Source organism: Bradyrhizobium sp. Gha, assembly GCF_900113735.1.
In the GTDB taxonomy this organism is placed as follows: Bacteria; Pseudomonadota; Alphaproteobacteria; order Rhizobiales; family Xanthobacteraceae; genus Bradyrhizobium.
Map to the genome: position 1 here is coordinate 1 of NZ_FOQM01000025.1, position 56,527 is coordinate 56,527.

The following is a 56,527-nucleotide window of genomic DNA, read 5'->3' on the forward strand; positions in this document are numbered from 1 at the left end:
GGTCGCATCATCGATGAAGACGAGCAGGGTGCATTGTGGGCCGCGATCCTCGACCACCAGTGTTCAGAACCGTCGATCTGAATCAACTCGCCCACACAGTCGCGACGATGCCGTGGCTGGTAGACCCGTTTGAGCCGTTGCCGGCGATCCTGCCAGAGCCCGTCGGCCAGCATCCAGCGCCGCACCGTCTCAACCCCCAAATGCAGCCCGTGCCGCTCCGAAAGCTTCTCTGCCGCTAACGTCGGGCCGAAGTCGCCGTAATTGGCCTTGATCAGCGCCATCGCCTCGGTGCGGACAACCGCCGGATACGCCCGATTGCTCGGCTCGCCGCGCTTCTTGGAAATCAGAGCTACAGGGCGACCAGCGCGATATGCCTTGAGCAATCGGAACACTTGGCGTCTCGTCACGCCCATCAGCTGCGCCGCTTCGCTCGGTCGTATCCGCTCGGCCAGCAAGTCCTTCAGCACGTGAACCCGGTCGATCTCCGCTCGGCTCATCGACAGCACCGTCATCACACCAAAACTCCCAAGCCATCATGGCCGGGACAGTGACATCTGTAATGAGGACAGGTGTGACCTTTCTAACGGTGGTCTACACCAGGCCGGCTAGTCGGTCGGGGTGAGTCGTTTCCTCGCTCGATCTGAGTCTTTCTGCTCTGCCGCCGTTGCAAGTGGCCGCCGCGGTGCCCAGAAAAGGGCCTAACTACGAACGGCTACGCGCAATTACCTCACGCTCAGGTCCCAATCGGGCGATATCGCCCCTACTTCCCATCTACCGAGAACGCGAGCAGCACGTTGCCCGGCAATGTGCCGTAATTGGTGTAGCCCGAATTGACGTAGAGCATGCCGCCGGCAACAGCCGCGCCTGGACCATCGAGCGAGCCGCCATGCGCGGCGGCGCCATTGACGGTCATGTAGTCCTGGATTGTGTCGACGTCCCAGATGATCTCGCCGGTCTTGGCGACGTAGGCGCGCAGGTGCCCGTCGAGCCCGCCCGAGAAGACTACGCCGGGAATCGCCGTGACCGCGGCCGACTGGGCTGGACTGCAGCCGGGCCTGTCGTTACAGCCCGGATGCGGCGTGTGCCACACAACCTCGCCCGTGGCGAGCTTGAGGGCAAACAGTCCGCCGCCCTGGCGCGGATCCATCTTCAACTCGCCGCCCATGATCGTCTTCTGGGCTCCGGGCGTGCCCGGTGCCACGCGTTCGAGGCCGACGTCCGACACTGCGACGTAGACATTCTCGTCATCGACGGCCATGCCCCATTGCACGCCGCCAAGCGTGGAGCCCTGACCTATCCGGCGCTGCCACACTATCGCGCCGTCATGATCGGGATCGAGCGCGTGCACCATTCCCGACTTCTGTCCCGCGATCAGCTCGCGCTTGCCGTCCGCGAGATCGACCAGGATCGCGGACGAGCCGAAGTCGAAATCGGGCCCCTTGTTGTCGGGACAGTTCGCGCGATATTGCGAGGTGCACGCGACATTGTAGGCATCGCTCGTGGTCATCTGTCGCGACCATCTGAGCCTTCCGTTCACCAGATCGAACGCCACAAAAGCGTCAGACGTGTCCTGTGCAGGATGCGAATAGCTGTCGCCCGTGGTCGCATAGATCGTGTTCGTCTTGACGTCGACCGTCGGCGCGGACCAGATCGCGCCCCCTGATGGCCCGAAAAGCTGCACGCCCATCGAACTGGTGCCTTGCGCTTGCGCGGGCGGGGAGACGTAGCTGCGCCATTTCACCTCTCCCGTCGCGGCGCCGAGCGCGACGATCAGGCCGCGAAAGCTGCAGCAGCCATAGCGTGGATCGGCCGCCAGCGCCTCTTCGAGCGAGGAGACCGGCACATAGAGGATGCCGTCCGCAAGTGTCGGCGCACCGGTGATCATGGCCGCTTGATGCTCCTCGACCCGACGGGTCCACTTTAGCTTCCCGGTCTCCGCGTCGAGCGCATAGGCGTTGCCGCGCTGATCGCCGAAATAGGCCGTGACACCGCGCTCGTCCTCGCCGATGGTGACGGCGCTGCGCACGCCAAAGCCTGCATCGAACACCCAGCGCTGACATCCGGTGCTGGCGTCGAGCGCATAGACCTTGCCGCCGGCGCTACCGACGAACAGCCGGCCGCCCCAGACCGTCGGCTGCGCAAAGGCCCTGGAGTCACCGGGAAACCCAAAAGCCCATTTCAGCTTGAGGCGCGGGACATCGTCGGCCGCAAGCCGCGCGTTGTCGGCGGGCTGGAAGCGATGCTGGCGGATGTCGACCCCCCAACCGTTCCAGCGCGGCAGCGCGGCATCGGCGAGTTTGGGTCCATCGTCGCGGCATCTGGAATCGGGCAGTTCAGGCGCAGGTGCCGGCGCGGTGCCCTTCAAATAGCGGGTGATGGCGCCGATCTGATCCTTGCTCAGATCCCGCCCCTGCGCGCTCATGAGCCCGTAGGCGATCTGAAAGCCGATCCGCTGGTCGCTCAGCTGCCGCAGCGCGTTCCTGTCGGGTGCCCGCGCCACGCCGCCGTCATGACACGAGGCGCAACGTTGCTGATAGAGCGCCTCGCCGGACTGAGACGTTGCTTCCTCTGCCCCTGAGCATGAAATGCCGATCGTGGCGAGAAGCAGTCCAATCGAAAACTGCAACCAGATAAGGCCAACCGCTTTCTCGGATGACATCGTGCTCCCCCTATCGACAGGGTATCTTCCATTCAAGCCGGATCGCGAACACGGGTGACCGGGCTGCTTTCCTTCAACCCCGCTGGCAAATCCGTAGTCACGGCGGACACGCACGTAAGCTCGTCACGCTTCGCCAAGGGCGATTGATGTGCAGAAGTCTCGGTCGTTCAGAGACGAGCACGCGGCAATAGCCAGGTCATGATCTTTTCATACGGATCGCGATGACTGTGGATGAATGCATTTTCGTTCTGCTGCGCGGCAGTCCTGGCGAATTCAGAAATCGCCTCCATAGACTGCCGTTTATCCTTCGGAAGCTTCGCCCATTGACGAATGATCTTCCGGCGGGCTTCGCGCTGCTTTTCCCTTACGTCAGGCATCGGTGCACTCCTGAAGTGGATTTGCTCCTGCTCAGCCTATAGTAGCCAACATGAATGCCATGCGCGTGTCCAGAGCGCAGTTTGGATTCAGGTGAGATCGATCTCCGCGCGCTTTCACCGAAACCAGCGCAGCCGTCCGAGCCGCTCGACGAGCCCGGCGTCGGCCTGGATGGGGGGCCGGTCTCGATCCCGGCGCGCCGCAGCTGCCGCTCGCAGCGTCGCTTCAACGCCTTTGCGAGCTGCTCGGCGCTCTCACATCGCGCCGCAGCTGATTATATTATGCCGTTGATGACCGGCTGCGATAGGTTGCCGGCAATTTGCTGCGATGCGGTACTCCGATTCTCCGAATGTCCGCTTTGCGACAAAGCTACCCTCCTCGACCAGGCGCGTTGTGACCAGAGCGCTTCAAATGGAAGCGTAATGCGGCCAATCGGCTCCGATTGAACCGGGATTGACTCCGATCGAAGCCCAAAATGGCACCTGAAATCCCTGCCCTTTTCGCACGCCGAGAGTGAAAACGACAGATGAAGGTCGCGGAGATGCCGCTACTTCTTGGAGATCGCGGCTTGCTTGTCCCACTCGACCGGAATGCATTTCAGTAGTTGCGCGAGATCGAGCCCTTCCGGCTGCAGTCCGTTCAAGATGGCTTCGGTGAGCGCCCGCGAAAGCAGCGTCAGCCGCAGCACCCGGCAGAGATATGACTCGTTGATCTTCTCTGCCTTGGCCAGCTCGCGCACGGTGGTAAAGAGGTTGGATTCGAGCATGTTGCGCCGTCGGTGAGCGCGCACCAGAGCTTTGACAAGTGCATTGTTAGACTGCGGCGGAGGCGGCGCCCACGCTGGGGCGCCTGCGGGAGTTACCACGCGCTTGCGGCCGCCCTGGCGGCGGAATGAAATCGGGATGCTGATGACCATGGTACGACCATCCCGGCTCAGCTTGGGTCGGCTAATCTTGCCAAGCGTCATCGTCGTCGCGTGGTTCATTCGGCTGCTTCCTGGAACGTCGTTGGCGGTTGCAATTCGGAGGACAGCGACGTCAGCCCTTCGATCTTTAAGGTGATGTCGAGCGTCTCCGCTCCAAGGTCGACGCGCTCCACGAGGAGTTCGAGGACGCGCGCTTGTTCGGCAGGAAACAGCTCATTCCAGAGCTCGTCAAAGCCGAGGAGGGTGTGGCGGACCTCCTCATTGGCATCAATCCCCTGCTTGCGTAAAGCGCGCCTGGTCTGAACGATGATTTCCGGCGTTTGCAAAAGGAGACGGACTTGATCGACGATGATTCGTTCGAGCTCGGCGGCAGGGGCTAACTTGACCGGGCAGTCTGACCGTCCCTGCTTCATCGCTGTCTGGCTGATGCAGTAGCGACAGAGTCGTCCGGACTTGCGAGTGTGGGTCGGCGACATGGCTGCGCCGTCAGGTCCGAAGAGGAGGCCCTTCAGCAGGGCAGGGGTCTGTGCGCGCGCATGGCCGGCCCGTTTGCGTGGGCTCACCGCCGAAATTGCGTGGACCTGTCCCAGAGTTTGCGATCGATGATCGGCTCATGTTCGCCGGGATAGGACGTTCCCTTATGGACGGCTTCGCCGAGGTAAACGCGGTTATGCAGGATCTTGCACAGCACGCCCTTATCCAAGAGATGGCCGTATCGATTGCGCTCGTTGGCTGCGACCAGCTCGCGGACCAGCCGCGTTGCAGACTTGAGTTGAACGAAACGACGAAAGATCGCTCTCACGCGTTCGGCGTCAATGTCATTGGTGAATAATTTGCGATCGCAGACTTCGTAACCGAGCGGCGTCCATCCCCCCATCCATTTGCCGCGCTTACGAGAAGCTGCAACCTTGTCGCGGATCCGTTCCCCAATCACCTCTCGCTCGAATTGAGCGAAGGTAACGAGAATATTCAGCGTCATCCGACCCATGGCATCCTTCGTATTGAAGGACTGAGTATCTGAATTGGGAGCTGATAGCTGCCGTTACACCTTCGCGAACTGAATCGGTCGACGAAGCGCGCGGCACTATGACCCGGATGGAGTTAAATTCGATCGCAGCTAGATTGGGTACGCCTACCCGGAGAAGCTGCCAAGGCGCAACCTGGCGTCTCTCGCAGGCGGGTATCGAAGCCAAGGCTCCAGGATGCCGGCAGCTGAATTAATCATCGAACTCAATCGGCTTTTTGGCTCGGTAGGGAACGAAACGGAGTCATTGAAGTTTCACGAGTCTTATCCAGTGGAGGACAAATGCTATGGAATGGAATCGTGTTGAAGGTAATTGGAAGGAAATGAAGGGCAAGGTCAAAGAGCAGTGGGGCAAGCTCACTGACGATGATCTTGATGTCATCGCGGGCAAACAAGACCAGTTGGAAGGTCGTTTGCAACAGCGTTACGGTTACGCGAAGGACCAGGCGAAGAAGGAAATCGACGCCTGGTACGGACGCCAGAAGTGGTGAACAGTAAGGGCCCTGCCTAGGCGGGGCCTTCTTTCTTAGGAGCTATTCGGGGAGACAGACCGTGACCACACCAACCGAAGAAGAGATACGCGCGAAAGCGTATCAGCTCTGGAAGGAAGCCGGCGAACCGGAAGGGCAAGCAGAGAGATTCTGGCATCAAGCCGAAGAGGAACTAGGCCGGGAGTCAACCGAACTCGGCGAACTACCTCCCGGTATGACAGACAATCTCCCAATCTGATTCGGTGCGGTGAGACCCTTATGACCTACTAGCTTTTCTTGTCACTTGCAGCGTTCCGTTTCCTAAGGGTGGCAAAACGGCTTTCGCACGACGCCTGCGTTCTACCGAGTGCTTTCGCGACAACCTGCCAAGGCGAACCTTTCGAACGCAATTCCCACAGCTTAGCTTCGTCTTCCAAAGACCACACCTTTGCTCCATTTGGCGAGGGAGTAGCTTGAGTTACGGGCATCGGCTATCACCTGAAAAGCGACAGCGTACGCCGCAAGAAGATCCTCAACTGTTCACTTTGGAACACTGTCCGGCGGCGGACGCGCAGGCCTTTCTGACCGCCTTTGATGGAGTGGGATAAGCCGGGCTGTATCTTCTTGCGCGCTTACAACCGATCTGATCAAGATTGACATGGGACTTCTCAGAGACATCCATATCAGTCCGTCGAAGCAGGTGGTCGTGTCCGGCCTTACTTCAATTGCTCGCCAGCTAGGTTATCGCCTTGCTTGCCCAGGCTGTTGAAAGCGAGGCTGAACTAACTGTGCTCCGCGCTGCCGGTATCAAGCTCTTCAAGGATATTACTTCGCAAAGCCGGCGTTTATGTCCCTACCGATATAAGCAGCTCAAGCTGGAACCTTGCGATCGGCGAACACCTTTCGAGCGGGAACTAGATGAGAGCTTGCTATCGATGCCACCCTGCGAGGCAGAGGGCATTTGCCCTCGGCAGCACCAACGATAAGAATCAACGACTGCAATTCGGCTGCAAGGAAAGTTTGCGCATCAATGAACCGATGCCATCCGTTCGGCAGTCTTGCGTCTCCGCGACCTTTGTAGTGGAAAGATCCTTATGGGAAGCGCTTCTGGAACGCTCCGGCTTCGGCTTGATCGCACTGGCTGTGTCGTTCGGATCATGCCAGTGGCGAGGAATGAATTCTGGAGCTTCAGCTTTCGCAGACTTCTTTAGCTGAGACTGAGCCGGAATCGGAGGCTCGGGAGGAGATGCCAAGGTTAGGTCCCCTTTTTCTACCGTCGGCTGGATATCCTGCACGCTGACAAGCGACAGCCGATCGGCCTTATTGCCGGCTACAACAGGATAGGTGACTGGCGGCATCGGCATTGGGGCAGACTTGAAGGTGGCAGCAGCAATAGCTCCGACGCCACCGACACACAGCCCGAGCATGACGATCTTAATCAAAGGGATGGCCCACACCAGGCATCAAGCCTTATACGACTTTCCGCCCGGATTAAGGCGACTTGATTCTTTGGTTAATACTGACCGGTACTCCGCCGGGAGGACGATCCAGTGATGCATCAAATTCGCTTTTCGGACGACCAGCTAAAGGCCGACTTCTTCCACAACATCTGATAGGCGACTGGCTCGCCGGAAATTTGAGCGGCTCTGATAGAGCTGGGCTATTCTACACCGCCGATAGCCAAAAAAAGTTCCCAAAAGCCTCACCCTGCCCTCACGGCGAAATCCCGCTGCATCTGTTTCTGAGCCTGGGCAAGCGCTCTGCTTCGGCAATCGACCTCATCCCAACTGCTCTGCGCAAGGATCGGCTGGTACATATTGGCAGCGCCGCGAATGGCGTGAACCAGCGTGCGAGCTCGCGAAATTCAGACTTCTATAACGCTGTTACAGAAGGGCACTCGTAATTTCAGATCCAGCGAGTTGCATCATTCGGATTTGGCTGCGCGAGCCAAATGCTAGGCCGACGAAGCTCACCAACATCAAGATCCAGATGGACGCCACAGGTAGGACAGCAACTTAGAGGCTGGATCGAACCGCTGTGCGAGCTCTTCGGTGGCGAGTTCGAGATCCGCGAAGCGCCGGGTGAAGACGCTGTTGACCTGCACGCATCGCGGCTGTCCGTTCCAGCTGAGCTTTCTGCTTTCGCAACAGATTCGAAGCGTGATCGGCTGCAGAAAATCCTATCCCGACTATGCCCGTCAGTTTCTAGGCGACTATCGCAACGCACCGGACATTGTCGCCTGGGCTCGCTCCGAGGCCGACATCGTTGCTGTCTATGACTGCGCCGGACGGGTGAATGCGGCAGTGATACCCTTCGGCGGCGGCACTTCCGTATACGGTGGCGTGGAGCCAGAGGTCGGCAGCACGTTCAACGGTACCATCAGCCTCGACCTGACACAGCTCGACACGATTCTGGAAGTCGACAAGACCAGCAGGGCGGCGCGCATCCAGGGCAGGATCCGCTTGCCGGCCATGGAGAACGACTGAAATCCTACGGCATGACGCTGCGGCATTTCCGCTACGCATGGAACTGGCCACGCTGGTGGCATGATCGCGACCCGGTCGGGCGGCCATTTCAGGCAAAGGGGCGGCACGGCGCACTTGCAGAGCAGTGGCTGGAAATCAAGAGTCGCGCGTTTGATGAAGTGATCACCCATGGCGGAACGGTGACACGTCACCACGCGCTCGGACGTGACCACATGCCATGGTACCGTCGTCAGCGGCCCGACCTTTTTGCTTCCCTGCTACAGGCAGCGAAGGATCCGCGAAGGATCCGAAGGGACTTTTGAACCCGCGCGTGCTCTTGGCGGCACGGTCCTGAACCGCTCCAGTTCATCCTCCCTATTTTGGTCACCTTTTGATCGCGATGTGAGTAGTCCAAATTGCGCGCAGCAAAGGTGTCAGTGATTTCAACAGCAAAGCGGATTGCAGAATGCGAATGAAAAGCGCTGCACTATTTGCCGTCAGTTTGTTGTTTGTCAGTCTTTGGCTGCATGGCGGCGCTCGATGTCAAACTTCGCTGGCCCCGCCGCGTTCGGTGACCGACCAAGGTTCGCCACCAGCGGCTACGTGTCTCTGGGGCGGTCTCAATCTGGGGTGCAGGGCGACAGCCAAAGGTTCGTCGCCTCCGCCGACAATGGCGCCAGAAGTCCCGATGTATCCGCCGCCCGTTATCCTTGCCTCGCCGCCATCGGCGACCGCTAAGGGTTCGCCGCCACCGGCCACCAAAAACGTTTCGCCACCAATGGCGACCGACGACGCTCCTGCGCGAACAGCGACCGCCAAAGGTTCGGCACGATCCGCAGCCAAAAACTCGCCACCGCCTACCAATGACAAAGATGCGCAGGCACCGACCATCGACAATATTTTGCCCAAGCCGCGCATCGGCAAGCTGTCACCGTCACAGGCGCCCGGTCCCGATGGCTTTACCGTAGGCATCGACGATGGCGAAGAGACGGGCGAGCCGCTGCCCATTAGGCCTCGCCCAAAGCAGTCCAAGGTCAGGCAAAAGCCCGACGTTGCGGAGAGGCCGTCGGAGATACAGTCGCTGGGGGATCAAGCAGAAATTGAGAAACTGAAGCCCAATCTCGCGATCTGCCGAGGCTGCTAAAGGATAAGGTGCTGCCGCATAGCAGCCATCTGGACGCGCCGCCGCCATTAGCGATGACGGACGGACGCCCGGTCCGTTGTCACCACTGCCTCAAGAGCTTCCACTCGCGACGAGGATGACCCTCGGCGGGCGGGGGCCCCGAGCATCAACGCCACCGTGTCTCAGAACTGGCCCTGCACTATCGGGCCCAGCCGCTCATTCTGGGATCCTACCATGGTGAGCTCGGGGCGCTGTACACCACGGCGAGCAACCAAGGAACAAACAAAGGTCTACCCGCGCTTAACTAAGTCAGGAGGCCGGCTATGCTGCGAGGTCTCGTCCTATCCGCACGACGCTCATCTTGCCGATGCGAAGCAGGTGAAGTCTGTTCGTAGGCGCCTCAGGAGTCGCCCGCTGGATTGACCAACCGCTCATGGTTGTACCGTTTTTTTGGTCGAACGTAATTCGAGCAGCGCCGCCTAGCCGCAAAGATCGCTGTCATGGAAAACGAGCAGGATCTAAAGCATCAGATCGAGTTGGCTACACGCGCCGCCGCTTACATCAAAGATGAGACTACGGTGCAGCGGCTGTTGCGATTAGCTCAGGACCTTAAGCGAAAGCTCTTTGCGGTGCCGCGGCGGCCACAAATCAGAGCGCGGGCTTACGAGCTCTGGGAACAGAGTGGGTGCCCTTCGGGGCGCGATTGGGATTTCTGGCTCCAGGCTGAGCGGGAATCACCGACAAGTTCAGCCGAGATGACGGCACTAACTAGTCTTGCCATGGTGCCGTGGCTTTGGTCCCAACCCGCTTCTTCTAATCACGGGTCTGTTCTGCAGCGTGAGCATTCGCAGCGTTATGGGCTGATGCGTCGAGTAGACTGGCCAACCTTGCGAGGTAAACTTGGGTCCGGATTAGAGATATGAGCTAAGATCGGCACGCCTCGACCGATGGGCGACAGTGGTCGTAAGCCAGCCATGGCGATTTCGAATGCGCTTGCCGCAATGGATGATTGGAATCGGCGTGGCGGAGCTATTGATATCGTTGCGTGACGAATGAACTCGCGCGGCGGATCATCCGGCCGTTTCTGGCTGAAACCACTCCGGCGAGGGCCCTAGGATGGCCTCGACCTCAGGCACAAAGCTACGATCGAGTGTGGCGACGAGGTGAGCGAGATTGTCGATGATCTGTCGCCATCGATCGGGGCCGCCGATCGGAAACTGGCCAACGAACTCGACGTCGCCCACCATGCCTCGAGCCGCCTGGGGCGAGAGCGGCAAATTGAGAGTCGCCCGAAAACCGGGACTCTTCTCCTGGCCTTTCGAGAGCCCGATCACCTGAATGGAGGCGTTGACGGTGCTGCCCCAGCCTCGAATGTCCACGCGGAGCTGGACCACGAGGTTGCCCGGCGTGCGTCGCTGCAGCCCTGAACTTTCCATGTTCGCCCCGGCAGTCGTAACCCATGGGGGCGAAGGCCTTGACCAGCTCGGGCTTTTTGGGGAAGCGTTGGGCTGTGCGCCTCACTCTCGACGTGATGCGGCAAGTCGTGCGGCAGCTGCTGCAACAGCTCGGTCATTCTTTCGCGATGGGCGCGCACCACGGCCCGAATGGCTTCGCCCGTCTCCGATCTCAACGCCCCTTGCACAGCGGCTTCGGCGGCGGCGTTGCCCGCTTCTGTTGCAGCCGGCGCGGTTGCAAAGGGCACCTGTATGGTCTTTCGGACTTTGCCGCAGGCCAAGAACACGGCCTGGACGTTCGCCGGCGGAGCCGGGAGCTTTTTTGCCGTTGGATCGGCCTCGACCAGACGCAGCGCCGCGAGCGACGGCTGGCGGCCATTGACCCACCAAGAATCCGTCACGCTGACGCCTGCTGACGTCGGATGACCAGCGAAGACATCGACACCCGCGCGCGCCAGCATGCGGATGCTGCGCGGGTCGGCTGTGGGCGGAAGCTCCGGCCCGTCCGAAAACCCGGCGGCCTTGAAATGCAGCGTAATCCGGTGACATGGGAAGGACCTTGGAACCACGTGCGCGATCTCTCTGAGGATCGCGAAATCGATCGGCGCCACAGCGCCGCTGCCGGTTAGCGTAAAATGCGTCTGGCTTCCATCGCGGCGCGCATGGTGATTGACGTCCGCTCCGTAGGCTACAAAACGTTGCGTCATCTTTAAACGCTTGGCCGTGGGATGTCCCCGAGTGGCCCAAATATCTGGACCGGCAGGTGTTGGACGACGTATAGCGCGGTATATCGATAGTGGCTGGACCTTGATTTGGTTGTGAGTTCCACGCTCGCTCTTGATGCGATTCAGGAAAGGGAGTGGTAGGTCACCGGTTGATAGGCGCAATTTTTTCGACGTCACGTGCGTTTCATATAGTTGTTTATCGGGGATGCGCGGAGATGTACGTCCTTGCTCTGGTCACCCAAAAAGGCGGAAGCGGCAAGAGCACGCTGGCCGTCGGACTTGCAGTCGCGGCAATGGAGAACGGGGAGCGCGTCGCATTTGTCGAGGCTGATCCACAGGGGACGATTTCAAAATGGAAGGAGCGGCGCGGCAATCCCTTTCCGCGGGTCGTTCGGGTCGCCGATCCCGCCGATATAGAAAGGGCGCTGGTCCGCCTCGAAGCTGAGGGGATCTGGCTTGCGATCATCGATACTGCCGCCACGAACAATGCGCTGGCCGTGCACGCCATCACGAAGGCCGATCTTTGCCTGATCCCGACGCGTCCGAGTCCCGCCGACATCGAAGCTGCAATACCGACGCTGGTTGCTATTCGTAGGTTCAATCGCCGATTTGCGTTCGTCCTCAATCAGACGCCGCCGCGGGGCTGCCGTTTGAGCGAAGCTGCAACTTCGCTCAATTCGCTCGGCGTGCTAGCGCTTCCTTACGTCGGACAGCGCAACGACCACCAGGACGCGCTGGGGACGGGATTGGGCGTGACCGAGTTTGCACAAGAGGGAAGAGCCTCGGAGGAAGTTCGTGAACTGTGGCGCTGGGTTTTGAAAAAGCTTGTCGAGGGGTCGTTAGATCATGAGCCACGCGCAAAAAAAGCGGCGTGCTAGCCAAACGCGCTGTGCGCGACGCTCACTCGTGGAGCTTACCGCGGCGGCAAGCCGAGCCGTTGACGATGGTCTGTTTGTGTTGTCCAGCGGGATTGCTGCTTCCAATCCGCGATCGGAGCACACAGGCGAGAAGACGTCTGATCAAACAACCGTTGCAAGACAAGCGATGGCTACGAGTCCCGTTGCGGCGCTTGAATCTCGGAATGCGGTAGCGCCGCGCAAGGTCGAACTCCTAGATTCCGACACTACCACCCAGATGATGGTGAAGATTGCCAGGGACTATCAAAACAGAGAGTTTGCGAACATCAAAGCCAGCCTAACTGCTGCGTTGGACCACGCAAAGGGCTTTGTAGAGACGCGGGTGGGAGGCGAAGCGGCGTCGAAGGATATCGGCGGTTCCGGTCTTGAAAGCAATTCTTTGACAATTCTCAAAGAAGCTGAGTTCCGCGCGGATGCGGTCGAATCGACTGTGCAGAAGGAATCAGCCGATAGCGCAGGGCAGCCGCAACCCCGATACATGCGACGGCTCACTGACGAGGCGGTCAGATTGCTGGATGATCTTCGGAGCGGCAAGCTGGAGAATCAGGCGAACTTCATCCTGAGCGAATGCTTCAGAGAAGCCGCCATCGCGTTCTCTATGATCAATCAGCAACTCAAGCGCGACGGCTATGCCGCGAGCATTGATCCATCAATCTTCATTTGGCTTGCCAATATCACCGAGCCGGAGACGCGCGACACGGGGACCATGCGGCTTGAAATCGTACCCAACCACCGAGCTCGTCCGAGCACGTACGCGCGCCAGGTCGCTCAATTCATCTGGCACCTTGTCGAGGGGCAGGGCTGCCGGCGACAGGCCGCATATCGGGGGGCGCTCACGAAGTTCACCGTAAGCGCGAGTTTCGCCGAGAAGGCCTATGCCTTTTGGGAACCGATCTTCAAACGGGCTGGACCGCACGTGCAGATGCTGACCCGCATTTCAGATCCAGAAATGTAAAGCTACGCAGTGTGGGCATTTGGCGTCCGATTTGACTGAGGCCGAGGCCCTGGCGAGGACCGCCCGGCAACTTCGTCCGAGCTTTGGGGCGGGTACCTGCGAGCTCGACGGAAAGCCTGGGTCATGAGGTGTCGATCCTATCCGGCGTAGGACGCCACCTCGGCCGGCGCGCTCGTGACCGCTTCGATATCGCACGTCAGGAGTCGCCGACCGGCTTCTCTCCGGAGGAGAGGGAAAGAATACGTTTCAGGCCGCGTGGCCGTTTAGGGAATCATACCGCAATCGAACATCTTATTTGCGACCGGCGCCGCAACCTTGTTGATGAACTTGACTTTCACTGAAGGGTGATCCCTTAAGAATGCGACTGCTGCTCCAACAATTTCTGCTGGCGGCTCTCCCTTCTTCGCTTTCAGGTCCTCGCAGCTTGAAGATTCGTATTTTTGGATAACCATCCCCACGACCATCTCCAGAATAGGTCCGTCCGGTGGCGTCTCAGGCGGGGGTGGGGCGGTGGCAAAGCTTGAGCGATTGCGGAGACGGTGAACATCAGCGATATTGTGGCTGCGATCAAAGCTTTCACTGGCACGTCACAGCTCCCCGCAACAGACGAGACTGACAAGTACGGCGCGCCCATTTCCGTTTCGATGATCGAGCTCGACAAGGATCATCCAGTGCCATCGCACGGTTTTCGCAACGCATTCCATGTCTCCAGCCTTAAAATATACTATACGGTATAGTATCTTTATGGGCCGGTCAAGCCCAGGTGCGGCGCCTGAAGAACTCACAGGTAAGCGGGAAATCGTGCTTTCAACCGGTGCTCTATGCGTTCGTAACCGCGATTAACGCGAGTGGCAGGAACCTAAACATTTCGACAATGATCGGCACAGATCCCGACGATGCTCATCAACGCATATCCGGATGACGGCATCCGAAGCCGCCCCTGAAGGATGGAATTCTGTGCGATCTCAGCGAACCGGTGGATGAGGACCTCGAGCGTTGCATTCGTTCTGCGGTGTAATCGGGGGACGCCGGTGAGGCGGACGCGCCATGGCATTGGACGTTGTCAATGCAATGCGCGACGACGGAGTGCTGATCAGCACCACCGAGGCAAACGAAGACACGCTCAAGGTCCGCCCCCCGCTGGTCTGCCAAGCCGAGCACGTAGATCGTTTTCTCTCGTCGCTACAGGCTGCACTGGCGTCCTGCCGCTTCTGACGACGGCTGGCTTTCAAGCCGGCGCAATCAGTGCCAAACAATTTCCGGCGCGCTGGGCGCTTCGGAACTATCATGAAGCCATGGGAGATCTTGTTTCAATCGACCGACTCGATTTTATGATCCTTACTCACCTTCAGCGCAACGGCTACTGCTCGAATGTGGAACTGGCCGCTGCGGTCGGACTGACGCCGAGCCCTTGCCTCGCCCGCATGAAACGCCTGCAAGACTGCGGGGTGCTCCGAGGCTTCAACGCCGTGATCGACCTTGGACGATTGGGCCATTTCATCACGGCGTTCACCGAAAACACGGTCAGTGAGCGTCGGCGCGACAGTTTTCGGCTGTTCGAAGCGGCGGCCGAGCGCTGTCCCGAGATCATCGAGTGCTGCAATGTAACTGGCGGGTGCGACTACCGTCCAAGATAGAGCGGGCGATATGCTTAAAGTATCGACGCCGATAAATCACCGCGCTAGAGATGAAATGACCGGCCGTGGTTGATCCCGCCCTTCTCTCCCGGGGGCAGCAGGCTGACCGCGGAACGAGATAGGTCAGCTATCGCCGAGGCGTTCAGGATCGTCATTGCACGAATGACGAGGACCTTATCCAGGCGGCTCTACAACTCGCCTACATATATGCGGATCTACTGCCTGGGATTCAGCGCACTATTGAGACCATCGCCGATCAGGTTGAAGCCGATGACGAGAGCGATGATTGCCAGACCGGGGAATAGTGCCATCCACGGCGCCTCGCCGAGAAATTGTCGAGCCACATCCAGCATAGCGCCCCAGGAGGGAGCCGGAGGCAATTGACCAAGACCAAGAAAGGCGAGGCTCGCCTCGGCGAGGACTGCAATCGCCATAGTGAGAGTCGCTTGGACGATGGTCGGTGCAAGCACGTTCGGCAGTACTTGGCCGGTCAGGATCGCCAAATGACCAAGCCCTTGAGCGCGCGCTGCAGCAATGTAGTCCTCGGTACGAACAACCAGCGTCTCGGCACGTGCAACGCGGACGAAGACTGGAATGGCGGAAATGCCGATCGCGATCATTGCATTCTGGAGACTGGGACCCAGGAACGCGGCAAGCGCAATCGCGAGGACGAGAAACGGGCAGGCGAGGAGAGCATCCGCAATACGAGAGATCACCATGTCGGTGGCGCCGCCAAAATAACCGGCAACAAGACCGAACGGCAGGCCGATCAACATCGCAACGGTCACGGACACCAGGCCGGCCGCGAGCGACGCCTGAGTTCCAAAGATGACCCGAGACAGCACATCGCGGCCGAGATCATCTGTGCCAAACCAATGGGCTGCATTGGGTGCGGCACGAATCGCCATCCAGTCCGGCGTGTTTGGATCATAGGGCGAGATCCATGTCGCGAACACGGCCAGCGCAACAAAGAACAAGATTATGGTGCCGCCGATCACAGCGGACGGTTCGCGCAACAGGCGACGAATTTCGGAGCGCCCGCCTCCACGCATCTGAGCGGGCACCGGAGCGGCCTCGGTCGTGCTCATGACCTCAGCCTCGGATTGAGCAGCCCATAGGCCACGTCGGCAACGAGGCTCATAAGCAGAAATATCGCCGCGGTGCAAAGCACGACCGCCTGAACCACGGCATAATCGCGGCTGAACACGCCATCGACGACCATCTTGCCGAAACCGGGAATCGAAAAGACCTGTTCCGTCAGCACCGCGCCCGCCAGTAGCTCGCCAAATTGCAACGTACCCAATGTGACCACAGGGATAAGTGCGTTCGGTAGAGCGTGGCGCAGCACGATGGTGCGTTCGCGGACGCCCTTCGCGCGGGCGGTGCGGACATAGTCCTGCTTCATCGCCTCGATCATCGCGCCGCGAACATGGCGCATCATGATCGCAGCTGTGCCCGTGCCCAGCACCAAGGCAGGCATTAGCATCGAGATCAGGTTGTGGCCGATACTTTCAGATGGAGGCACGAAGCCTCCGGCCGGCAGCCATCCGAGGTTCACCGAGAACAGAAGGATCAACATGATCCCCAGCCAGAAATGCGGAATAGAAAGTCCCGCAAGTCCGAAAAGACTGGCGCCATAGTCGAGTGCCGTCCCGCGCCCCAAGGCCGCGAGGATGCCGATCGGCAACCCGACGAGCAGCGCGACCAGCATCGACAGGATCGCGAGCTCGATCGTCACCGGCAGTTTTTCGGCCAGCATGGTGCCGATCGGCAGCCTGGTGCGGACTGAGGTGCCGAAATCGGCATGCACCAGGGCCTTGAGCCAGATGCCGTATTGCACCGGAATTGGCTCATTGAAGCGATACTTATGCCGAAGATATTCAATAACCTCGGGATTGCGCTCCTCTCCGGCAAGTGCCAGCGCCGGATCGCCAGGCAGCAACTTCTGCAGACCGAACACCATCATCGACACCAGCAACAGGGTCGGCAGCAAGACGGCGAGACGGCGCAGAAGCAGGGTCTTCATTGGAGCGGACAGGTCCTCACCTGAGGAGCGCGGACGTTGCGCGTCAATTCGTTGGCTTGACACCTACCAGGCGAAGCAGCCCGTCCGGCACCATGACGATGCCGCCGACGGATTTGCGAGCGGCAAAGAACCAGTTGGGGTGATAGAGCGGAATCGACGAGAGTGCCGTCAGGTAGATATCGGTCGCCTTCGCGTAGAGCGCCTTGCGCTTGGCTTCGTCGGCCTCGCCGCGCGCTTGAGTCAGGATCGCATCGAGATCCTTGTTGCAATATTTGTTGACGTTCTGGGAGCCTGAGCAACTGAAGAAGGCGACCAGCGTGGGGTCCGGATCGGCACGGCCGCTCCAGTTGCCGATATAGGCTTCGAAATTGCCGTTCAAGTATCGCTCAATGGCAGTGGTCGTTTCCATCGGCAGCAGCTTGACGTCGAAGCCTGCCTCGGCCGCCATCGACTGCATGATCTGCGCGACACGGGCGTCGCCGGCCGTGTTCTCGTACTGAATTTCGATCGGGACGCGGGTCATTCCGGCTGCTGTAATCAGCGCCTTTGCTTTAGTAATGTCGCGAGCCGGCGCCTTGTGAGCTGAATCGTAGAACGGAGATGAGGGCGGGATCATCTGATTGTCCGCCAGGAACTCGCCGTTGAAGGCTACGCGATTGATGACATTGCGATCGATCGCGAGCTCGAAGGCCTGCCGCAGCGTCGCGTTCTTGCCGAGTGGCGTATCGGCGTTCGCGCCTGCGCCGACATTGAACATCAAATGCGAGACTGCAAGTCCCTGGCCGGAATGGAGCGTGAGGTTGGGGTCGTCACGCACGGTCTTGAGATCGGTCGGCGCTACGCGTTCCGCGAGCTCGAGATCGCCCGCTCGTACCCGCGACAATCTCACCGTCGAGTCGGGCACGTAATAGTAGACGACTTCGTCGTACCCGACGGCGCCGGCGTTCCAGTAGCCCGGGTACTTCTTGAGCCGAATGAGATCGCGTGACTTGCGCTCGACAAATTGATACGGACCTGCGCAGACTGGTGCAGCTGCAAAGTCGCCGGCTTTCTCCGTCGCGGCCTTCGGCGATACCATCATTCCGGCACGATCGCTGAGATTGGCAAGCAGCGGCACGAACGGTTCAGACAGGTTGAACGTGACCTTGTCCGCGCCGAGGGCTTCGACGCTGACGATCGGCGCGAGCTCGGCCTTGCGCTTCGAATCCGGCATCGTTTTCATGCGCTCGATGTTGAACTTGACCGCCGTCGCATCAAAAGCGGTGCCGTCGTGGAACGTGACGTTCTTGCGCAGGGTGAAGGTGATCGACTTGCCGTCCGGGGCCCAATCCCAGGCCTCTGCCAGTTGTGGCACGATCTTGAGGTCGGGAGAGATATCGACAAGTTTGTCACACAGCGCCGCAAACACGAACCGGCCGGAATAGGTGCCGCTGAGTGCGGGGTCGAGCGCATCGGGATCGTCCTGAATGCCGACCCGCAGTGTTGCCGCACTGGCCGACACAAGGCCGGATCCGATCATCAGAATTGCCGCCAACGCTGTGCCGATCCGCTTCATGCGAATTCCTTTCATCCCAAGGCTTCTGTGCCGAGGCTCCGCCGCCGAAGGAAGACAAGCACGCCGAATTAGATTTGTAAACGTCTAGAACAAATCGACTTATGGATTAGAAGATGGGTATATTTTATTACCTTTATGAAGAGAGAATGCCTCTCCTGCTGCCTCTTGACGGCAGGCTCAAGTCAGCATTAGTTCGGGTATCGGACGAAATAGATTGAGCTTTTATGCCAGATGCCCCCTCGTTGCCTATCGCGCGACAGCAATCCGTGCGCCTCGTCATCGAGCGCCTGTTACGTGACCGAGCAGTCTCGCGCGCCGAGCTCGCTCGCAGCACGGGCCTGTCCAAGCAGACAATTTCCGAAGTCATGCGCGACCTCGAACGCGATGGCTGGGTCCGCGAGGACGGACAAATCCAGGGTAGCGTCGGCAGGAGTGCGGTCACCTACGCGTTGCGGCCGGACGCTGCTTTCGTGCTGGGGGTCGATCTGGGCGGCACCAAACTGCACGTCGCTCTTGCCAATTTGCAGGGGGAGATCGTCGCCGAGAGCATCGAGTCGACGTCCGGCGAAGGTGGTGCTGCCGTGGTCGCTCAGATCGGACGGATGCAGGACTCGTTGCTGGAGCAAGCATCCGTGCCGGCACAACGTCTGCGCGGCGGCGTGATGGGAAGTCCTGGCATAATCGATCCGGCGTCGGGCAGCATCGTCATCGCGCCCAATATTCCCGGACTTGATAGTCTGGATGTGCGGGCCGCACTGCGCGAGCGCCTCGGGGTCGACGTCGCGATCGAGAACGACGTCAATCTTGCCGCGATCGGGGAGCACTGGCGCGGCAACAGCCGCAAAGCCCGTAGCTTCGCTTTTATTGCCGTGGGCACCGGTATCGGCATGGGGATCTTTTCGGATGGCTATCTCGTGCGCGGCGCGCGTGGCGCGGCCGGCGAAATCGCCTACCTGCCGCTTGGCGGCGATCCCTACGATACGCGCGGTCTTCGCTTGGGGACGCTGGAAACCGCCGTTGGCAGCGTCGGGATTGTCGAGCGTTATCTCGGACTTGGTGGCATCCCGGGCAGCACGGTGCGTGATGTCTTCGATCGGCTCGATAGCGATGGGGCGGCACGAATAGCAATCGACGAAGTCAGCAGAATCCTTGCGAGTGCGATCCTGGCCGTGCACAGCATCCTCGATTCAGAGCTTATCATCATGGGTGGCAGCATCGGTGCGCGGCCCGAGCTGAAGCTGCGGATCGACGAGTATCTCGGGCGATGCATGCGACAGCCGGTTCGGATCGAGCGCAGCGCGCTTGGCAATCGCGCCACGCTGATCGGTGCGGTGGGCAGCGCGATCGATCTCGTGCATCGCTCCCTGTTCGGCATCGGCAGGCACGCGGGCCCGCTGGCCCTTCCCACCGTGGCGGCGGATGTTGCGGCATGAAAGTCCATCCGTCTCACACCAGCGATCGGAGAACAGCATGAGCTGGGGAAAGCGTGATTTCATGCTGCCAGGACGCTCCCTGGCGGTCGGCGACCGGGGCATGGTCGCAGCCTCTCACCCCGCCGTCACGCTGGCTGCGGTCGAAATCCTTCGCAGCGGTGGCAACGCCGTCGACGCCGCGATTGCTGCAATCGCGCTTCAGGGCGTCATCGACCCGCACATGACCGGCATCGGTGGCGACTGCTTTGCGATATATGCTCCTGCTTCAGGTAAACCCGTCGCCATCAATGGCTCGGGTCGCGCGCCGGCGAAGGCAGAGCCAGGCTGGTTCCGGCAGTCCGGATTGACGTCGATCCCGGATGACTCGCCCCATGCCGTTACAATTCCGGGGGCGGTTGATGCATGGTGCCGACTCTCTGCCGACTATGGCTCAAAAGGTCTCGACGAAATCTTGGCGCCAGCGATCAAGGCAGCCGAGAACGGCTTCGTGGTGACGCCGCGCGCCGCCCTGGACTGGGCACGCTATGCCAATCGCATCGAACGGCATCAGACCGGAATGCCCGTGTATCTGCCCGGTGGCGCTGCGCCGGGCATCGGCGGCAAGCTCAGCCATCCAGCACTCGGCGCCACGTTGCGCCGGATCGCACGTGAGGGACGAGCGGCGTTTTACGAAGGCGCCGTCGCCGATGAAATCGTCTCGGTCTTGAAGGCGCTGGGCGGCCTCATGGAGGCCGAGGATCTGGCGACCGCACGGTCGGACTATGTGACGCCGATCAGTGCCGACTACCGTGATCATCAAATCTGGCAATGTCCGCCGAACGGGCAGGGCGTGGCAGCGCTGTTGATCGCGCGAATTCTTGCCGGTTTCGACATGGCCGATCCAGCGCTCGGCGAGGTAGATCGCATCCATCTCCTGGCCGAGGCGACCAAGGCGGCCTACCGGCAGCGCGATGCGCTCGTCGCTGATCCCTCATTCCGCCCGTTCGATATCGACGCGTTGCTCTCGGAACGATCAGTTGCGACATTGCGCTCTCGCATCAGCCGCGAACGTGCGAGCGCACCGACGGATTTCGACATGCCTGTTCATCGTGATACTGCCTACGTCGCGGTCGCCGATCGTGATGGAAACATGGTGTCTCTCATCAATTCGCTGTTCTTCGCTTTCGGAAGTGGGATCTATGCGCCTCGCTCGGGCGTATTGCTGCAGAATCGGGGTTCGGGATTCTCGCTCATCGACGGGCACCCCAATGTCATCGCGCCAGGAAAGCGTCCATTCCACACGATCATTCCGGGCCTGCTGGCGAGGTGCGGTAAACCCGTCATGGCCTTTGGCGTCATGGGTGGACAGTATCAGGCGACAGGACATGTTCAGATCCTGAGCGGCATGCTCGATCGCGGCTGGGACATTCAGCAGTCCTCGGATGCGCCACGAAGCTTTGCATTCGACGGCATGTTGACGCTCGAACCCACGATTTCCTCCTCGGTCGCTGAGGATTTGACCGCTCGCGGCCATCGTGTGATTTGGGCCGACGAGCCGCTGGGAGGTTTCCAGGCCGTCCACATCGATGTGTCCCAGGGCGTCATGTTCGGAGCATCGGATCATCGCAAGGACGGCATCGCGCTGGCGCCGTGACCGGGGCGAGGGAGGAACGCGATGTTGGATCGAGCAAAATGAACGACAGCGTCGAGCCGATCCTGTCCATTGAGCAACTGACGCTGGCACTGCCCGCCGGCTCGGATCGGACCTTCGCCGTCGAAGACGTCTCGCTTGCCTTGCACGCGCGCGAGATACTCTGTGTTGTCGGCGAATCCGGTTCCGGCAAATCAGTCTGCGCCTCTGCCGCGATGGGCCTGCTGCCGCAAGCAATCAGCACAGTTGCTGGAGCCGTTCGGTTCGAAGGGCACGATTTGCTGAAGCTGGCGCCGGCCGAATGGCGGAAATTGCGCGGGCGACGTATCGCAATGATCTTCCAGGAGCCGATGACGGCGCTCAATCCTGTTATCAGGATCGGTCATCAAATCACGGAGGCCTTCGAGGCGCACGAGCAGCTCACGCCGCCCGAACGGCAGGTGCGCGTGCGCGCGCTCCTCGAGGAAGTGGGCTTGCGAGATCTGGAGCGGATCATTCGCAGCTATCCGCATCAATTGTCGGGCGGCCAACGCCAGCGCGCCATGATCGCAATGGCACTGGCGCTCGAGCCGTCGGTTCTCGTGGCGGACGAGCCGACTACGGCGCTTGACGTCACCACGCAAGCCCAAATCCTTCGGCTCATCCGTGACATCCAGCAGCGGCGCGGCATGGCGGTGCTTTTCATTACTCATGATTTCGGCGTCGTCGCCGACATCGCGGACCGCGTTGCGGTCATGGAGAAGGGCCGGGTCGTCGAACAGGGCCCGGTCGAAGATGTTCTCAGGCGCCCACGCGACCCCTATACACACCGGCTTCTGGCCGCCGTACCGGGCGGAGTTCCGCCGGAGCGGACGCAAGTCAAGGACCAACCGATTGCGTGTGCCACGATCGGTCTTGCAAAGACTTACCGGGCGAGCGGATGGTTTGGCACGCGGACCGAAGTCGCGGCCGTCAAGGATGTAAGCTTTGAGATCCGGCGCGGCGAGACGCTCGGCCTCGTCGGAGAGTCGGGTTCCGGCAAGAGCACAATCGGACGATTGGTGATGCGCCTCATCGACGCGGATGCAGGCGTGGTCCGCATCGGCGAACTTGATTTTTCCAAGGCGCACGGAGCGCGTCTGCGGGCCGCGCGCAAACACATCCAGATGGTTTTCCAGGATCCGTTCGCCTCCCTCAACCCGCGCCGCCGCGTCGGACGGATCATCGCCGACGGTCCAATGGCGCACGGGGTTCCGGCGACACAGGCCTTCGCCCGGGCCGAGGAGCTTTTGGCTCTCGTCGGGCTCGATTCGGCCGCCGCGCGCCGCTTTCCGCATGAATTTTCCGGCGGGCAGCGCCAGCGGATCGGCATTGCGCGTGCGCTGGCGCTCGACCCTGAGGTTTTGGTCGCGGACGAACCTGTGTCGGCGCTCGACGTCTCGGTTCAGGCACAGGTGCTCGCCTTGCTCGAGACGCTGAAGCAGAAGCTGAGGCTGGCAGTGCTGTTCATCACACACGATCTCAACGTCGCGGCTCAGGTCTGCGATCGAATCGCCGTGATGCGCCTTGGCGAAATCGTGGAGATCAGGCCGACCGCAGATTTGCTCAATCGGCCGGAGCATCCTTATACGCAGGCATTGCTGGCCGCGGTACCGGGGCGGCAACGCAAAGCCCCGGACTGACCCAAGCCCATACCATCAGGAGGTCTGACATGCAAAAGCTCACCGAACTTCCGATACTGCGAGTCGGGCTCGTCGGGAGTGGCTTTATCGCCGCATTCCATCTGCAGTCCATGCTCGGCGTGCGCAATGTCAGCGTCGCTGGCGTGTACAGCCGCTCCGCGGAGCGGCGTGCGCGTATTGCCGACAAGGCGCGCAGCCTCGGCCTTGGACAGGCGCGTGTGTTCGACAGCATCGAGGCGATGGCCATGTCCGGCGAGGTCGATGCGCTCTGGCTGCTGACACCGAACGACACGCGTCTCGACATCATGCGAGAGATTCACCGGGTGACCAAGGCTGGAGCTCCTCTGCGCGCCGTCGCCTGCGAAAAGCCGCTGGCCCGGACGCTTGCGGAGGCGCGAGAAATGCGCAGGCTTGCCGAAGACGCGGGTCTGCTACACGGCTATCTGGAGAACCAGATCTTTTCGACTGCGGTGATGCGCGGCAAGGACATCATTTGGCGGCGGGCCGTGCCTGGCAGCGGCCGCCCTTATCTTGCTCGCGCGGCGGAGGAGCATTCTGGACCGCACGAGCCGTGGTTCTGGCAGGGCGACAAGCAGGGTGGCGGAGTGCTTTCCGACATGATGTGCCATTCGGTCGAGGTCGCACGCTTCATGCTGACTGCACCCGGCGCGAAGCGCGAATCCCTGCGGCTGGTCAGCGCCAGCGCCACCACGGCCAATCTGAAATGGACACGGCCCCGTTATGCCGCCGACCTCAAGAAACGAATGGGAATCGATTTTGCCAAGCGGCCCGTCGAGGATTTCGCGCGCGGCATCCTTACGCTGGAAGATTCGGACGGATACCAGTTGTTGATCGAGGCGACGACCTCGTGGACTTACGTTGGCGCGGGGCTACGTATCCAGCTCGAGCTGCTCGGCCCTGAATATTCGATGGAGTTCTCCTCGCTTTCAACTGGGCTCAAGGTCTTTCTTTCGCGCACGCTGACTGGATCCGAAGGCGAGGATCTCGTCGAGAAGCAAAATGCAGAACAGGGCCTGATGCCTGTGGTCGAGGATGAGGCTGGCATCTATGGCTACACGGATGAGAACCGTCATATGGTCGAGGCGTTTAGGCTTGGTAGGAGCCCTGCCGAGACCTTCGATGACGGAGTTGGAGTCATGGAAATGCTGATGGGCCTGTATCGCTCCGCTGAACTAGGCCGCGCGGTGCAGTTTCCAGATCCTGAGCTCGAACATTACGTGCCGCCAGTGGCTCGGTGAGGCCATCTCATTCCCTTGACCTCTATTTGAGGCAGAGAACACAGCCGCCGCTGCAGCAATCTGATAAGCCTTAGTACGAAGCGGAGCCAGTTAGGTGGATGCGTGATCGCACACGCAGCCAGTCGGCTGACTGACAAGGTTTCTGCCAAAGCGGATCAGTTCGCCGGCTGACAAGGAAAATGCCGAAACGGAGTCAGTTCGCCAACTGATAAGAAAACGCCACAAAAGCTTATCAGTCTGACGAAAAGCTTATCAGTAAGGCACGATATGCAGTCGCCAGTCCGCTTTTTTGATGGCCGAGGGGTCGTTTGGCCTCGGCGTGCGCGATTTCCTCTTGAGGGTTGTCGTTTCCGATGTCGGCTGCTGAGAGGGAAGCAGAAGGATACGAGAATACCAGTAGGCCCCTGAGCTGACCGCGCTCATCGGTGACAAATCCGAAGGCCGCTGCGCTGTTGAGGGAACGATTTCGGGTTCAGGACCCCGGAAGAGATCGAGTTAGGGAACGTTGCCACGGCAGGCCCATGCGATGTTTGCAAAGGATCGCGGGCCATCGGGCCGGCCGGCCTCGTAGGCATCGCGCACGGCGGCATCGGTGCGCGCTCGCTCCGCTGCGTCGAGCGCTGCCACATACTTGCCGAGCGGCCCTTCACCAGCGGCAATCGGAGCCCAATAGTCCGCAAAGCTTTGGTAGTCCATACGGATCATCAGCTCCATTTCCGCAATGTCCACGAGACCCTGTTCAGCAAAAGTCCGTCTCAGTTCGCCCGGCTGCATCATCGGTTGAAAGCAATAGCGACTGCGAAGCTGGCGCCCGCCTTCACCGAGTGCCGCCACCGTGTCGACCATCATGCGCATGCCGGGCATGCCGCCGAGATGGTCCCACACCGCTGCCGCGACCACGCCGCCCGACCGAACGGCGCGGCGCATCTCGGCTACTGCCTTGCCGGCTTCGGGAACGAAGTGGAGCACGAGAAGCGCCAAAGCGCGGTCAAACGTGCTGTCCTGGAACGGCAGGTCGCAGGCATCCGCCTGTTGGATTTTAATTCGTGGGTTTGTGTTGCGCCGGATCACCTCCTCGACAAAGACTGGTGAGTAGTCGACAGCGGCAATCTCGGCGAGGTCGGCGGCTTTGGCGAGCGCGAAGGTCAAGCTCCCAGTGCCGCAGCCGACGTCGAGAATCCTTTCGCCGTCGGCAACCCCTGTGAAGTCGATGAATAGCCGCGCGAGTCGTTGGCTCCAGCGGCCCATAAGCTGCTCATAGCCGGCAGCGTTGTGAACGTTGAATTCCGAGGTCATCGAAGCCTCCGTGCGCTCGCCAAATTCCAAAGACCTCGCCGGGTGGCTACCAAGCCGCCAAAGCAATCGCGCTGCAATCGAGGCGAGCGCGTCGTGCGGATGCGTATGAGAAGATCTGTCACGCGCGCTCCCATTGATGGCTACCATGCCTCATCGAGGCCGAGATGCTCGAACACCTCGCGACGAAGCTCAACGAAATGCGGATCGCCCCGGTGGCGGGGATAGGGCTGGCTGTTAACGACCTCGGCCTTGATCCGTGCAGGTCGGTCGCTCAGCACGACGACGCGGCCGGCGAGCAGGAGCGCCTCCTCGACGTCGTGCGTGACCAGCAGCGCCGTGAAGCTCGAGCGCTGCCAAAGTGATACAAGTTCCGCCTGCATCGTGATGCGAGTCAGCGAGTCGAGCTGGCCCAAAGGTTCATCGAGAATGAGCAGCTTCGGGTCGTTGACAAGCGCACGCGCCAAAGCCGCGCGTTGCGCCATGCCGCCGGAAAGCTGGTGCGGATAGGCATTGGCGAAGCCCGTGAGCCCCACCAGGCGCAACGCGTCTTCAATACGTCCGCGATGGGTGCGCAACAACCCGCGTGCTTCCAGACCAAGCGCAACGTTGCTCCACACCGTGCGCCATGGATAAAGCGTGGGGTCTTGAAAAACGACGACGCGCGATGGGTCGGGCGCTTCGATCTTTCTTCCCTCCGTTAGCAGGGAGCCAGCTGTCGGAGTATCGAGTCCCGCAACCAGCCGCAGCAAGGTCGATTTTCCGCACCCACTTGGCCCCAGGAGAGCGACGAACTCGCCACGGCCGACCTGCAGGTTGATGCGGTCCAATACGGGCAGGGGCTGCCCTTCGAAATTGAAGCGATGGCTCACTTCGCGGAGCGTTAGTGTCGATCCACGGACCGCATGATCGCTTGCGATCGCCGCTACCATCGCACCAGACCTTTCTGCCAGGATAGCAGGCGGTCACGCAAGCGGAACAGCAGCGTGATCAGCCCGGAGCACAAGAGCGCCATGAGCAGTAGCGCCGCGTACATATTGGCATAGGCCGCCCAACCCTGCGCCCATTGCAGATACCAGCCGAGCCCCGCCTTCACGCCCAGCATTTCGGCCACGACAAGAACCGCAAACGAGTTGCCCAGTCCCATGAACAGGCCAACAAAGACATGCGGCAATGCCGCCGGAATCGCAACCTTGAACACGAGGAAGCGCTGGGTTGCGCCCAAGGTCCGCGCAATATCGTAATAGGCGCTCTTCACGCAGGCGACGCCCGACCAGGTGAGCACGGTGACCGGAAACCCAGTGGCGAGCGCAATCAGGAAAATGCTGGCGCTGAAGCTCGATGGGAAAACGAAAAATGCGAGTGGCAGCCAAGCTGTCGCGGGCAGTGGCCCGATGAACCGCAAAACTGGGTGAATCCAATACCCGGCGAGCCGTGACCAGCCAATCGCTACGCCGGTCACGAAACCCACCGTCGCACCGATAAAATAACCAGTCGCGAGCAGACGAGCTGAGGCAAAGATACCTTCAGCCAGGCGTCCCCAATCGTCGATTGCGACTTCGAGGATGGCCTGCGGCGGCGGAAAGAAAGGTAACGGCAGCAATCCGAGCTTTGCTGTGACGGCCTCCCAGGCGACAAAAAACAGCGCCAGCGCAAACAGCCACGGAGAAAGCCGCTGGAGACGCCGAAAAGCAACAAATCGAACGCCGGCAAAGGCCGCTAAGGCAAGGGCAACGGCCAATACGCCGCAGGCAATGGCGAAGCTGCCCGTGTAGGCCCAATCACTTTCGAGCTTATCCGGCCAGAATGCAGTGAGCGCGGCGACCATCGACCATGCGGCGGCCGCGGACAGTCCGCCGATCAAAGAGCGAGGGGTTGAACTCTCAAAAGAGCCGAACCCCGATTTCTCTGATGGCCTCGGCACTTCATCGATGACCGAGCTCACTGCGAATCTTCCCAATTGGCTCAGCTTAGAACGTCAAGATAAATCCGCTCGGCGAACTTGGCCGGATCGGTGCTTCGCTTCATGACGTTCACTGCCTTGAGTTCATCGGTGTAGAGCAGAAGTTGCTTCTTGAGCGTCGCCCCGACCGGATGAGTGTGGTGAGTATGGCTGCGATACATGGTGGCGAGATCCTCCACGGATCCTCTCCCGCCGTATCCCGAATAGATTGCCGCGGCATCGGCGGGATCGCTGGCAACCAGGTCTGCCCCCTCCAGTATCGATCGAGTCAGAGCGGCCGCCACCGGCATTTCGCTTCGGGTGAGGCTGCCGCGTATCGCGAGAACGCAGCAGGTGCGGTCGGCGAATTCACCCGTCAAGTTCGTCGCGATCTCGTTGAGTTTGCCTTCCTTGAGCCAGAGGTAGGGCAGCGGATCTATCTCGGCTAGCGCCTGCACTTCGCCCTTGTCGACGGCAAGAGCGAGCAGATTGGCCGGGTACTGGCGCCACTCTACCTCTTGGGCCGGGTCGATACCCTTTTTGGCGAGGTAGATCGAAAAGAAGTTCTTCGCTGGGCTCGCCTGATCGCTAATCCCGATAGCCTTGCCGCGCAGGGACTCCAGGCTGTCAATATTCGCTGTCTTGGAGCCGAGGAGCCGGATGCAGCCGCCGTGCACACCCGCAGTGATCCGAACGTCGAAACCTTGCTCCAAAGGTTTGAGCCAGCGAAGGGCCAATCCCAAACCGGCATCCGCCTTGCCAGTTGCAATCGCCTCCAACAACTGGTCGGTGGAACCGCCGAAATTGACGAACTCGACACCGATGTTGTGCTTGGCGAAGATACCCCGCTCCTTTGCGACTGCCGCAGCGACCGTGCACGCCGCGTTCGCGTTCCAAGCGAGTTTGAGTTGGCGAGGTGGGCCCTGCAGCTCTTCACCATTCGCAGCGGTGCGGCAAATAAAAGGCTCGCCGGGAATATAAGACAGCGATCCAGTCCCGGATGCCGTTAGCGCACGAGCCGCTCCGAACATCCCTGGCGCCGCGGCGCCGAGAGTGCCCATTAAGGTGAGCACCGTGCGGCGGGAGAAGGCGCTTCGCTTCGCCTCGGGTAGACCTTTCGTTGAGTTGTCGCGCTTTTCCATGATGTCGCTCCCAAACTCGCGTGTGAGTGGAAGATTGGAACGGGTGCACTTCGCGGGGCCCTACCTCACCTCTTCGTGGGCATCATCCGAGCCCGCCTGCTACACAGGTGAAGGCGTTCACATTAACCCAAAAAATTGCGAGGAGGTAGCGGTGCGGTGATTAAGGCTCTTGTCAACCGTGTTGACCTACACACTGCGATTTGGTCGCGCTACGCGAGTAGATGATCAATATTCGGGTCGAGCGCACGCTCCAGCATGGTGCTTGCGTTGCGCGAATTGAACGACGCCTAGATCATCATGCAGGATAGGTGAACCTCCCAGTGCGAAGTCCTGCATGCTATGGAATAGTCGGCTGGTCGCAGCAGAACCGAAGCTACTGGTTAGGCTTTGCGCATTTTGCCTCATCGGCTTCCCGCTTTGCTTGCTTGATCCCGGGAATGCCATCAACGTTGCACCGGGGGACATACTTACGAGGACGCCGCATGATTATCGCCCTTGTACGATACAAGCTGCCGCCGCAGATCGACTGCGCCGCGTGTCGTGAGCACTTTCACACGATCGCACCCAACTTCCGCAAGGTGACGGGGCTGATCAGCAAGCACTTCATCTGGTCTGAAGGCGGCTGGGCCGGCGGGGTGTACCAATGGGAGCGCATCGAGGACGCCAAGGCGTTCTACACCGGGCCGTGGCTCGAGGGCATCATCAAACGCTACGGCATGAAGCCGCAGATCGATTTTTGCGAGGTCTTTGCGGTGACAGACAACACGTGCGGCAAGGTTGAGCTGTTCAAGGAGACCGTTGGCTCCAATTGACCCCTGAGCTGATCTCGCTGATCTGCTGTGCTAGCGCGTAGAGGTGGCGGTCCGTCGGGCAGGCGAACGCCGGTGCTCGCTTCCGCCTGTAGGGCGAGCTCTTGGCGCAATCCGGCACGCCGCAGGCTACGACCGCGACGCGCGGTGTCGTGGTGGCGGTTGCTCAACGTCGCGGACGTCAGCTTCGGATAACCAAGCGGAAATCTTACGATCAGTCAGAGCACTGCCGCTCGCAACCCACCTCCGACATGGCGACGTGTGTCGTCGCGCAACCGGTTAACTCGACTTTACCTGCATTAAAGCCTGCAAGCTGACGTTCGCCGCCGTGCCGCTGGTCTCAAGTCGAGTCGGCAGTTCTGGTGGATATGCGTGAACTTAGGCACCGGCTGCTAAAAGATTTGCAGGCTGCGTCCGGCTTCGAGTTACGTCAGGCGCTGAAGCAGGTTCATGAGGATCTGCGAGTAATCGAGCAAGGGCTAGAGCTACTCCGACTAGCGCGGCATTGGGTTGGTGCTTCACTGAAGTCAGACTGATGGTCGTCCGCGTCCGTTTGTAGTTCGGGCAACAGGGGGCACCTCGCCGTCTAACCACTGTTGCTCTTCGGCGAGAGCGCGCCAAGCATCAGCCATACGGCGATACCGAATGCGGCTCGGCTTATCCGTCGCTCTGTCTGCAAGTTGAGTGCAGTTGTCTGCGTTCTCGAGATATTTCTCGGCTTGTGTCATGAGAGAGAAGCCTCCTTACACGCCCTCCTGCTTAGAAGGAGCAAAGCCGCCAGGCGGGGGCTCGACGGCTCGACAGGTGGGCCCGACCCTGTGGGGAAAGCGCAGTGTGAGGACTGTAGCCTGCAGCGTGCCCGTCGCAACAGAACTCCAGCGTTAAGCTTGATGCCTGCGCTGCGGGTTAAATCTGGAACGCGCTTGGGCTACGAGGCGCTCGCGAGCAGGGCCACACCGGGCCGCTCTCATTGACTCTCGCCGTCGGTTCCAGGCCGTCCCGTGAGATCAGCTATGGTGTTGGTGATCGTTACAGTTTTTCCGCCCGCACGCTGAAGGCACCGATAGCAAGAATGCTTTCGATCACGACCGGCAGGACGCATTCTCGAGCGCGAGGAGCCCGAGCTTGCTCCAGAGATCCATCAACAAACCGCAGCTGATCGCTGGCTTTAGGTTGGGATCACATCCATTACGAATTGATGCTGCACACCTCGAAATGGCCCGCTACTCTATAACTGCGGACCAGAGAGTCCGACCTCTCGCTCAGCGCGAAGGACATTGCCATAAAGAGTGCTGATCCATTGTCTCCCGCTCGAGGTTACATTCAAATAGCGGATGGCAGTTTGGATGTGCGGTGCAACCTTGGTCCAGTAGAATTGAGGATATTTGTACACCACGTCCGCGGGCGTGGTGTATCCGAGCGACTTGTTAAGTCCTATCTCCTCGAACTCGTAGAACAGTGCATTTGATTTCTTCATGTAGTTCGGATCGCCGAGCTGACCTATCAGGTCGGCGGCGCGAAGCAACAAACCTTCCTCTTCGTCAAGATCGTCCTTGAGTTCGTTCGCTGACGCGTCTGCATAAGGAACGCGTGTGTATTCGATGGCTTTGGCAACGCGGGCGGCGTCAATTCCGTCAACTGCGTCAAGACGCTCCACGGCGAATAGTTTTGAGCGGTCGACATGATAGGGCGCGAGCGCTGCATCGGAGGAGCCGACCGGTAACTCTACGATTCGGCCAGTACCATCAACTACATAGGCACCGTCCTTGTCTCCGTGGACTAATCCCCGAACGTAGCCAATGTCGTGAAGCAGGCACGCCAGGATGAAGTGAGCATAGTCGGCAGCCGTCGTCGGCCTAAGAAGGGAGCGTCCGATCAGGATGTCATGCCCTGCCAGTGTGACCAACAAGGTGTGCTCGACGTTGTGGTAGAGTGCATCGCTATTACCAATACATTCCAGGGCCAGTTTTGCAGCATAGGGAAGTAATTCCGGCAGGCTGGCGTGGGACGAGCCGAAGCGACCACTTGTCTCCGAGATCAGGAACGCACCGAGCGCCTGGGACGTCAGTTCTGGGATTGTTATCATGAGCATTCTCTCACTTCGGTCGCCGAACAGTCGGATGGTCTTCTGGCAGGATCGGGAAGGGAGAGGACGACCGAGGTAGTGTGAAGCCAAAGGATGGGTGGTAATTGACTTAGATCAACAGCCGCGATGCTGGATTACACTCGTGCCCAGTAGCCCCCCGTCACCGGGATCCACCCTTGCAGAACGCCTGCTGACAATTGCGCGCACGAAAAGCTCGCGCAAAATCTGCACAATGTCGAGTTCGTCCGTGCTGACATCACGGCACTAAGCTACTCCGATGCTTCATTCGACGCCGTGGTGTCGGTGTTTTCGCTCTTCTTCGTGGCGGATATGGTCGCTGAGCTTCGCGAACTGTGGCGCGTGCTCCGGCCCGGCGGAAAGCTCGCCATCACCACCTGGGGCCAAGAATGTTCGAGCCTGTTCGGAAGCGTTCTGGTCGGCGGTGAACGAGTTCCATCCCGATCATGTCGCAACCGTCAGCCCTTGGGAGCGCATCACCCGGCCAGACGCGCTGCGCCAGCTTCTGTCGAAGAGTGGGATCAGCCGCGCTGAGGTCACCTCGGAAGATGGCCAGCAACGGCTTGGGTCTGTGGAGGATTGGTGGATCATAGCGCTCGGGTCAGGCTACCGCTGGACCGTCGAGCAGATGAGCGACGACAAAAGAGCGCGCGTCAAGGGCGCGAACCCGAAGAGGCTGCGGAAGAGGGGCACGACATCAGTCGAGACAAACGTGGTCTACGCCATCCCGCGGAAGACTTAGCATCGATGCGGCTCAAGGTAGAGTAGCCAAAGCAATCGGTCTCTGGTTTCTTCTTTTGGACCATCGCTGCCGCATCCCACGGTCGAGGATATGTCGGCTGTCAGAGTCAGCCGGGCCTAACTTAAGTCGTGCCAAATCGTCGCGATTGAGCCAAGCGGGATTGAGTCGCACTGATCGGACCGGACCAAATGCCGGCAATGATGAGGATCGCGAACGAGACGAGGACGGCCCCGGCGCGGCATTTATGTGCGATCCCCCGACACAGCGGCTTTCTCGCGGAGCCAAAATTGTGGTCCTCAGATCACCTCGCTTTATTCCGAGCCGGCTTACAACATGGGGCATGGTGTCGAGGCGCAGCAATCATGCCTACCGCACCGTGCGGCGAGATCCGACATGTTCATAACCGGCGTCAGATCATAGCCTAGAACGGGGAGCGTCATCTCGGCCGCTACTCTTAAGGAAGCCTGTCGCTCTCAATTCGGGGGCTCGATCGTGCCAAACGGATACTGACAATCCCGGCAGGGGCAGACCGAGACCCCTCGGGGTCGATAATCGACTCAGAGGTAGAATTTATCGATGTCTACCGTCGACTCGACGCCCAGTTTGGCGAAGTGTTTCGCGAGCCAGTCGCCCGCACATTTTCGCCCCTGGTCGCGAAGAAAAATGAGAAAGTTCCAATCGGCGTTATACTTGCTTGTGGGACTAAGTGCACCCATGAATTCATCATCGGCGATGCTGTGGATCAGCACACGCTTGAGCCCTCCATCGACTCGTTTTTGTGTGACAAGCTTGGTGACGAAACTGACCGCCCGCATCTCCCGCATCAGCGACGAATTGAAGCTGATCTCGTTGATGCGGTTCAAAATATCGACAGCGGCGCGCGGCACCTCAGTACGAATCAGCGGATTGATATGAACGATGACAATGTCGGTACTGTTGCAGTTGTAGATCAGCGGGAAGAGCGCCGGGTTTCCCATATAGCCGCCGTCCCAATAAGCTTCCCCGTCGATCTCTACCGCGTGAAACATCGTGGGAAGACATGCCGAAGCCATCACGGCAGAGATTGAAATTTCCTTTCCGGCGAAGACCTTTATCTTGCCAGTACGGACATTTGTCGCAGAGAGGAAGAGCTTGACCGGACAGTCCGGACGCCCCAACACGTCAAAATCGATCGATTGCTCGACCACTTCACGAAGCGGGTTATAGTCTGAAGGGTTGAACTCATATGGCGATAGGACGCGCGTCACGAACCCCATAAGAGAGAAAGCAGGCGACCAGGCCAGCTTGTGATCCCCCAGCATTTGATCGATGAAACTTGGCTGCAACGGTCCCAACTTGGCCGCGTCGCTGACGCGCTTCCAATAGTCCGTAAGCGCTTTGCGTGCCCCTTCGCGACCGCCGATCGCAAGCCCATAGGCAAAGACCGCCGCGTTCATTGCTCCGGCGCTGGTTGCACTGAGCCCCTCGAACGCTAGGTCTTTCTCGTCCAGGAATCGGTCGAGTACACCCCAGGTAAACGCACCATGCGCTCCGCCCCCCTGGAGGGCCAGATTGGTGGTCCGGACCAGGTTTGAGAATGCCGGTTCGTGACCGGCTCTCCCAGGGGCCCCAGGCGTTTCAGCCGACTTGTGCTCCGAAGTTTCTTCCATTGCCGTAACCCTGATCGCCCGCATGCACAAAGCATTCAATAACAACGATTGCAGGTGCGGAAACTTATGTCGATCGACGTCAGTCACATGATCGTTCATACCACAAATAGAGGGCAGCTGACGCGACGCTCGCCCATATTTTTCAGAGTCGGAAGCCGACAGGCGATCCCGGCGCCGCGGCTGGCACCGCTGGTTTGCCGGCGATCTGCATCGATGCGTGCCATGCTAAAGCGGCGCTTGACATAGCGGCGAACAAGACGGACGCGAATGACGCCGATGGTCTGGCGCAGCTCGTTGGAAGTCGGGTTCTTTCGTGAGGTGCGCGTGAAGGAATTCGACAGTATGCTGACACGCACGCTTGTCGCGGCGCGACGCGGCTTGTCCGGATCACTACCGAGCTCTCCAATTAGATCCGCGGTGTCATGAAGACGTTCGGTCTGCTGGTTCCCGCCGGAAAGGGAAGCACCTTCGAGAAGAACGTCCGGACCCTTCTTTGCCAATCAGGACGGACTTGCATCGATCGTGCTTCCGATGCTGGAAGCCTGGCGTGGCATTCGCATCCGCGCCGCCGAACTCGGACGCCAGTTGGTCCGGGAAGCGCGCCGGAGTGAGGCTTGCCGCATCCTTATGTCTATTCCCGGCATCGGTGCGATCACCGCAACCGCCTTCACAACAGCCATTGAGAGGCCGGACAACTTCAGGAATCTGTTGGCGCCTGGATCGGCCTGACAACGCGCCGCTACCAATCCGGAGAAGTCGATTATGACGGCCATATATCCCGACGTGGCGTCCACCATTTGCGAGGGCTTCTGTACGAAGCGGCTGCGGTCATTCTGACGCGCAGCTCAACCGACAGCACTCTGCGAACCTGGGGCCTGTAGCTCCGGGAGAGGATCGGCTACAAAAGAGCCGCCGTGGCCGTGGCGCGCAAACTGGCGGTGATAATGCATACGATGCTTAAAACCGGCGAGCTGTTTAATCCGAATGCCGGAGCTGCCGCATAAGTCCGGATAGCGTTCCGAACCTGAACGCCTAAGGCGCCCCTGCCTAGGCGTGAGCCGAGCCATTCCGCTGATGCTGTTGCACTGCTGACTCAACAAAGTGCGTCGTCCACATTGAAGGCTCGTCCCGCGAAGCTCCATTATGCGGCGGCTGATGCCGACCGCGAAGACAAAACCCGGCAGTGTCTCCTCAGCGATTAGATGCTTGACGCCCCGGTAGCGACTAGACAAAAGCATCAATTCCGGACAAGGGCTACAGGACTTTTCGCAAAAAATGCAGTCACGTTGACCTTATTCGAGTGCACGATCCAATGAACCTTTGCAGGTTTTTTCCCGACCCATAGTGAACAGCTTCACACAAACCATCCGGGGCCAGGGCTAGGCTGAGTATGGAATTCGAGTTGGGAATACCTCTAATTCAAAAAGGGTAAGTCCCATGAAAATTCTGTCCCTAATGGTAACCGCCATTGCTGCCTTCGGTGCAACCAATCGCGCCGACGCGTACGCATTACGCCTTCCAACTTTTGAACTTGCGGGCTTTCCGATCTCCCAGCATCAAGTAGCCGTGCTGGGCTCGGCCCAAGTGGAGGAGAGCGCGGTTAGGCCGACGCTAATGTTGGAAGGTATGCCGGCCTCTCCCCATCAGATCGCGGTTCTGACGCCACGTGCGAAAACACTGAAAATTGCCGAGGCTTCACTGGATCTCAGTCAACTTTCGGTTGGTCTGACAAGATCTAGCTCGCAGAGAAGCTCTGGGCAGGCGTTGTGCGCCTCTGAGTAATCTTCACGGCGTCAAGCAGAAAATCCTGCGGGCGAAACGCTTTTTACCGGTTGTCAGGAAGCAGGACCAATTCACTCTTGATGGAAACTTTCGGAATTTATGGCCGATCCAACTAATTCCAAGGAGCTTTTCCATGGATTATTTTAGTGAGGATTCCGCACACATCACCAATGGTTTTTCAACAAACGAACCTGCTGCAAGCACTCACGAAGACAGGATGACTCACAAGCGTTGGACTAAAGCCGTGCTGGGCTTCTATGGCTGCTTGTTCTTGGTTGGCGGGACCGCGATTGGTGTCCACCAGCGCATGACCACGTCAAGCGGCATAGAACAGCATGCCACCTTGCGCACCGACATTCGATCTAGCCACTAACGTCTGCCGCAGTTCACAAGTAAGGAGCGACTCGCCGTCATCTCGGCGCGCTTTTATCGCGCGCGAAACTCGAAGGAGTTAGGTTATGGCAACCACCGCATATACTCACACAGCGTCGTCAGCGCAGGCGACACGAGACTACGAAGGATGGATCACTGCTGGTTATGGCATTTTGTGAGCAATCGCGCTGGTTGCGCTCTCTTTACGTCGGGCGGTCCAGGAGACGGCGAGGCTGCCCTCGCCATGAGGGCGGCTATGCCTTGATATGAGTCGCTCGATCCGGGGGCTTTCTCATTCTGTATGTAGCTCTCTCGCTTACGTTGGCCGCACGAGGCCAGCTTCAAACGAAATCCGTACCGCGCCCGACCGCATCTATGCCACCAGCCAACGTGCCGTAGCTTGGACCTGGTGCCGCCTTCATGAAGTGGCTGGAGGGGGACTCCCTGCCGGTGCCCCGTAACCTGCGAATTAGGTGGTGCGTCCATGACAAAGGCGAGATACTTCGAGGTCGGGGTGGACTGCCTCGAAATTATTGCGGTGTTGCTTGCGCTCCTGTTGGCGGTATTCGTCTCCATCTGGGCCGGCCTTCTTCTGCTCGGAGTGCTCCTCCTGGGATTGGTCTCGCTGATCTGCAACTATGATGCCTGGATCGTGCGACGCCTGTCGACGCTGGAAAATCCGCTGATACTACCGTTGTGCAAAACTGGATTCGGTGGCAGGCACCGGCGAATGCTGAGGCTACTGCCGTCAGAGCCGCGATGCAGATTCTGCATGGTGCCGTTCGGTGGCCTCGGCAAAGTGTTCGGCATCAGGCCGTCGCCGCCCAACCCAAACTACTGCCGGAGCTGCTTTGAGGCCCTGCCGACAACAACTCACGAGCTGGAAGTCGGAGTGCTTTTCGCTGATCTACGTGGGTTCACCGCGTGGTCTGAGACCCACAGCTCGAGCGCCGCCGCTGACTTGGTGAGCCGCTTCTACGATAGAGCTAATCGGGTGCTTACCACCGATGACGCCTTGGTTGACTTCATCGGCGACCAAGTCATGGCTATCTACCTTGTCGATATGCCCTCGCTCGGCGCGCGAACGGCGGACATCATGGTCGCAGCCACGAGACGGCTGATCAACGCGGAGGGGAGGGGCACCGATTCGCTGCCGGTTGGTGTCGGAATCCACATGGGCAAGGCGCAAGTCGGATCCCTGGCCGCTGGAGCATCGAAGAATTTTACTGCTATCGGGGACGTGGTGAACACGGCTGCACGCCTTCAGAGTGCGGCCAACGCCAATGAGATTCTGGTCTCCGAGACGGTTTACGACGCGCTTTCTGAGAGGAAGGCGCGAGCAGACCGCACCACTTTGGAACTGAAGGGAAAGGCCGAGCGACTGACCGCTTTCATCTTACACTAGGGGCATCACTTTGCCGGGCCATAACGCCGCGTGGCTGCAGCGAAGCTGCTCAGTCACCGGCTGCGCGTTTGATTGCCCGCCCCAAGCGATTAAATCAGATATTGTGATGGCGTTGTAGCGGCGGGATTGGTTTCATGCAGACGCGTCACCGCCTGATTTGCCTCCGCGTCGCGTCCGAGAACGGCGGAAGCAGATGCGAGGTAGAATTAAGCCAAAAGATGCGAGAGGTTGTAAGTTGAGCTTGCCTTCCTGCGGGTCTCATATTTGCCCGCAGTGTCTGGATGGCCAGTCTGCGGCAGCCCAGCTTGCTATTTCAATCCAAGCTGCACCTGTCGATCAACGACGACCCAGGTAGCCCGGCCAAGTGCAAGCAGGTTCTTCTCTTCACCAAATAGCGCAGCTTCAGTGATAAGACGGCGGCCTTCACTACCAACTTTCCAGGATGTCACCACACATCGCTCACCCGGACGTGGCCGCCCATCGACGCGCACGGAAAAGACGCCCGAGCAAGATTGGTAAGACAGCGAAGCTGCCAGTTTCGGGATCGTACTGAGATACGTAGCCAGTCGGACAATCCAGCGCAGACCACACAAACTCGGGCGCAATCAGGCCGTCAGCGGCGATGAGCGTCTGGTATCCAGGGTACGGCGAATACTGCGCTGCGGTTCTGCCGCACCAGCGGCCAACGCTGCGGAATCCTGTTTTCACGGCCTGAATGTGTTGCTAGTCTTCCGGCTCGCAGTCTGTCCGGGAGGCCATGATGAGATGGTTTGACTGGCTGTTCGGTAGCGCGTCCCAGCCTACAAAAGGGCTCTTCGCGAAGTTTCGACGGAAATCGCGGGCTCCTACCGATCCTGATCTCCTGAAGATCGCCAAGGATCGGAAGGGACATCTCTCACGCAGAGCCGTCCGGGACGAATACAATAGGCTCGTCGTAGAGAAATACGCTCACGACAAGGCGTGACCATCCAAGTTACGCGCGCTCGCCGCATATCAGAGCAAGCTCGATGCGGCAACATCAAGCATCCGCCGCAAGAATGAGCCACGCGCGGCAATGCGCACGCGACCGGTGCATTAGGCGGCGCGGGTGAGCGAGCGCCGCTTGTGACGGAGGTAGCGCGTGATCTCCGGCAACGTCATCGCATTCAAGATCCTGTCGCCGGGGACGCCGCCCTTGCGAGTCATCTCGACGCCCCAGTGCATGTGGTCGAGCTCGGGAATCGAGTGCGCGTCCGGATTGATGCTCATCATGCAGCCGAACTCAAGCCGCCTGGTGCCATCGCCAATCGAGAACGAGCCGCCATGGATGGCCATTGATCTCGACGGCGACGTCGTGCTTCGCGCAGGCGCGAAGAACCTTCTGGACGTCGATTTCGTAGCCTGGCCGCCGCTGAAGCTGCCGCCCGGACATGTGGCCGATGATCGTCTTGTGACGATTGGAAATGGCCCGAAGCAGGCGCTGCGTCTGCGCCTTCCGAAGGGATTCCGCGCCTACTTATCTTCAGATCACGCACATTGAAAACGTGAGAGTGGCGGACCTGTACGCGGGAGATGAGCAGTTTAGGAAGCTGGGGCCGGAGCTGGGCTCTTCTGCAGCGCTTTGGCTTAAAGGCACCAACCCATTGAAATCGTAACTACGACCTCCGAGCGCGGCAATGCGGGTGATTGGGGATTGCGCGGCAAAAGCGCCGTCGTTCCGATCATCAGCTGCTTTGCCGATGTAGCAGGGTGAAGCGCGTGTCGATGACGGCTTGTTCCGATTCGGCACCAGAGTGCGCGAGCCGCGTGATGATCAGTCGCGCAGCTTCCTTCCCGATGAGGTCGCCGGGCGGGCGGATCGTCGTCAATGACGGATTTGCGGCCGCGCTGAAGCTCAAATCGCCGAAGCCCATCACCGACAGGCGCTCGGGGATCGCAATGCCAGAGCGCTGACATTCGAAGATCACGCCAAGTGCGATATGGTCGTTAGAGCAGGCGATCCCATCGACGTTTGGAAAGCGATGCACGGCCTCGCCGAGCAGCATGGCGCCAACTTCGGCGCTCGCTGGTGCAGGGTGCTGGATGACCTCTGCCGTGACGTCAGGTGCATTTCGCGCCGCTTCGACGAAGCCTTGGGCGCGCCGAGCCGCGCGGCGATCCTCATGCAGGCGGGCGCCGAGAAACAATAATCGCTTGCGCCCGCGTTGAAGAAGATGCGACGCAGCGGCATGACCGACCTGGTCATGGTGAAAACCGACCGCCATGTCCATGGTCGGGGAACCAAGCTCCCAGATTTCGACAATCGGCACCTTGCTGTCGCGGAGCAGTCTGCGCGTTGCGGCGCTGTGAGAAAGGCCAGTCAAGACGACAGCGGCAGGGGCCCAGGCGAGGGCGGTGCGGACGAGATTCTCCTCGTCGTGTTCCCTGTACTCAGTGTGACTGAGCATCACCTGCAGCCGCTGCTTGCTGAGCTCTTCCTGCAGGGCCGCGACGGTCTCGGCAAAGAACGCATTGCGGACGGATGGCACGATGATGCTCACGACGCGCGACGAGGCGGCTGCCAAGCCACCAGCCATCAGGTTCGGCACGTAGTCGAGCGCTTCGATGGCGCGTGCGATCGCCTCGCTCGCCGACGCCGAGACCGCATCGGGCTTTCTAAAATAGAGGGACACCGTGGAAGGCGACAGCTCTGCGCGCGCCGCCACATCCTTGATCGTAACCCGTTGCATCTTGCGACGGGTGCGTAGGGGCTTTGATGCGGCCATTGTCATGGTGGCTCAGTATAATAGCGCTATTATGTATCTGAAGCTCTGAAAGGCTACAACCGCATTCTGTTTATCGAGCGAAATCGTTTATTTTGTTCAGCTAGATAAGATAGTACTCCAGTCTTCATCCGCAGGATCCCGAGCCGGTGCGGCTCAATCATTGATTTCTAGAAATCGTAGCGCTACTATGAAACATCACGACGGCTGCAAGAACCGTCGGGACGGGAGAACGGGCTCATGGCTTCGGTCAGCCTGCGCAAGCTTGAGAAAAGCTACGGCGCGTTTCGCGTCGTCAAGGCGATCGACCTCGATATGATGGATGGCGAGTTCGTCGTGCTCGTCGGTCCGTCCGGGTGCGGCAAGTCGACCACGCTGCGCATGATCGCCGGCCTCGAACGCATCACCGGCGGCGAGATCCGGATCGGCGACCGCATCGTCAACGATCTGCCGCCGCGCGAGCGCGACATCGCCATGGTTTTCCAGGACTACGCGCTCTACCCGCACAAGACCGTGCGCGAGAACATGGGCTTCAGCCTGAAGGTGCGCGGTGCGAATGCGGCGGACGCTGACGCCAGGATCAGGGACGCGGCGGAGATGCTCGGCATCACCCATCTGCTCGACCGTCGGCCGGGACAGCTCTCCGGCGGTCAACGTCAACGGGTCGCGATGGGCCGCGCCATCGTTCGGCGGCCGCAGATCTTCCTGTTCGATGAACCGCTCTCCAATCTCGACGCAAAACTGCGTGGTCAGGTGCGTACGGAGATCAAGCGGCTGCATCAGACGATCGGGACCACCATCGTCTACGTCACCCACGACCAGGTCGAGGCGATGACCTTGGCCGATCGCATCGTCATCCTGCGTGGTGGCGACATCGAACAGATCGGAACGCCCGAGCAAGTCTACAATCATCCGGCTAGCGTTTTCGTCGGTGGCTTCGTCGGCGCTCCGTCCATGAATTTTGCGAAGGCCAGGGTCGCTCAAGGCTATCTCGACTTCGCAGACGGCAACCGTCTGCCGCTTGCGGGCGTCGCCGGCACAAAGCTCTCGGCGGCCGACGGTCGTGAATTCATCGTCGGCATCAGGCCCGAGCATTTCACGTCCCTGACGTCCGATGCCGGCCTAAACAGCCAGGTTCAGGTCGTCGAGCCGCTCGGCTCCGATACGCTGGTGCATTTTGCAGTGGGCGGCGCGACATTGACAGCGCGGCTGCCGCCCGAGTTGCGCCCGCACGCCGGCGAAGCGATCAAGCTGGGGCTGGACCCCGCGAAGATTCACCTGTTCGATCCGGAGACGGAGCGCGCCTTGCATTGAAGAGCGCGCAGCGAAACCAACAGCAGGCCAGTCAAGCCGCAACAAAGCGGCGATTTTTTCCGGGAGGACGGCATGAGTTCAGAGCGCATTTCAAGGCTGGCGGGATTGATGCTCGCGTGTGCAGCGACCGCATTCGCAACCAGTTCATCCGCCGATACCAATTTGAAGGTCTTCGTCACTAGCCAAGGGCAGCCCGCTATCTGGCGCACGCTGCTCGATCAGTATGAAGCGCGCAATCCGGGCATCAAGGTCGGTATCGAGCTGGGCGGTACGACCTCCGACATGCAAGCCCAGTATCTCAACACGGTGCTCACAGCGAAGGACTCTTCACTCGACGTGTTGATGCTCGACGTTATCCGTCCGGCACAGTTTGCGGCAGCGGGCTGGACCAGCCCGGTCGCAACCGACATGTCTTCCTATCTGCGTGCCTATGCCGAGGCGAACACGATCGACGGCAAGGTGGTGGCGCTGCCCGCCTTTGCGGATTCCATGTTCCTTTATTATCGCAAGGACCTGCTGGACAAATATGGGCTCCAGCCGCCAAAAACCTGGGACGAGCTCGCGGACGCCGCGAAGAAGGTTGCGGACGGCGAGAAGAATCCGAACTTGCAGGGGCTGTCGTTCCAGGGCAAGGCGATCGAAGGCGCGGTCTGCACCTTCCTCGTGCCGTACTGGAGTCAAGGCAAGGTGGTGACCAAGGACGGCAAGCTCGATTTCGATCGCGAGGCGGCGACCAAATCGCTCGCGCTCTGGAAGGGCTTTGCCGACAGCGGTGTTGCCAAGAAGAACATTGCCGAGGTCGCGACCGACGATACGCGCAAGGAATTCCAGGCCGGCAACGTCCTATTCGCGGTGAACTGGGCCTATGCATGGGCGATGTCGCAGGGCGCCGAGTCCGCGGTATCAGGCAAGGTCGGCGTCGCACGGCTTCCGGCAATCAAGGGCGGCGAACAGGCGACCTGCCTTGGCGGCTGGGAGTGGAGCGTTTCCGCTTTTTCCAAGCATCAAGACGAGGCGAAGAAGCTGATTGAATATCTGTCGAGTCCCGAAGTTTCCAAATACGTGGCCATCAACGGCTCGCTGCTGCCGACCTACGGCAAGCTCTACAAGGACGCCGACGTGACCAAGGCGGTGCCCTGGTTCGCCGAGGCGCAAGCCATCGTCGAGACGGCAAAGCCGCGGCCGGTGACGCCGCGCTACAACGAGGTCAGTGAAGCGATCCGGACCACGGTCAATGCGGTGCTCGCGGGTGCGACCACTCCGGCGGACGGCGCCGCCCAGATCGAGGCCCGGCTGAAGCGGATCATCCGCTAAGGCGCGTATTGCAATCCGGATCAGACCTGATGACAACGACATCGACGTTCAAAAGCGAGGCCGATCGCCCCGTCGTGCGGCGTCCGTGGCTGTCGCGCTGGTCCGATCCTGATGACACTACGCTTGCCGTGATACTTTTGGCGCCCGCAGCAATCCTGCTCGGCGTGATGATCGTCTATCCGGTGGGCCGGCTGATCTACACGAGCTTTCTCGACCTGTCCCTGACGTCGGGCCTGCCGGCGCGGTTCGCAGGGCTCGGGAACTTCAAGCAGATGCCTGATGATCCGGTGTTCTGGCAGGCGACCTGGAACACGGTGCTGATCACGCTCATCACCGTGCCCGGCTCGCTCGTTGTCGGGTTCGCACTCGCGCTGCTCGCCAATCTGCCGTTCCAAATGAAATGGCCGGTGAGGCTCTCCCTGCTGATCCCCTGGGCGCTGCCGCTCTCCTTTGCCGGTCTGATCTTCGGCTGGTTCTTCCATTCCGAGTACGGCGTCGTCAACGATGTGCTGCACCGGATCGGCCTGCCCGGCGTGATCTGGTTCAACTCGCCGCGGCTCGCCTTCGCCGCGATCTGCCTTGCCATCATCTGGAAGGCCTCGTCCTTCATGGCGATGATCATTCTCGCAGGCCTGCAAACCATTCCGCGTTCACTTTACGAGGCCGCCGACGTCGACGGCGCTGGGCGCGTGCGTCGGTTCTTCGAGATCACGCTGCCGCTGCTCAAGCCGACGATCGTCGTCGCGTTGATCTTCCGCACCATTACCGCACTGCAGACCTTCGACATTCCCTACATGATGACGGGCGGGGGGCCGGGTACCGAAACCGCGACGCTCGCCATGTACATTCATCAGAACACCGTGTCGTTCCTCGATCTCGGCTACGGATCGGCGCTCGCAGTGGTGATGTTCGGCCTGTCGATGCTGGTCACCGCGCTTTACCTGCGCATGATCCGCGGCAACGGGGCCGCATCATGAGCACGGCTGTCGCCTCCACGTTCGACTCGGCTCTCTCAGGCAAGCCGCTGCGGGCCATCGCCGCGTTCATTCTCATCGTCAATGGCCTGTTTCCGGCTCTGTGGATCCTGCTGACCTCGTTCAAGACCGAGGCCGAGCTCACACAAAAGCCGATCACATGGCTGCCGCAGGCAGCGACGCTGCGAAACTACTTCCAGGCGTTCTCCGATCAGCCGCTGCTCACCTTCCTGTTCAACAGCTTCATGGTCGCGCTGCTCTCGACCGCGCTCACGCTGCTGGTCTCGGTGCTCGCGGCCTATGCGCTCGCGCGGCTGAACTTGCGGTTCAGGGGACTGATCATGTCCGTCATCATCGCGGTCTCGACTTTTCCCCTGGTGACGCTGCTGGTTCCCCTGTTCGAGACCATGCGCGCGCTCAATTTGCTGAACTCGTGGACAGCATTGATCCTGCCCTACACCGTGCTGAGCCTGCCCGTATGCACCCTGGTGCTGACGTCCTTCTTCGAAGGCATTCCGCGCGATCTGGAAAACGCCGCCATGATCGATGGCTGCACGCGGTTTGGTGCGCTGTTCAGGGTGGTTGTGCCGCTGTCGGCGCCCGGCGTCTTCACGGCCGGCATCCTCGCCTTCGTCAACGCCTGGGACGAATTCTTGCTGGCCCTGTCGTTTAACTCCAATCCCGGATTGCGGACACTGCCGGTCGGTATTCAGCTCTATCAGGGTGAGTTTGCGTTTCCCTGGCCGGTGATCTCGGCGGCGCTCGTCGTCGGGATCGTCCCCGTCGCGATCCTGATCATGATCTTCCAGGAGCGTGTCGTCTCGGGGTTGACCGCAGGTGGCATCAAGGGCTGACGGAAAGACCGAGAGGAATGCACTTGAAACTCGAGACGACCCCGTCTGGCTTTGCGCTATCGATCTCGGGCCGCCAGATTCTCGCCCACAGTGCCGCGGCGCCATGTTTTTTCGTCGGCCGAGGCAACGACAGCATCGAAATGCACCGCGGCCGCTTCGCGATCGAGGATCGCCTGGCCGAACGCTGTCCGCTCGCGCATGCCGAGATCGACGGTAACACGATCATGCTGTCCTCGGCCAAGGGGCAGCCTGCTCGCCTCGCGGTGACGCTTGAGGGCGATGCGCTGAAGCTGCGATCGCTCGATCCCTCTGTGAACCGGTTCTGGCTGCGTGTCGTGGCCAACCGTAACGAGCATGTCTGGGGTGGCGGTGAGCAATTCTCCTATTTTGATCTGCGTGGACGACGGTTTCCGTTATGGAGTTCGGAGCCGGGCGTCGGGCGCGACAAGACCACCGAGATCACCTTCAAGGCCGACGCGGTGGGCCACGCCGGCGGCGACTACTATCACACGAACTATCCGCAACCGACCTACATCTCCTCGGCGCGTTATGCGCTACACGTCGAGACGTCAGCCTACAGCGTGTTCGATTTTCGCGAGGACGGGTTTCACGAGATCGAGGCCTGGTCCGTTCCTGAACGCATCGAGCTATTTGCGGCGCCATCGTTTGTCGCGCTGGTGGAGATGCTGTCCGCGCGATTCGGCCGTCAACCGCCGCTTCCAGAGTGGATTTACAATGGCGCGATCGTCGGCCTGAAGGACGGCGCGAACTCGTTCGCTCGCCTCGCGAAGATGCGTGCGGCCGGCGTCAAGGTTTCCAGTCTCTGGTGCGAGGATTGGGTCGGAATTCGGCCGACCGCCTTTGGCGCGCGACTGTTCTGGGATTGGAAGGCCAACGAGACGCGTTATCCGGGCCTGCGGCAGCGCATCGCCGAATTGAACGATCAAGGCATCCGCTTTCTCGGTTACGTGAACCCGTATCTCTGCAACGATGGCGTCCTATTCGAGGAGGCCGAAAATGCCGGATTCTTCGTCAAGGACGCCTCGGGACAAACGGCCCTGATCGATTTCGGCGAGTTCCACTGCGGCACCGTCGATTTCACCAATCCGGATGCCGCGGCGTGGTTCTCCGAGGAAATCATCGGCAAGAGGATGCTCGACTACGGCCTGTCCGGCTGGATGGCAGATTTCGGTGAGTATCTGCCGGTTGACGTACGTCTCGCCAGCGGCATCGATGCAAGACTTGCGCATAACCTCTGGCCGACGCTGTGGGCCGAAGTGAATGCGAATGCTGTGGCGAGCCGCGGCCGCACCGGCGAGGCCGTGTTCTTCATGCGGTCCGGCTTCACGGGTGTGCAGAAGTGGTGCCCGTGGCTCTGGGCCGGCGATCAATCGGTCGACTTTTCCAGGCATGACGGGCTGGTCACGGTGATCTGCGCCGCCCTGTCGTCGGGATTGCTCGGCAACGCGTTTCACCATTCCGACATCGGCGGCTACACTAGCCTGTTTGGCAATTTGCGCACGCCCGAGCTGGTGATGCGTTGGAGCGAGATGGCAGCCTTCACGCCCGTCATGCGCAGCCACGAAGGCAACAGGCCTCGTGACAATCTGCAGCTCGACGGCGATCCGGCGGTTCTCGAGCATTTTGCCAGGATGACCGCGATCTACGTTCACCTCTCGCCTTATCTCAGGACGTTGTCGCTGGAAGCTGCGCGCCGGGGCCTTCCAGTGCAACGTCCGCTGTTTCTTCATCACGAAGACGATCGGCGAACCTACGGCATTCAGGATTGCTACCTTTATGGCCGCGATCTGCTCGTCGCGCCCGTCTGGCAGGCGGGCCAGGATCAGCGGAGCCTCTACCTTCCGTCAGGGACCGATTGGACTCATGTGTGGACCGGCCAGTCATTTGCCGGTGGGCACGAGACATCGGTCGCCGCGCCGTTGGGGCGACCACCGGCGTTCTATCGGGCGGACAGCGAATTCGAGGCGCTCTTTGCGGGATTGCGCCGGGTGTAGCGGACCTGTCGGCGTCCAGAGAAGACGTCAGCAATGGGTCCAAGAGCCGAAGTAGGCGCCTCTGCACTTTAGAACCTCAGCCACTGCTCCCTCTAAGTATAAATGAAGAGCATTCCATGGGGCAGCGGTGCCTACGGCTTCGCCGCAACACGAGATGTTGGCCGACGTACGATCCGGGTCACAAGCAGGCATCCTGGTGCTGTCCGACCTGCGGCCCAGCACTAGATTGGGAGAGGAGAGTTCAACAGGAAAGCGGCGCTCGACTTACTCAAACAAACCTTCAGGCGGCATGCAGCGGCTCGGTCGGGCGGCCGCGATTTCGTTGCGTTGTGGTGAGCAGCACCAACCCTGGCGATCAAGCCTATCGAGAGTCACTCCGTCATCGTGGGCTCAGCGTAAGCCGAGAGTCGCTTCGGTCGAATTTCTGGATTTGATGAGCATCCATCGGGTAGAGCTTGGTTGCGCGATCCACTCAATACACAACCCCGCGGTTGGGGGCGCACCGTCCGGCGGACAAGTAGCTATTTTTCAGGGTTTTGTTAAACTAGGGCGCTAACCGGCACGCTTGGGAGGGGGCGAGATGTCCCAACCAACTTCGATTGCCGAATGGCTGACGACCGTCGGGATGCCCGAATACGCGACGCGGTTCGCCGAAAATGACATCGACGTTTCGGTGCTCGGCCAGCTCACCGATCGCGACCTGAAGGAGCTGGGCGTCTCGCTTGGTCACCGGCGCAAGCTGCTGGCGAACATTGCCGAATTGTCGGCGTCGGGCGCCCGTCCGATGGCGACCGCACCGGCGCCGCGCGGCGACGCCCAGTGCCGTCATCTATCCATCATGTTCTGCGACCTCGTCGGATCGACCGCGCTGTCGACCAGGCTGGACGTCGAGGACCTGCGCGCCGTGGTCGCCGCCTACCATCGGTGCTGCGCAGAGACCATCGAGCGCGAAGGTGGCTTCATGGCTAAGTACATGGGCGACGGCGTGCTAGCCTATTTCGGTTATCCGCAAGCGAGCACGATGCTGAGCGCGCCTTCCGCGCCGGCCTAGCCCTGGTCGAAGCCGTACCGGGCCTTGAGAGCCCCGCCAACGTGCCGCTCGGGGTCCGAGTCGGGATCGCCACCGGACTCGTGGCGGTCGGCGACCTACTGGGCCATCGAGGAAAACGCGCTCGAGGCGGCGCGGCTTTCGTGACCGGCGCCGCCAGTGGCATCGGCCTCGCCTTGGCCCGCGCCCTCGCCTGGAAGGGCGCGAAAGTGATGCTCGCCGACACCGAGAAGGTAGGTGCCGCCCTGCGCATCAAGGCGCATACGTGGAGTGTCAACTCGCTCAACTGACTGGCCTCAAAACCAGCGCGCTGACAGCATCGGTCCTGGGTCCTGCGCTGATCTTGGACCGCTGCCAGCGCTCGCCCGCTTCGAGCATTTACGTCACCGCAGATCTGCGAACGGACCTTCCAGGAAATCTTACGGTTGTTTGGATGTCCGCTCAGGGGCTCAATTAGTGACCTGGCGGGGACGGCAGGTCTTCGCGCAAAGCGGACATTCGGTCGGACTGGCAGTTCGACAAAGGTGGCCACTGTCAACCGACATTTTTAATGGCAAATTTTCGGCAAAGCGACCGCGAAACATGGATAATCCGCTGAATCACGCAGCCCGGCAAGGCTGCCACTATTCGATCAGAAGTGCTGTAAAAGATTTGACCCGCGCAGGTCTGGTTTCAATCGAAAGTTCGGATAAGCTTGCGGCAATTGCGGAAAGAACAAAAGTCCTTGGGAGGAAATGATGCTCGATACTACGCCTAACGCGCGCATCCACGCCTTTCTCGACAAATTCGAAGCGGCTCTCGTGGCAGGCGATCTGGACGCCGCAGTAGAGATGTTCGCACCCGAGTGCTACTGGCGCGATCTCGTCGCCTTCACTTGGAATATCAAGACCATGGAAGGTCGCGATCAGATCCGCGAGATGCTCAACTCTTGCTTGGCGCACGTAAGGTCACGCCATTGGCAGATAGCCGACGGGGAAAGCGCTTCTGAAGCCGACGGAGTAACCGAATGCTGGATCTCGTTCGAGACCGAGGTCGCGCGCGGCTACGGTCTAATCCGTCTCCAGAACGGCCAGATCTGGACGCTCTTGACGACGATGGTCGAACTGAAAGGTTACGAGGAAAAGGCGGGCTTTACCCGACCGCTTGGCGCCCGCCACGGCGTCAATCCCGGCGCCAAGACCTGGAAGGAATTGCGGGACGAGGAAGTCGAGCAGCTCGGCCTTAAAACGCAGCCGTACGTGCTCATCATCGGCGGCGGCCAGGGTGGCATCGCACTCGGCGCGCGGTTGCGGCAGCTCGGCGTGCCCACCATCATCGTCGAGAAGAACGCCCGTCCCGGCGACTCCTGGCGCAATCGCTACAAATCGCTCTGTCTGCACGACCCGGTCTGGTACGATCACCTGCCCTACATCGACTTTCCGAAGAACTGGCCGGTGTTTTCGCCTAAGGACAAGATCGGCGACTGGCTGGAGATGTACACCAAGGTCATGGAGCTGAACTACTGGACCGGCACCACGGCCAAACACGCCGATTGGGACGACGCCAAAAAGGAATGGACGGTCCTCGTCGAGCGCGATGGCAAGGAGATCACGCTCAAGCCGAAGCAGTTGGTTTTTGCCACCGGCATGTCCGCCAAGCCGAACATGCCGCAGTTCAAGGGCATAGATGCCTTCAAGGGTGAACAGCACCATTCGTCGCGCCACCCAGGTCCCGATCGCTACAAGGGTAAGAAGGTCGTCGTGATCGGCTCGAACAATTCCGCGCATGACATCTGCGCCGCGCTGTACGAGGCCGGCGTCGAGGTGACTATGGTGCAGCGCTCAACGACACATATCGTGCGCTCGGATTCGCTGATGGCATCCATCGCCGACCTCTATTCAGAGCGCGCCGTCCGCAGTGGCATGACCACAGCCAAGGCCGATCTGATATTCGCTTCGCTGCCTTACAAGATTCTGCATCAGCTGCAGAAGCCGGTTTATGACAAGATCCGCGAGGATGACGCCGATTTTTATGCAGGGTTGACGAGAGCCGGTTTTCGGCTCGACTTCGGCGACGACGAATCTGGCCTGTTCATGAAGTACCTGCGTCGCGGCTCGGGCTATTACATCGACGTTGGCGCCTCGCAGCTCATCATCGATGGAAAGGTTAAGTTGGTCGCAGCTCAGGTCGAGGAAATCACGCCCAACGGCGTCAGAGTCGACAACGGAAAGGAACTGGCCGCCGATGTCATCGTCTACGCCACCGGCTACAGTTCTATGAACGGCTTTGTGGCCGACCTCATCAGCCGGGAAATGGCCGACAGGGTCGGTAAGGTCTGGGGACTAGGTTCGAATACCACCAAGGATCCCGGCCCATGGGAAGGCGAACAGCGCAACATGTGGAAGCCGACGCAACAGGAAGGGCTATGGTTCCACGGCGGTAACCTGCACCAGTCGCGTCACTACTCGCAATTCCTTTCCCTACAACTGAAAGCTCGCTATGAGGACATTCCGACTCCGGTCTATGGCCTGCAAGCCGCCCATCACAAGGCGTAAAATTTCGTAGCGCATCATGGTGTTTGCGGATTGGCGTAGCCGATTGTTGCACGCGCGTGGCAAGCTTGCGCGCCCTCCGTATCGAGGATTCTCCGGTTGGCTGAGCTAGTTCCGATGCCCTGTCACCTCGACGGGTTGGGCCGGCGGGTCGGTCTATCGCCGACTTCGTCCATAACAACTGATCCGCGAAGTTGACTGGAGACGATGTTAGTCCCCCCGCCTGATGGGGCGACCTCGCTATCAAATGAGAGCAGATGGAATCCGCTCAGCACGCGGGTCGCTCCATGAGCGACATGCCGTCCGCAGCTAGGCGCGGTCCGTCAAACCGATGTTTGCGCCACTTGTTCAGTTCAGAGTATGGCCAGGGCCCAGTTCGACCATTTTCCGCTAAAACTTAGTAGCACGAACACGAGGTTGGCGCGACGTCAGAAAAGCTAGAGGCCCCGGCGCACTCTCCAACAATGTCAATGGCGCTCCCCAGGGCAAAATTGACGCATCTCTTAGGTCGGATTTCGAACACGTTGCTGGCCATGAGCAATTACCATCCTCCTATCATCTACTCAGATGGTGTATGGATAGGAGGACGACCTTACAAGACTTGCCCCGCGCCATTTACACGAAAGTGCAATCTGCTTGGCGGGGGCGAGAGTGGCTCTGCTCACGTGATGACCTACAGTACTCGTTCGGGGGAGCGCTGGCACAATAGAGACGGAGGCGACGGTTCGCGAACACTGGCGTGCGGATCGACTTGATCGGCTGGTCTGTGCGACCAAACTTAGCTTTCAGAGCCAGTGTTCCGATCTGACCTGCGCATTGGCACCAGCGTTCGCACACCATGCAGGCTACACAGCAAGCGATGAGGAGCCTGTGCTCATTCCCGCACCAATCGCCTATATAGTCCTTTAAGTCGCTCTCTACGCGGCGTTCGGCGCCGCATCTCCGTTCTGGCCCCAATTTTTTGAACCGCGAGCTCTGGCGTCTCAGCAGATCGGACGGATCCTGGCTGCCGCAATGCTGACGCGGCTCATTTTCGGACCGTTAGTTGCTATGCTGGCGGATCGGTTCGGGTCATTGCGCCTCGTGCTCGCGGGCTGTGCTGCCTTAGCGGCCGCAGCAGCCGTCGCATTGCTTTGGGTCGATAAATTCTGGTTCTTGCTTGTAGTCGCGTTGTTTCAGGCTGCCGCGCTTGCCCCCACCACCTCGATCGCCGATGCGTTATCTGTCAATACAGCGAGGCCTCAGTTCGCAGGAAGGCCATTTGAGTACGGATGGATACGGGGGAGTGCATCCGCGGCCTTCGTTCTCTGGAGCGATGCGGACATTAGCACCTCGGCGATTAGCTTCCTTCGGTCGGAAGCGGTGGTTGCTGAAGTGTTGGTGTTAATGCTGGCCGGTCCACCGCTCGTGGATAGGGTTGGCCTACGTGGCGCGGCTCTCTTGGCAGCTGCGGCCGGAATCGTCCGCTGGTCCGTAGCAGGCGTGACCACGTCGGTATTGCTGCTCTCGCTGATACAGCCGTTGCACGGAGTAACGTTTGCTCTGCTTCATCTCGCTTGCATGCGAATGATGGGGACGCTGGTGGCAGTAAGCGTGGCCGCAACTGCTCAATCTCTCTATGCGTTTTGCTCGGGGGTTCTAACGGCCGTGCTAACCTTCTTGTCCGGCGAACCGAGGACCGTAACGGTTCAACCAAGGAGCCGGCTTCGACTAAACATAAAACCGGTCGGTGTGAACCTTCTGGCTACCTCCAGCGCGCGCTTCTCGCAGCATTCAAGCGCGATCTTTTGGGAAAGCATAACATCTCCGACCGGCAGATTACCACGCGGCATGAAACACAGGCCGCGCGTAGGGCGGCCCTTTTCGTCGATCTCGCAGACGTTCGTCGAAGCGCCCGCGTAAATCCGATATTGCCTGCCAGTGTCGCCACCGATGACCTCGAAATAGCCTTTTCCCGCGAACTGCGCGCGTTGCGCCGGCGATAGCCACGCCCGCAAGAGCTGCAGCGAGCGGCCCTCCGGAGTTCTCTCGGCGCCGTGTCTGATGAAGAGTGCCCGAATGGCTCTCGCCCGCCAGCGTTCATGTCGGCGAGATGATCTGAAGCCCAACATGGCCCGCGCCGTTCACCCGCCGATCAGCCTAGGGAGGAAGACAGTTTCTTCCGCGTTCGGGTCAAACGATCGCATTTGCGATACTTGACCCGGGCCCGTCCGGACCGCCGCGGTGAAGCCGGCATCGGTCAGTTCGTAGAACCGCCGCTCCGCCTTCGCGAGTTCTCGTCCGTCGTCTGAATTGAAAAAGTGACGGGTGTCCCCGGTACTGTCCATCACGATCTGGATCGCCATGATCGTCTTCCTCGGAATGATGATGGCTAAGGACTTGATCTAAGTATCCGCCCGAAGTCGTGAAATTTCAAGACAAGAAGAGGTCAGCGCAACGCGGAGCTCGCCAAAAGAGGGGTACGCCGGTGACGCGGCGATAAGGCCCGCATGACAGTGCACCGGCTGCGAGCAGTAATAAATTCCGATCGGAATCTGAAGGGCGGCTGTGGACGATTTGGCGCTCCGAGCGGAGCGTGTGCCGGAGAGCCAAGTAGGAACCATTCGAAGAAGGAAGATTTGTTTTACCAAATGCATTTCAAAGGATTACCTATGGCGATCGCTGCTTTTAGAGGAACAACGCCGCTGTTTCTTCCCGAACGTTTTTTCATCGGGCGGTTAGAAGGTTGGGCAGTGCTCGAAAGTCTAGTTGGTGGACTACTGAAGCGCGCAACCATTGCTGGTCACGGCGAACTAGATGCGGACACTGATACAGTGCTTTTCATCGAGGCATATACATTTGACGATGGTCATAGCGACACTCTGCATTGGACGATCCGAAAAGGCGAGGAGGGCAAGTACACGGGCCTGGAAAATCGACTGGAAGGCGAAGCCATTGGGGAGCAAGCCGGCTGCGCATTCCATTGGAAATACACGCGCGATACACCGCAAGGGGACGGCAAATCGTTCAAGTTGAATTTCGACGATTGGTTTTACGGAATCGATGAACGAGCTTGCATAGTCAGGGGCCGTGCTGGCCGTGCTGGCATCCCATTTGCGACGGCGCACGTTACTTACCACAAGCTCTAGCTTCTGGTGTACGCCGCTGCCACGGTAACCGGCCAGTGGCGCAAAAGCGGCAGCTCTTGTGGCGCGAATTCTGCTCGCAGCGATCGCAGCTGCGTGGGGTTCTGAGCATCGGCGACGACCCGGAAATGATTGCAAAAACGATCATCAAGATCGCGCAGACCAGCATCAAGGACGCTTCGAAACATTTCGGCTCAGGCGATCAAGGAACTCGAAAGGCGCTGACGCATCTTGCGCCCCCAACCGCTTGGGAACTGAAACATTTCCGAACGTCTGGGAGTTAGAGTTGTGGGTTCGGGGCTTCGCTTCTAGGCGAGGCACGCTATGACCACTTTGCCGGCCGGCGATGCAGTTCTCACTATCGCCATCATGGGCTTCACCTTCCTAATTGAAGTTGCCTTTTTCGCTTGGATCGGGTTGTTCTGAATGACGCCGTCCGTGGCACTCCGTTGCCCGAGAGACGGCAGCAACGCTGCCGCGCCTGTTTTGCATCGGGATTGGTCCAGCGAGCAGCCGATTTATAGGACCTCCCCAGCCCGGATAGCTCGCGAGCAGGCTCTCAATGTAGAGCGCAACCTGTTGGCTATAGGCCGCAAACGGAGTACGGCTTGCCACGACCGCTGCTTGTGGCCCTGAGCCCGACTGTTCGGGGAGCCCGCCGCGCAACGCACTTCGACGAGCCGGACCCCACGTGGCGATTCGCGTTGATCTATGCGGCGCGTTCCTTGTCTGACTGTTCCTCGACGGCGGTCGCGGTCTCTTCCAGCCTCTTTTTGTAATCGCCCGCGAACCTCTCGATACTATCGGCGCACATCCTCAGCATTGAGACCTGAAAGTGCATAATTGGGTTCAAGGCATTCATGCCGATTGCTGTCATTGCGGCGATGCGCCTTTGTGGTTCGCGCGCGAAGTTTGAGTTGGCGGATTTGTCTGCCATGCTGCTCGCTCCTTCCTTCTAGCGTTCTTTGCCTGAAGCTAAGTGTCGGGTTGCGCACTGCGTGATTCTAAACATTCGGTCAAAATTTGATCTACCGCGAGTCTCGCAGATCGGTCGTCATGCAATCCGTCTAGTTTTTTCAAGTAAGCGACCGCCGCTATTTGCAAGAGATCGAAATTATCTTCGCCAGTATCACGAAGATTGACAACGTAGCGATAGAGGGCGGAGCGCCTGGTATCGTCCTCGCTGAGGTCGTTGTGAAGCAGCAAGTAGTTCCGCCAAGCGAACGCACAGGCGCCTTCTATGGTCTGAGAAGTCATGTGCACCACCTCCCAAGGGCAGAGAAAGACTGACGAGCCGTTTCGTTCCGCGAATCTCCCGGATGTAATGTTGTTCCATAGCTGCGCTGCAGGTTTCTTCTGCAGCGGGGTGGCGTCGATCCTGCAGCTAGCACTGACGATAGCGAATTCGGTCAATGCGACTTGGTTCGAACCGCCTTCGAGCACAGCCGAATTCCATTCAGCTGTGCGCAGAAGATCGGACATAGCCAGGCCCACCACCAATCCCCGGACCGGACCTCGTAAGCTCAACTGACGAGCTGTCTCGGCAACACCATCACGATGTTGACCTTGCGTTCCAGTATCTTTGAGGCGATGATCGATATGTGCAGCGCGAACTCGTCCTCGATCTGCGCTGCGGTCCCCTCGTCTTTGGCGTAGACGAACAGGATGTCGCCATCGATCTCATCGAACCGCACGCCAGCGAACAGACGGTCAAACGTCCTTGCGCCGACGATTAGAGCCATGCGTGCTTGGATTGCTTGGTCGTGGATGTCGGTGAGTTGCATAAATGGTTATATGGGGCCGAAGCACACCCGGACAAGAGTTTCAGAACCGTGTGCTAAGGTTCGATCTTCCTTCGGAGCGACCATCACGGCGCATCACCGGGCAACGGCCGTTGCAGCGCCTTAGCCTGATCCCACAGGCTGCCTATCCGTAGGCGTAACGGCAACTGACCGGCGTCTCACCACGGTGGATCGGCAAGACATCGCAACTTGAGCACCGTAGATATATTACGTGCTGCGATGATGGCGGCTCAACGTCGGACCTTATCCACGGGTGCAGGAATGGACTTCGCCCTGACGGTCTCCTGGGCGGACGCGCCCTGCGCGAGGGCACGACAACCAAAACAAAGAGAACGTTGATGAGGAGCCAGGATCCCCCAAACAGAAGGACAGTACGCATCAGAACAACGCCAAGGCATTCTGATAAGTGCCTGTCACAGTCTACACCGACGCGAAGACCGAAGTCTGTCCGTTTTCAACATTTATTGCTTCCGGTCGAGGATCAACAACCCCTTTGTCGGCCGCAACCTGCGAACGTAGTAGCCCTCTCGCTGAATGGTTGCTTTAATCTCGTCGCTGACTTTGAGAACTCGCTTTCTCCTCTTGCGCCACTTATCCTGAGAGCAAACTGCGGGTATCGCAGAGCCTGTGCTTAGAACGAGAAAGTCGCGCTTCTCATTGCGATAGACATCAAACACTTTCCGCCCCCGCTGTTCGCATTAAGTAAACATGAAATATGTTTCGGTCGTCGCAATGGACGGCACGAGCTTAGTATCTTGAATGGCGAAGCTGGTTGTAAATCTGCAACGGCCGCGAGTTTACTTCACCACGTTCCGGATTTGGAACGCGCGCGCCAGTGCGGACGACGCTACCGAATTCCGCCACAACACCGTGAGCAAATACACCGATGTACGAAATGCCCCGCTGCGATCACTGCGACGAAGAGTTCGCGCCAGAAGGGCTGACCATCCCTCAGCCGCCGCACGGGGCGGTGAACTGATCTGCGTCCACTGCATCGAATCATGTTCCGTCGAGAGATCGCGAAGCTACCGCGTGGGGATCATTGATGCATGTCGGTCGCGGCTTGCTCCCTGCGGATCTCTACCGCGTCACATCCATGATCTGTTAACCGCAGCTCTGCACACGCTCGGACAATTAGGCAATCCCGCTCCAGACCTTGCGAGATTGATGGCGAAAAAGTCGACCTGCCCGTTGATGATCTTGCGACTCAGCAGGCGTTCGAGGTCTCGAACCCGTTTCCTCCAGCCGCCGGACCTCGGACGCGGCGAACCACATT

At 59.8% G+C, this 56,527-nt stretch carries 55 protein-coding genes and 6 pseudogenes (1 of these 61 cut by a window edge); 33 read left to right on the forward strand and 28 right to left on the reverse strand.

The features are described from left to right. The 6 genes from BM222_RS25885 to BM222_RS42240 form a co-directional block, all read right to left on the reverse strand. Positions 1–512: helix-turn-helix domain-containing protein (locus BM222_RS25885; RefSeq protein ID WP_244547240.1), on the reverse strand; the 512-nt coding region annotated here is incomplete at its 3' end. Between the two features lie 248 nt (positions 513–760). Further along, positions 761–2,659: an outer membrane protein assembly factor BamB family protein gene (locus tag BM222_RS25890; protein ID WP_244547241.1), complete on the reverse strand. Its 1,899-nt coding sequence runs from the start codon at positions 2,657–2,659 to the stop codon at positions 761–763. A gap of 167 nt (positions 2,660–2,826) precedes the next feature. Beyond that, entirely contained in the window at positions 2,827–3,036 is a 210-nt protein-coding gene (locus tag BM222_RS25895) for a hypothetical protein (protein ID WP_092234141.1), read from the reverse strand. 545 nt (positions 3,037–3,581) lie between these two features. Further along, positions 3,582–4,019 (reverse strand): hypothetical protein, encoded by a 438-nt coding sequence (locus BM222_RS25900; protein ID WP_092234144.1) that lies wholly within the window; start codon positions 4,017–4,019, stop codon positions 3,582–3,584. Continuing rightward, positions 4,016–4,435 (reverse strand): site-specific recombinase, encoded by a 420-nt coding sequence (locus tag BM222_RS42235; RefSeq protein ID WP_244547242.1) that lies wholly within the window; start codon positions 4,433–4,435, stop codon positions 4,016–4,018. The genes BM222_RS25900 and BM222_RS42235 overlap by 4 nt, the downstream gene beginning before the upstream one ends. Before the next feature lie 83 nt (positions 4,436–4,518). Continuing rightward, on the reverse strand, positions 4,519–4,938 hold the full coding sequence (locus tag BM222_RS42240) for a recombinase family protein (RefSeq protein ID WP_244547243.1): 420 nt from the start codon (positions 4,936–4,938) through the stop codon (positions 4,519–4,521). 332 nt (positions 4,939–5,270) lie between these two features. On the opposite strand from BM222_RS42240, the gene BM222_RS25910 reads away from it, so the two are divergent. Beyond that, on the forward strand, positions 5,271–5,474 hold the full coding sequence (locus BM222_RS25910; RefSeq protein ID WP_092234145.1) for a CsbD family protein: 204 nt from the start codon (positions 5,271–5,273) through the stop codon (positions 5,472–5,474). A gap of 61 nt (positions 5,475–5,535) precedes the next feature. Further along, positions 5,536–5,712, forward strand: coding sequence for a DUF2934 domain-containing protein (locus BM222_RS25915; protein ID WP_092234149.1), 177 nt, complete (start codon positions 5,536–5,538; stop codon positions 5,710–5,712). 28 nt (positions 5,713–5,740) lie between these two features. Here BM222_RS25915 and BM222_RS43375 read toward each other — a convergent pair whose 3' ends face one another. Further along, entirely contained in the window at positions 5,741–5,941 is a 201-nt protein-coding gene (locus BM222_RS43375; protein ID WP_177243464.1) for a Myb-like DNA-binding domain-containing protein, read from the reverse strand. Positions 5,942–6,061: 120 nt separating this feature from the next. On the opposite strand from BM222_RS43375, the pseudogene BM222_RS42245 reads away from it, so the two are divergent. Next, positions 6,062–6,318: pseudogene (locus tag BM222_RS42245) on the forward strand (EAL domain-containing protein); the annotation flags it as partial. A gap of 124 nt (positions 6,319–6,442) precedes the next feature. Here the strand turns inward: BM222_RS42245 and BM222_RS41280 are convergent. Beyond that, positions 6,443–6,895, reverse strand: coding sequence for a hypothetical protein (locus BM222_RS41280; RefSeq protein ID WP_177243465.1), 453 nt, complete (start codon positions 6,893–6,895; stop codon positions 6,443–6,445). 639 nt (positions 6,896–7,534) lie between these two features. On the opposite strand from BM222_RS41280, the gene BM222_RS25925 reads away from it, so the two are divergent. The 4 genes from BM222_RS25925 to BM222_RS25940 all read left to right on the forward strand — a co-directional run bounded on the left by BM222_RS25925 (position 7,535) and on the right by BM222_RS25940 (position 9,964). Next, a complete protein-coding gene (locus BM222_RS25925) occupies positions 7,535–7,939 on the forward strand; it encodes an FAD-binding oxidoreductase (protein WP_177243466.1) in 405 nt (134 codons plus the stop codon). An 11-nt stretch (positions 7,940–7,950) separates the two neighbouring features. Beyond that, positions 7,951–8,241, forward strand: a complete 291-nt coding sequence (locus BM222_RS25930; RefSeq protein WP_092234154.1) for an FAD-linked oxidase C-terminal domain-containing protein — start codon at positions 7,951–7,953, stop codon at positions 8,239–8,241. A gap of 365 nt (positions 8,242–8,606) precedes the next feature. Then, complete coding sequence (locus BM222_RS25935) at positions 8,607–9,062, forward strand: hypothetical protein (RefSeq protein ID WP_143106037.1); 456 nt, start codon at positions 8,607–8,609, stop codon at positions 9,060–9,062. 479 nt (positions 9,063–9,541) lie between these two features. Next, positions 9,542–9,964, forward strand: a complete 423-nt coding sequence (locus BM222_RS25940) for a DUF2934 domain-containing protein (protein WP_092234161.1) — start codon at positions 9,542–9,544, stop codon at positions 9,962–9,964. A 147-nt stretch (positions 9,965–10,111) separates the two neighbouring features. On the opposite strand, the gene BM222_RS41285 is transcribed toward BM222_RS25940, so the two are convergent. Both BM222_RS41285 and BM222_RS40240 read right to left on the reverse strand, forming a co-directional pair. Continuing rightward, complete coding sequence (locus tag BM222_RS41285) at positions 10,112–10,288, reverse strand: hypothetical protein (RefSeq protein WP_177243467.1); 177 nt, start codon at positions 10,286–10,288, stop codon at positions 10,112–10,114. A gap of 83 nt (positions 10,289–10,371) precedes the next feature. Next, positions 10,372–11,202, reverse strand: coding sequence for a hypothetical protein (locus tag BM222_RS40240; protein WP_143106039.1), 831 nt, complete (start codon positions 11,200–11,202; stop codon positions 10,372–10,374). 233 nt (positions 11,203–11,435) lie between these two features. Here BM222_RS40240 and BM222_RS25960 point away from each other — a divergent pair, with 233 nt between their 5' ends. Both BM222_RS25960 and BM222_RS25965 read left to right on the forward strand, forming a co-directional pair. Further along, positions 11,436–12,098 carry a nucleotide-binding protein gene (locus BM222_RS25960; RefSeq protein WP_092234174.1) on the forward strand — a complete coding sequence of 221 codons (663 nt, stop codon included), beginning with the start codon at positions 11,436–11,438 and terminating at the stop codon, positions 12,096–12,098. Between the two features lie 28 nt (positions 12,099–12,126). Continuing rightward, positions 12,127–13,092 (forward strand): hypothetical protein, encoded by a 966-nt coding sequence (locus BM222_RS25965; protein WP_244547244.1) that lies wholly within the window; start codon positions 12,127–12,129, stop codon positions 13,090–13,092. Between the two features lie 263 nt (positions 13,093–13,355). On the opposite strand, the gene BM222_RS25970 is transcribed toward BM222_RS25965, so the two are convergent. Next, the gene (locus BM222_RS25970) at positions 13,356–13,550 is read right to left on the reverse strand and encodes a hypothetical protein (RefSeq protein WP_210188516.1); all 195 of its coding nucleotides are present in this window, start codon (positions 13,548–13,550) and stop codon (positions 13,356–13,358) included. Between the two features lie 583 nt (positions 13,551–14,133). On the opposite strand from BM222_RS25970, the pseudogene BM222_RS40245 reads away from it, so the two are divergent. Both BM222_RS40245 and BM222_RS25980 read left to right on the forward strand, forming a co-directional pair. Beyond that, positions 14,134–14,307, forward strand: a pseudogene (locus tag BM222_RS40245) (aspartate aminotransferase family protein); the annotation flags it as partial. Positions 14,308–14,387: 80 nt separating this feature from the next. Continuing rightward, entirely contained in the window at positions 14,388–14,729 is a 342-nt protein-coding gene (locus BM222_RS25980) for an Lrp/AsnC family transcriptional regulator (RefSeq protein WP_092234186.1), read from the forward strand. Between the two features lie 215 nt (positions 14,730–14,944). On the opposite strand, the gene BM222_RS25985 is transcribed toward BM222_RS25980, so the two are convergent. From BM222_RS25985 to BM222_RS25995, 3 genes are read right to left on the reverse strand one after another with little or no spacing between them, the layout of a single operon-like run. Next, positions 14,945–15,817 carry an ABC transporter permease gene (locus BM222_RS25985; RefSeq protein ID WP_092234189.1) on the reverse strand — a complete coding sequence of 291 codons (873 nt, stop codon included), beginning with the start codon at positions 15,815–15,817 and terminating at the stop codon, positions 14,945–14,947. Beyond that, entirely contained in the window at positions 15,814–16,755 is a 942-nt protein-coding gene (locus BM222_RS25990; RefSeq protein ID WP_092234192.1) for an ABC transporter permease, read from the reverse strand. Before BM222_RS25990 ends, BM222_RS25985 begins: the two co-directional genes overlap by 4 nt. A 43-nt stretch (positions 16,756–16,798) precedes the next feature. Then, entirely contained in the window at positions 16,799–18,310 is a 1,512-nt protein-coding gene (locus tag BM222_RS25995) for an ABC transporter substrate-binding protein (protein ID WP_092234195.1), read from the reverse strand. Positions 18,311–18,576: 266 nt separating this feature from the next. Between BM222_RS25995 and BM222_RS26000 the strand changes: the two genes are divergently transcribed. From BM222_RS26000 to BM222_RS26015, 4 genes are read left to right on the forward strand one after another with little or no spacing between them, the layout of a single operon-like run. Further along, a complete protein-coding gene (locus BM222_RS26000; RefSeq protein ID WP_092234445.1) occupies positions 18,577–19,743 on the forward strand; it encodes an ROK family protein in 1,167 nt (388 codons plus the stop codon). Positions 19,744–19,780: 37 nt separating this feature from the next. Further along, positions 19,781–21,376, forward strand: a complete 1,596-nt coding sequence (ggt, locus tag BM222_RS26005) for a gamma-glutamyltransferase (protein ID WP_092234198.1) — start codon at positions 19,781–19,783, stop codon at positions 21,374–21,376. Between the two features lie 38 nt (positions 21,377–21,414). Then, positions 21,415–23,034 (forward strand): ABC transporter ATP-binding protein, encoded by a 1,620-nt coding sequence (locus tag BM222_RS26010; RefSeq protein ID WP_092234201.1) that lies wholly within the window; start codon positions 21,415–21,417, stop codon positions 23,032–23,034. A 29-nt stretch (positions 23,035–23,063) separates the two neighbouring features. After that, positions 23,064–24,293 carry a Gfo/Idh/MocA family protein gene (locus BM222_RS26015; protein ID WP_092234205.1) on the forward strand — a complete coding sequence of 410 codons (1,230 nt, stop codon included), beginning with the start codon at positions 23,064–23,066 and terminating at the stop codon, positions 24,291–24,293. 495 nt (positions 24,294–24,788) lie between these two features. Here BM222_RS26015 and BM222_RS26020 read toward each other — a convergent pair whose 3' ends face one another. The 4 genes from BM222_RS26020 to BM222_RS26035 form a co-directional block, all read right to left on the reverse strand. Further along, positions 24,789–25,589: a class I SAM-dependent methyltransferase gene (locus BM222_RS26020; protein ID WP_092234448.1), complete on the reverse strand. Its 801-nt coding sequence runs from the start codon at positions 25,587–25,589 to the stop codon at positions 24,789–24,791. A 140-nt stretch (positions 25,590–25,729) separates the two neighbouring features. Further along, positions 25,730–26,518, reverse strand: coding sequence for an ABC transporter ATP-binding protein (locus BM222_RS26025; protein ID WP_092234208.1), 789 nt, complete (start codon positions 26,516–26,518; stop codon positions 25,730–25,732). Further along, a complete protein-coding gene (locus BM222_RS26030; RefSeq protein ID WP_502690923.1) occupies positions 26,512–27,450 on the reverse strand; it encodes an ABC transporter permease in 939 nt (312 codons plus the stop codon). Before BM222_RS26030 ends, BM222_RS26025 begins: the two co-directional genes overlap by 7 nt. Before the next feature lie 101 nt (positions 27,451–27,551). Next, a complete protein-coding gene (locus tag BM222_RS26035; RefSeq protein WP_502690919.1) occupies positions 27,552–28,670 on the reverse strand; it encodes an ABC transporter substrate-binding protein in 1,119 nt (372 codons plus the stop codon). Between the two features lie 482 nt (positions 28,671–29,152). Between BM222_RS26035 and BM222_RS26040 the strand changes: the two genes are divergently transcribed. Further along, entirely contained in the window at positions 29,153–29,482 is a 330-nt protein-coding gene (locus BM222_RS26040; RefSeq protein ID WP_092234211.1) for a hypothetical protein, read from the forward strand. A gap of 1,225 nt (positions 29,483–30,707) precedes the next feature. On the opposite strand, the gene BM222_RS26050 is transcribed toward BM222_RS26040, so the two are convergent. After that, positions 30,708–31,565: a metal-dependent phosphohydrolase gene (locus BM222_RS26050; protein WP_092234457.1), complete on the reverse strand. Its 858-nt coding sequence runs from the start codon at positions 31,563–31,565 to the stop codon at positions 30,708–30,710. A 168-nt stretch (positions 31,566–31,733) separates the two neighbouring features. Between BM222_RS26050 and BM222_RS26055 the strand changes: the two genes are divergently transcribed. Together BM222_RS26055 and BM222_RS40250 are read left to right on the forward strand one after the other, a co-directional pair. Beyond that, on the forward strand, positions 31,734–32,117 hold the full coding sequence (locus tag BM222_RS26055) for a class I SAM-dependent methyltransferase (RefSeq protein WP_092234217.1): 384 nt from the start codon (positions 31,734–31,736) through the stop codon (positions 32,115–32,117). Next, positions 32,008–32,325, forward strand: a complete 318-nt coding sequence (locus BM222_RS40250; protein ID WP_143106040.1) for a hypothetical protein — start codon at positions 32,008–32,010, stop codon at positions 32,323–32,325. Before BM222_RS26055 ends, BM222_RS40250 begins: the two co-directional genes overlap by 110 nt. A gap of 557 nt (positions 32,326–32,882) precedes the next feature. Here BM222_RS40250 and BM222_RS26060 read toward each other — a convergent pair. Beyond that, positions 32,883–34,061 (reverse strand): patatin-like phospholipase family protein, encoded by a 1,179-nt coding sequence (locus tag BM222_RS26060; protein ID WP_244547246.1) that lies wholly within the window; start codon positions 34,059–34,061, stop codon positions 32,883–32,885. 104 nt (positions 34,062–34,165) lie between these two features. On the opposite strand from BM222_RS26060, the pseudogene BM222_RS26065 reads away from it, so the two are divergent. From BM222_RS26065 to BM222_RS26075, 4 genes and pseudogenes are all read left to right on the forward strand, one after another. Further along, positions 34,166–34,978: pseudogene (locus BM222_RS26065) on the forward strand (IS110 family RNA-guided transposase); the annotation flags it as partial. Between the two features lie 433 nt (positions 34,979–35,411). Then, the gene (locus BM222_RS41290; RefSeq protein WP_177243469.1) at positions 35,412–35,756 is read left to right on the forward strand and encodes a hypothetical protein; all 345 of its coding nucleotides are present in this window, start codon (positions 35,412–35,414) and stop codon (positions 35,754–35,756) included. A 133-nt stretch (positions 35,757–35,889) separates the two neighbouring features. Further along, complete coding sequence (locus BM222_RS40255) at positions 35,890–36,129, forward strand: hypothetical protein (RefSeq protein WP_143106041.1); 240 nt, start codon at positions 35,890–35,892, stop codon at positions 36,127–36,129. A 483-nt stretch (positions 36,130–36,612) separates the two neighbouring features. Then, on the forward strand, positions 36,613–37,533 hold the full coding sequence (locus tag BM222_RS26075) for an adenylate/guanylate cyclase domain-containing protein (RefSeq protein WP_092234222.1): 921 nt from the start codon (positions 36,613–36,615) through the stop codon (positions 37,531–37,533). A gap of 1,074 nt (positions 37,534–38,607) precedes the next feature. On the opposite strand, the pseudogene BM222_RS41295 reads toward BM222_RS26075, so the two are convergent. Further along, positions 38,608–39,010: pseudogene (locus BM222_RS41295) on the reverse strand (PHP domain-containing protein); the annotation flags it as partial. A gap of 226 nt (positions 39,011–39,236) precedes the next feature. Then, the gene (locus tag BM222_RS26095) at positions 39,237–40,283 is read right to left on the reverse strand and encodes a LacI family DNA-binding transcriptional regulator (protein WP_092234231.1); all 1,047 of its coding nucleotides are present in this window, start codon (positions 40,281–40,283) and stop codon (positions 39,237–39,239) included. Positions 40,284–40,514: 231 nt separating this feature from the next. Here BM222_RS26095 and BM222_RS26100 point away from each other — a divergent pair, with 231 nt between their 5' ends. The 9 genes and pseudogenes from BM222_RS26100 to BM222_RS26135 form a co-directional block, all read left to right on the forward strand. Continuing rightward, the gene (locus tag BM222_RS26100) at positions 40,515–41,588 is read left to right on the forward strand and encodes an ABC transporter ATP-binding protein (RefSeq protein ID WP_092234234.1); all 1,074 of its coding nucleotides are present in this window, start codon (positions 40,515–40,517) and stop codon (positions 41,586–41,588) included. A gap of 108 nt (positions 41,589–41,696) precedes the next feature. Then, the gene (locus BM222_RS26105; protein ID WP_502690924.1) at positions 41,697–42,902 is read left to right on the forward strand and encodes an ABC transporter substrate-binding protein; all 1,206 of its coding nucleotides are present in this window, start codon (positions 41,697–41,699) and stop codon (positions 42,900–42,902) included. A gap of 29 nt (positions 42,903–42,931) precedes the next feature. Then, the gene (locus tag BM222_RS26110) at positions 42,932–43,879 is read left to right on the forward strand and encodes a carbohydrate ABC transporter permease (RefSeq protein WP_092234240.1); all 948 of its coding nucleotides are present in this window, start codon (positions 42,932–42,934) and stop codon (positions 43,877–43,879) included. Next, positions 43,876–44,730: a carbohydrate ABC transporter permease gene (locus BM222_RS26115; RefSeq protein WP_092234243.1), complete on the forward strand. Its 855-nt coding sequence runs from the start codon at positions 43,876–43,878 to the stop codon at positions 44,728–44,730. The genes BM222_RS26110 and BM222_RS26115 overlap by 4 nt, the downstream gene beginning before the upstream one ends. Then, entirely contained in the window at positions 44,727–46,745 is a 2,019-nt protein-coding gene (locus BM222_RS26120; protein WP_283810262.1) for an alpha-glucosidase, read from the forward strand. Before BM222_RS26115 ends, BM222_RS26120 begins: the two co-directional genes overlap by 4 nt. 580 nt (positions 46,746–47,325) lie before the next feature. Next, entirely contained in the window at positions 47,326–47,796 is a 471-nt protein-coding gene (locus tag BM222_RS26125; protein ID WP_244547248.1) for an adenylate/guanylate cyclase domain-containing protein, read from the forward strand. 140 nt (positions 47,797–47,936) lie between these two features. After that, entirely contained in the window at positions 47,937–48,083 is a 147-nt protein-coding gene (locus BM222_RS41300; RefSeq protein WP_244547249.1) for an SDR family NAD(P)-dependent oxidoreductase, read from the forward strand. Between the two features lie 447 nt (positions 48,084–48,530). Next, the gene (locus tag BM222_RS26130) at positions 48,531–50,327 is read left to right on the forward strand and encodes an NAD(P)/FAD-dependent oxidoreductase (protein WP_177243475.1); all 1,797 of its coding nucleotides are present in this window, start codon (positions 48,531–48,533) and stop codon (positions 50,325–50,327) included. Positions 50,328–51,251: 924 nt separating this feature from the next. Next, positions 51,252–51,977: pseudogene (locus BM222_RS26135) on the forward strand (MFS transporter); the annotation flags it as partial. 35 nt (positions 51,978–52,012) lie between these two features. Here the strand turns inward: BM222_RS26135 and BM222_RS26140 are convergent. Both BM222_RS26140 and BM222_RS26145 read right to left on the reverse strand, forming a co-directional pair. Further along, positions 52,013–52,435, reverse strand: coding sequence for a hypothetical protein (locus BM222_RS26140; protein WP_092234252.1), 423 nt, complete (start codon positions 52,433–52,435; stop codon positions 52,013–52,015). A gap of 12 nt (positions 52,436–52,447) precedes the next feature. Then, positions 52,448–52,669 (reverse strand): hypothetical protein, encoded by a 222-nt coding sequence (locus tag BM222_RS26145; RefSeq protein WP_092234255.1) that lies wholly within the window; start codon positions 52,667–52,669, stop codon positions 52,448–52,450. 306 nt (positions 52,670–52,975) lie between these two features. Between BM222_RS26145 and BM222_RS26150 the strand changes: the two genes are divergently transcribed. Both BM222_RS26150 and BM222_RS26155 read left to right on the forward strand, forming a co-directional pair. Continuing rightward, the gene (locus BM222_RS26150) at positions 52,976–53,452 is read left to right on the forward strand and encodes a DUF3833 family protein (RefSeq protein ID WP_092234259.1); all 477 of its coding nucleotides are present in this window, start codon (positions 52,976–52,978) and stop codon (positions 53,450–53,452) included. A gap of 56 nt (positions 53,453–53,508) precedes the next feature. Beyond that, entirely contained in the window at positions 53,509–53,733 is a 225-nt protein-coding gene (locus tag BM222_RS26155) for a hypothetical protein (RefSeq protein WP_143106042.1), read from the forward strand. Positions 53,734–54,158: 425 nt separating this feature from the next. Here BM222_RS26155 and BM222_RS26160 read toward each other — a convergent pair whose 3' ends face one another. The 4 genes and pseudogenes from BM222_RS26160 to BM222_RS43380 all read right to left on the reverse strand — a co-directional run. After that, a complete protein-coding gene (locus BM222_RS26160; protein ID WP_092234265.1) occupies positions 54,159–54,386 on the reverse strand; it encodes a hypothetical protein in 228 nt (75 codons plus the stop codon). Between the two features lie 38 nt (positions 54,387–54,424). Next, positions 54,425–54,931 carry a hypothetical protein gene (locus BM222_RS42255; RefSeq protein ID WP_244547250.1) on the reverse strand — a complete coding sequence of 169 codons (507 nt, stop codon included), beginning with the start codon at positions 54,929–54,931 and terminating at the stop codon, positions 54,425–54,427. Between the two features lie 41 nt (positions 54,932–54,972). After that, entirely contained in the window at positions 54,973–55,191 is a 219-nt protein-coding gene (locus tag BM222_RS26170; RefSeq protein WP_349509871.1) for a hypothetical protein, read from the reverse strand. A gap of 1,267 nt (positions 55,192–56,458) precedes the next feature. Then, positions 56,459–56,527 (reverse strand): annotated as a pseudogene (locus BM222_RS43380) (hypothetical protein); its annotated part runs 84 nt beyond the window's last position; the annotation flags it as partial.

Excerpts from the sequence above, each read along its gene's own strand:
- BM222_RS25890 (WP_244547241.1), bottom strand. The coding sequence starts at position 2,659 with ATGTCATCCGAGAAAGCGGTTGGCCTTATCTGGTTGCAGTTTTCGATT.
- BM222_RS25895 (WP_092234141.1), bottom strand. The coding sequence starts at position 3,036 with ATGCCTGACGTAAGGGAAAAGCAGCGCGAAGCCCGCCGGAAGATCATT.
- BM222_RS25900 (WP_092234144.1), bottom strand. The coding sequence starts at position 4,019 with ATGAACCACGCGACGACGATGACGCTTGGCAAGATTAGCCGACCCAAG.
- BM222_RS42235 (WP_244547242.1), bottom strand. The coding sequence starts at position 4,435 with ATGTCGCCGACCCACACTCGCAAGTCCGGACGACTCTGTCGCTACTGC.
- BM222_RS42240 (WP_244547243.1), bottom strand. The coding sequence starts at position 4,938 with ATGACGCTGAATATTCTCGTTACCTTCGCTCAATTCGAGCGAGAGGTG.
- BM222_RS25910 (WP_092234145.1), top strand. The coding sequence starts at position 5,271 with ATGGAATGGAATCGTGTTGAAGGTAATTGGAAGGAAATGAAGGGCAAG.
- BM222_RS43375 (WP_177243464.1), bottom strand. The coding sequence starts at position 5,941 with ATGCCCGTAACTCAAGCTACTCCCTCGCCAAATGGAGCAAAGGTGTGG.
- BM222_RS25930 (WP_092234154.1), top strand. The coding sequence starts at position 7,951 with ATGACGCTGCGGCATTTCCGCTACGCATGGAACTGGCCACGCTGGTGG.
- BM222_RS25935 (WP_143106037.1), top strand. The coding sequence starts at position 8,607 with ATGTATCCGCCGCCCGTTATCCTTGCCTCGCCGCCATCGGCGACCGCT.
- BM222_RS25940 (WP_092234161.1), top strand. The coding sequence starts at position 9,542 with ATGGAAAACGAGCAGGATCTAAAGCATCAGATCGAGTTGGCTACACGC.
- BM222_RS41285 (WP_177243467.1), bottom strand. The coding sequence starts at position 10,288 with ATGGTGGGCGACGTCGAGTTCGTTGGCCAGTTTCCGATCGGCGGCCCC.
- BM222_RS40240 (WP_143106039.1), bottom strand. The coding sequence starts at position 11,202 with ATGACGCAACGTTTTGTAGCCTACGGAGCGGACGTCAATCACCATGCG.
- BM222_RS25960 (WP_092234174.1), top strand. The coding sequence starts at position 11,436 with ATGTACGTCCTTGCTCTGGTCACCCAAAAAGGCGGAAGCGGCAAGAGC.
- BM222_RS25980 (WP_092234186.1), top strand. The coding sequence starts at position 14,388 with ATGGGAGATCTTGTTTCAATCGACCGACTCGATTTTATGATCCTTACT.
- BM222_RS25985 (WP_092234189.1), bottom strand. The coding sequence starts at position 15,817 with ATGAGCACGACCGAGGCCGCTCCGGTGCCCGCTCAGATGCGTGGAGGC.
- BM222_RS25990 (WP_092234192.1), bottom strand. The coding sequence starts at position 16,755 with ATGAAGACCCTGCTTCTGCGCCGTCTCGCCGTCTTGCTGCCGACCCTG.
- BM222_RS25995 (WP_092234195.1), bottom strand. The coding sequence starts at position 18,310 with ATGAAGCGGATCGGCACAGCGTTGGCGGCAATTCTGATGATCGGATCC.
- ggt (WP_092234198.1), top strand. The coding sequence starts at position 19,781 with ATGAGCTGGGGAAAGCGTGATTTCATGCTGCCAGGACGCTCCCTGGCG.
- BM222_RS26010 (WP_092234201.1), top strand. The coding sequence starts at position 21,415 with ATGAACGACAGCGTCGAGCCGATCCTGTCCATTGAGCAACTGACGCTG.
- BM222_RS26015 (WP_092234205.1), top strand. The coding sequence starts at position 23,064 with ATGCAAAAGCTCACCGAACTTCCGATACTGCGAGTCGGGCTCGTCGGG.
- BM222_RS26020 (WP_092234448.1), bottom strand. The coding sequence starts at position 25,589 with ATGACCTCGGAATTCAACGTTCACAACGCTGCCGGCTATGAGCAGCTT.
- BM222_RS26025 (WP_092234208.1), bottom strand. The coding sequence starts at position 26,518 with ATGGTAGCGGCGATCGCAAGCGATCATGCGGTCCGTGGATCGACACTA.
- BM222_RS26035 (WP_502690919.1), bottom strand. The coding sequence starts at position 28,670 with ATGGAAAAGCGCGACAACTCAACGAAAGGTCTACCCGAGGCGAAGCGA.
- BM222_RS26040 (WP_092234211.1), top strand. The coding sequence starts at position 29,153 with ATGATTATCGCCCTTGTACGATACAAGCTGCCGCCGCAGATCGACTGC.
- BM222_RS26050 (WP_092234457.1), bottom strand. The coding sequence starts at position 31,565 with ATGATAACAATCCCAGAACTGACGTCCCAGGCGCTCGGTGCGTTCCTG.
- BM222_RS41290 (WP_177243469.1), top strand. The coding sequence starts at position 35,412 with ATGAAAATTCTGTCCCTAATGGTAACCGCCATTGCTGCCTTCGGTGCA.
- BM222_RS40255 (WP_143106041.1), top strand. The coding sequence starts at position 35,890 with ATGGATTATTTTAGTGAGGATTCCGCACACATCACCAATGGTTTTTCA.
- BM222_RS26075 (WP_092234222.1), top strand. The coding sequence starts at position 36,613 with ATGACAAAGGCGAGATACTTCGAGGTCGGGGTGGACTGCCTCGAAATT.
- BM222_RS26095 (WP_092234231.1), bottom strand. The coding sequence starts at position 40,283 with ATGACAATGGCCGCATCAAAGCCCCTACGCACCCGTCGCAAGATGCAA.
- BM222_RS26100 (WP_092234234.1), top strand. The coding sequence starts at position 40,515 with ATGGCTTCGGTCAGCCTGCGCAAGCTTGAGAAAAGCTACGGCGCGTTT.
- BM222_RS26105 (WP_502690924.1), top strand. The coding sequence starts at position 41,697 with ATGCTCGCGTGTGCAGCGACCGCATTCGCAACCAGTTCATCCGCCGAT.
- BM222_RS26110 (WP_092234240.1), top strand. The coding sequence starts at position 42,932 with ATGACAACGACATCGACGTTCAAAAGCGAGGCCGATCGCCCCGTCGTG.
- BM222_RS26115 (WP_092234243.1), top strand. The coding sequence starts at position 43,876 with ATGAGCACGGCTGTCGCCTCCACGTTCGACTCGGCTCTCTCAGGCAAG.
- BM222_RS26125 (WP_244547248.1), top strand. The coding sequence starts at position 47,326 with ATGTCCCAACCAACTTCGATTGCCGAATGGCTGACGACCGTCGGGATG.
- BM222_RS26130 (WP_177243475.1), top strand. The coding sequence starts at position 48,531 with ATGCTCGATACTACGCCTAACGCGCGCATCCACGCCTTTCTCGACAAA.
- BM222_RS26140 (WP_092234252.1), bottom strand. The coding sequence starts at position 52,435 with ATGTTGGGCTTCAGATCATCTCGCCGACATGAACGCTGGCGGGCGAGA.
- BM222_RS26145 (WP_092234255.1), bottom strand. The coding sequence starts at position 52,669 with ATGGCGATCCAGATCGTGATGGACAGTACCGGGGACACCCGTCACTTT.
- BM222_RS26150 (WP_092234259.1), top strand. The coding sequence starts at position 52,976 with ATGGCGATCGCTGCTTTTAGAGGAACAACGCCGCTGTTTCTTCCCGAA.
- BM222_RS26160 (WP_092234265.1), bottom strand. The coding sequence starts at position 54,386 with ATGGCAGACAAATCCGCCAACTCAAACTTCGCGCGCGAACCACAAAGG.
- BM222_RS42255 (WP_244547250.1), bottom strand. The coding sequence starts at position 54,931 with ATGTCCGATCTTCTGCGCACAGCTGAATGGAATTCGGCTGTGCTCGAA.
- BM222_RS26170 (WP_349509871.1), bottom strand. The coding sequence starts at position 55,191 with ATGGCTCTAATCGTCGGCGCAAGGACGTTTGACCGTCTGTTCGCTGGC.